At 43.9% G+C, this 57671-nt stretch carries 45 protein-coding genes and 1 CRISPR repeat array (1 of these 46 running past the window's edge); of the genes, 28 read left to right on the top strand and 17 right to left on the bottom strand.

Features of this window, described 5'->3' with window-relative positions; all coding sequences use genetic code 11:
• A CRISPR array of direct repeats spans nucleotides 1–3111; the repeat unit is 28 nt; unit sequence TTTCTAAACCATCTATGCGATGGCGAAC; it reaches 1121 nt to the left of the window's first position.
• 97 nt (nucleotides 3112–3208) lie between these two features.
• The 5 genes from cas1f to RT422_RS07275 form a co-directional block, all read right to left on the bottom strand.
• Complete coding sequence (gene cas1f / locus RT422_RS07295) at nucleotides 3209–4177, bottom strand: type I-F CRISPR-associated endonuclease Cas1f (RefSeq protein ID WP_050324603.1); 969 nt, start codon at nucleotides 4175–4177, stop codon at nucleotides 3209–3211.
• A gap of 58 nt (nucleotides 4178–4235) precedes the next feature.
• Entirely contained in the window at nucleotides 4236–4859 is a 624-nt protein-coding gene (locus tag RT422_RS07290; RefSeq protein WP_099808514.1) for a type I-F CRISPR-associated endoribonuclease Cas6/Csy4, read from the bottom strand.
• 1 nt (nucleotide 4860) lies between these two features.
• Nucleotides 4861–5922: a type I-F CRISPR-associated protein Csy3 gene (gene csy3 / locus RT422_RS07285; RefSeq protein WP_007117097.1), complete on the bottom strand. Its 1062-nt coding sequence runs from the start codon at nucleotides 5920–5922 to the stop codon at nucleotides 4861–4863.
• 61 nt (nucleotides 5923–5983) lie between these two features.
• A complete protein-coding gene (csy2, locus tag RT422_RS07280) occupies nucleotides 5984–6967 on the bottom strand; it encodes a type I-F CRISPR-associated protein Csy2 (protein WP_160001167.1) in 984 nt (327 codons plus the stop codon).
• A complete protein-coding gene (locus RT422_RS07275; protein ID WP_313421812.1) occupies nucleotides 6964–8202 on the bottom strand; it encodes a hypothetical protein in 1239 nt (412 codons plus the stop codon). The genes csy2 and RT422_RS07275 overlap by 4 nt, the downstream gene beginning before the upstream one ends.
• Nucleotides 8203–8386: 184 nt before the next feature.
• Here RT422_RS07275 and cas3f point away from each other — a divergent pair, with 184 nt between their 5' ends.
• Both cas3f and RT422_RS07265 read left to right on the top strand, forming a co-directional pair.
• On the top strand, nucleotides 8387–11635 hold the full coding sequence (cas3f, locus tag RT422_RS07270; RefSeq protein WP_313421810.1) for a type I-F CRISPR-associated helicase Cas3f: 3249 nt from the start codon (nucleotides 8387–8389) through the stop codon (nucleotides 11633–11635).
• 476 nt (nucleotides 11636–12111) lie between these two features.
• Nucleotides 12112–12567: a replication initiation protein gene (locus tag RT422_RS07265; protein WP_076775676.1), complete on the top strand. Its 456-nt coding sequence runs from the start codon at nucleotides 12112–12114 to the stop codon at nucleotides 12565–12567.
• A gap of 98 nt (nucleotides 12568–12665) precedes the next feature.
• Here RT422_RS07265 and RT422_RS07255 read toward each other — a convergent pair whose 3' ends face one another.
• A complete protein-coding gene (locus tag RT422_RS07255; RefSeq protein WP_065253432.1) occupies nucleotides 12666–12932 on the bottom strand; it encodes an ArsR/SmtB family transcription factor in 267 nt (88 codons plus the stop codon).
• A 67-nt stretch (nucleotides 12933–12999) separates the two neighbouring features.
• Between RT422_RS07255 and RT422_RS07250 the strand changes: the two genes are divergently transcribed.
• Together RT422_RS07250 and arsC are read left to right on the top strand one after the other, a co-directional pair.
• Nucleotides 13000–14292 (top strand): arsenic transporter, encoded by a 1293-nt coding sequence (locus RT422_RS07250; RefSeq protein WP_313421807.1) that lies wholly within the window; start codon nucleotides 13000–13002, stop codon nucleotides 14290–14292.
• Nucleotides 14293–14317: 25 nt separating this feature from the next.
• Nucleotides 14318–14728 carry an arsenate reductase (glutaredoxin) gene (arsC, locus tag RT422_RS07245; RefSeq protein WP_062332028.1) on the top strand — a complete coding sequence of 137 codons (411 nt, stop codon included), beginning with the start codon at nucleotides 14318–14320 and terminating at the stop codon, nucleotides 14726–14728.
• 351 nt (nucleotides 14729–15079) lie between these two features.
• Here the strand turns inward: arsC and RT422_RS07240 are convergent, their stop codons facing one another.
• The 5 genes from RT422_RS07240 to RT422_RS07220 form a co-directional block, all read right to left on the bottom strand.
• Nucleotides 15080–16765, bottom strand: a complete 1686-nt coding sequence (locus RT422_RS07240) for an AMP-binding protein (protein WP_284034767.1) — start codon at nucleotides 16763–16765, stop codon at nucleotides 15080–15082.
• Between the two features lie 148 nt (nucleotides 16766–16913).
• Nucleotides 16914–17975 carry a CaiB/BaiF CoA transferase family protein gene (locus RT422_RS07235; RefSeq protein ID WP_099808508.1) on the bottom strand — a complete coding sequence of 354 codons (1062 nt, stop codon included), beginning with the start codon at nucleotides 17973–17975 and terminating at the stop codon, nucleotides 16914–16916.
• Nucleotides 17968–20136, bottom strand: a complete 2169-nt coding sequence (locus RT422_RS07230) for a 3-hydroxyacyl-CoA dehydrogenase NAD-binding domain-containing protein (protein WP_284034766.1) — start codon at nucleotides 20134–20136, stop codon at nucleotides 17968–17970. The genes RT422_RS07235 and RT422_RS07230 overlap by 8 nt, the downstream gene beginning before the upstream one ends.
• Nucleotides 20137–20184: 48 nt before the next feature.
• A complete protein-coding gene (locus RT422_RS07225) occupies nucleotides 20185–21393 on the bottom strand; it encodes an acetyl-CoA C-acetyltransferase (protein ID WP_050324616.1) in 1209 nt (402 codons plus the stop codon).
• Nucleotides 21394–21518: 125 nt separating this feature from the next.
• A complete protein-coding gene (locus RT422_RS07220; protein ID WP_050324617.1) occupies nucleotides 21519–22667 on the bottom strand; it encodes an acyl-CoA dehydrogenase family protein in 1149 nt (382 codons plus the stop codon).
• Between the two features lie 282 nt (nucleotides 22668–22949).
• Here RT422_RS07220 and RT422_RS07215 point away from each other — a divergent pair, with 282 nt between their 5' ends.
• From RT422_RS07215 to RT422_RS07120, 20 genes are all read left to right on the top strand, one after another.
• Nucleotides 22950–23612, top strand: coding sequence for a TetR/AcrR family transcriptional regulator (locus RT422_RS07215; RefSeq protein WP_227715569.1), 663 nt, complete (start codon nucleotides 22950–22952; stop codon nucleotides 23610–23612).
• A 355-nt stretch (nucleotides 23613–23967) separates the two neighbouring features.
• Nucleotides 23968–24984 carry an aliphatic sulfonate ABC transporter substrate-binding protein gene (locus tag RT422_RS07210; protein ID WP_050324618.1) on the top strand — a complete coding sequence of 339 codons (1017 nt, stop codon included), beginning with the start codon at nucleotides 23968–23970 and terminating at the stop codon, nucleotides 24982–24984.
• A 178-nt stretch (nucleotides 24985–25162) separates the two neighbouring features.
• The gene (locus tag RT422_RS07205) at nucleotides 25163–26059 is read left to right on the top strand and encodes an ABC transporter permease subunit (protein ID WP_284034765.1); all 897 of its coding nucleotides are present in this window, start codon (nucleotides 25163–25165) and stop codon (nucleotides 26057–26059) included.
• The gene (locus RT422_RS07200) at nucleotides 26059–26850 is read left to right on the top strand and encodes an ATP-binding cassette domain-containing protein (protein WP_222086008.1); all 792 of its coding nucleotides are present in this window, start codon (nucleotides 26059–26061) and stop codon (nucleotides 26848–26850) included. Before RT422_RS07205 ends, RT422_RS07200 begins: the two co-directional genes overlap by 1 nt.
• Nucleotides 26851–27196: 346 nt before the next feature.
• A complete protein-coding gene (locus RT422_RS07195; RefSeq protein WP_313421800.1) occupies nucleotides 27197–28495 on the top strand; it encodes a putative sulfate exporter family transporter in 1299 nt (432 codons plus the stop codon).
• Entirely contained in the window at nucleotides 28492–28689 is a 198-nt protein-coding gene (locus RT422_RS07190) for a hypothetical protein (RefSeq protein ID WP_007117079.1), read from the top strand. Before RT422_RS07195 ends, RT422_RS07190 begins: the two co-directional genes overlap by 4 nt.
• A gap of 256 nt (nucleotides 28690–28945) precedes the next feature.
• Nucleotides 28946–30163, top strand: a complete 1218-nt coding sequence (locus RT422_RS07185) for an SfnB family sulfur acquisition oxidoreductase (protein WP_313421798.1) — start codon at nucleotides 28946–28948, stop codon at nucleotides 30161–30163.
• Nucleotides 30164–30180: 17 nt separating this feature from the next.
• On the top strand, nucleotides 30181–31419 hold the full coding sequence (locus tag RT422_RS07180; protein ID WP_313421797.1) for an SfnB family sulfur acquisition oxidoreductase: 1239 nt from the start codon (nucleotides 30181–30183) through the stop codon (nucleotides 31417–31419).
• Nucleotides 31419–32795: an LLM class flavin-dependent oxidoreductase gene (locus RT422_RS07175; protein WP_284034761.1), complete on the top strand. Its 1377-nt coding sequence runs from the start codon at nucleotides 31419–31421 to the stop codon at nucleotides 32793–32795. Before RT422_RS07180 ends, RT422_RS07175 begins: the two co-directional genes overlap by 1 nt.
• Nucleotides 32796–32896: 101 nt before the next feature.
• A complete protein-coding gene (locus tag RT422_RS07170; RefSeq protein ID WP_007117075.1) occupies nucleotides 32897–33763 on the top strand; it encodes a MetQ/NlpA family ABC transporter substrate-binding protein in 867 nt (288 codons plus the stop codon).
• A gap of 44 nt (nucleotides 33764–33807) precedes the next feature.
• Nucleotides 33808–34881, top strand: a complete 1074-nt coding sequence (locus tag RT422_RS07165; RefSeq protein ID WP_313421796.1) for a methionine ABC transporter ATP-binding protein — start codon at nucleotides 33808–33810, stop codon at nucleotides 34879–34881.
• The gene (locus RT422_RS07160; RefSeq protein WP_095355800.1) at nucleotides 34874–35521 is read left to right on the top strand and encodes a methionine ABC transporter permease; all 648 of its coding nucleotides are present in this window, start codon (nucleotides 34874–34876) and stop codon (nucleotides 35519–35521) included. Before RT422_RS07165 ends, RT422_RS07160 begins: the two co-directional genes overlap by 8 nt.
• A gap of 164 nt (nucleotides 35522–35685) precedes the next feature.
• Nucleotides 35686–36456 (top strand): FMN reductase, encoded by a 771-nt coding sequence (gene msuE, locus RT422_RS07155; RefSeq protein ID WP_313421795.1) that lies wholly within the window; start codon nucleotides 35686–35688, stop codon nucleotides 36454–36456.
• A 218-nt stretch (nucleotides 36457–36674) separates the two neighbouring features.
• A complete protein-coding gene (locus tag RT422_RS07150) occupies nucleotides 36675–37601 on the top strand; it encodes a CysB family HTH-type transcriptional regulator (RefSeq protein ID WP_159676670.1) in 927 nt (308 codons plus the stop codon).
• Between the two features lie 378 nt (nucleotides 37602–37979).
• A complete protein-coding gene (ssuD, locus tag RT422_RS07145; protein ID WP_095355802.1) occupies nucleotides 37980–39188 on the top strand; it encodes an FMNH2-dependent alkanesulfonate monooxygenase in 1209 nt (402 codons plus the stop codon).
• Nucleotides 39189–39766: 578 nt separating this feature from the next.
• Complete coding sequence (locus RT422_RS07140) at nucleotides 39767–40336, top strand: hypothetical protein (protein ID WP_007117067.1); 570 nt, start codon at nucleotides 39767–39769, stop codon at nucleotides 40334–40336.
• 197 nt (nucleotides 40337–40533) lie between these two features.
• Nucleotides 40534–42123, top strand: a complete 1590-nt coding sequence (locus tag RT422_RS07135; protein WP_313421794.1) for a Dyp-type peroxidase — start codon at nucleotides 40534–40536, stop codon at nucleotides 42121–42123.
• An 82-nt stretch (nucleotides 42124–42205) separates the two neighbouring features.
• On the top strand, nucleotides 42206–43360 hold the full coding sequence (locus tag RT422_RS07130; protein ID WP_313421793.1) for a catalase family protein: 1155 nt from the start codon (nucleotides 42206–42208) through the stop codon (nucleotides 43358–43360).
• 36 nt (nucleotides 43361–43396) lie between these two features.
• Nucleotides 43397–44032, top strand: coding sequence for a DUF1269 domain-containing protein (locus RT422_RS07125; protein ID WP_313421792.1), 636 nt, complete (start codon nucleotides 43397–43399; stop codon nucleotides 44030–44032).
• 153 nt (nucleotides 44033–44185) lie between these two features.
• A complete protein-coding gene (locus RT422_RS07120; protein ID WP_313421790.1) occupies nucleotides 44186–46021 on the top strand; it encodes a 3-hydroxyacyl-CoA dehydrogenase in 1836 nt (611 codons plus the stop codon).
• A 39-nt stretch (nucleotides 46022–46060) separates the two neighbouring features.
• Here RT422_RS07120 and RT422_RS07115 read toward each other — a convergent pair whose 3' ends face one another.
• Together RT422_RS07115 and RT422_RS07110 are read right to left on the bottom strand one after the other, a co-directional pair.
• Entirely contained in the window at nucleotides 46061–47173 is a 1113-nt protein-coding gene (locus RT422_RS07115) for an HlyD family secretion protein (protein ID WP_313421788.1), read from the bottom strand.
• Nucleotides 47174–47318: 145 nt separating this feature from the next.
• A complete protein-coding gene (locus RT422_RS07110; protein WP_284034751.1) occupies nucleotides 47319–48971 on the bottom strand; it encodes an MFS transporter in 1653 nt (550 codons plus the stop codon).
• 355 nt (nucleotides 48972–49326) lie between these two features.
• On the opposite strand from RT422_RS07110, the gene RT422_RS07105 reads away from it, so the two are divergent.
• The gene (locus RT422_RS07105) at nucleotides 49327–50571 is read left to right on the top strand and encodes an oxygenase MpaB family protein (RefSeq protein WP_313421786.1); all 1245 of its coding nucleotides are present in this window, start codon (nucleotides 49327–49329) and stop codon (nucleotides 50569–50571) included.
• 111 nt (nucleotides 50572–50682) lie between these two features.
• Here the strand turns inward: RT422_RS07105 and RT422_RS07100 are convergent, their stop codons facing one another.
• Together RT422_RS07100 and RT422_RS07095 are read right to left on the bottom strand one after the other, a co-directional pair.
• Complete coding sequence (locus tag RT422_RS07100; RefSeq protein WP_313421785.1) at nucleotides 50683–52125, bottom strand: coniferyl aldehyde dehydrogenase; 1443 nt, start codon at nucleotides 52123–52125, stop codon at nucleotides 50683–50685.
• 62 nt (nucleotides 52126–52187) lie between these two features.
• On the bottom strand, nucleotides 52188–53915 hold the full coding sequence (locus tag RT422_RS07095) for a GMC oxidoreductase (protein WP_313421784.1): 1728 nt from the start codon (nucleotides 53913–53915) through the stop codon (nucleotides 52188–52190).
• Between the two features lie 264 nt (nucleotides 53916–54179).
• Between RT422_RS07095 and RT422_RS07090 the strand changes: the two genes are divergently transcribed.
• Nucleotides 54180–54839 carry a TetR/AcrR family transcriptional regulator gene (locus RT422_RS07090; protein ID WP_313421783.1) on the top strand — a complete coding sequence of 220 codons (660 nt, stop codon included), beginning with the start codon at nucleotides 54180–54182 and terminating at the stop codon, nucleotides 54837–54839.
• Here RT422_RS07090 and RT422_RS07085 read toward each other — a convergent pair.
• Nucleotides 54836–55264 carry a DUF6691 family protein gene (locus RT422_RS07085; protein WP_313421782.1) on the bottom strand — a complete coding sequence of 143 codons (429 nt, stop codon included), beginning with the start codon at nucleotides 55262–55264 and terminating at the stop codon, nucleotides 54836–54838. The two genes, RT422_RS07090 and RT422_RS07085, sit on opposite strands and share 4 nt — an antisense overlap.
• Nucleotides 55265–55287: 23 nt before the next feature.
• Nucleotides 55288–55722: a YeeE/YedE family protein gene (locus tag RT422_RS07080; protein WP_313421781.1), complete on the bottom strand. Its 435-nt coding sequence runs from the start codon at nucleotides 55720–55722 to the stop codon at nucleotides 55288–55290.
• Between the two features lie 190 nt (nucleotides 55723–55912).
• Here RT422_RS07080 and RT422_RS07075 point away from each other — a divergent pair, with 190 nt between their 5' ends.
• Nucleotides 55913–56224, top strand: a complete 312-nt coding sequence (locus tag RT422_RS07075; protein WP_101963946.1) for a YqfO family protein — start codon at nucleotides 55913–55915, stop codon at nucleotides 56222–56224.
• Nucleotides 56225–56330: 106 nt separating this feature from the next.
• Nucleotides 56331–57437 carry a transposase gene (locus tag RT422_RS07070; protein WP_313421780.1) on the top strand — a complete coding sequence of 369 codons (1107 nt, stop codon included), beginning with the start codon at nucleotides 56331–56333 and terminating at the stop codon, nucleotides 57435–57437.
• Nucleotides 57438–57671 lie beyond the last annotated feature (234 nt).

The raw sequence follows: 57671 nt of genomic DNA, 5'->3' as shown, positions 1-57671 counted from the left end.
TCAAACTCAAGCTGTAGATTTTCTAAACCATCTATGCGATGGCGAACTCCTGTTGTTTCTCGTAAATCAAAAAATGGTGTTTCTAAACCATCTATGCGATGGCGAACATAGCAAATTTAATCAAAAATCTGGTTTTCTTTTTCTAAACCATCTATGCGATGGCGAACCTCTTGTAATGAGATTGGCGGCTTTTGAAGTTTTTCTAAACCATCTATGCGATGGCGAACCGGGTGTTTTTGTAATAGACTCAAAACCGTAATTTCTAAACCATCTATGCGATGGCGAACCTACTATTGAACATGGTATTGATATTCAAGACTTTCTAAACCATCTATGCGATGGCGAACACGGTGATACCCAAACGATTGCCAGTGTTGATGTTTCTAAACCATCTATGCGATGGCGAACCTTGTGAGGCTGGTTATGTAAAAAATTCGGCTTTTCTAAACCATCTATGCGATGGCGAACTTGCTGCTGTTTATATCAAGACTTTTGCAAGTTTTCTAAACCATCTATGCGATGGCGAACCTTGAGTGTCATTTAGCGGTGTGCTTAACTTATTTCTAAACCATCTATGCGATGGCGAACTTAAAAATCAGCAAGCCCACGTTAGACAGATGTTTCTAAACCATCTATGCGATGGCGAACAACCCTGAAACAGCGATAGGCACAGTCGCATTTTTCTAAACCATCTATGCGATGGCGAACTGGTGATTTTTTTTGATAGCTTGGTTTCTTTTTTTCTAAACCATCTATGCGATGGCGAACCTTTGGTGCCAAAGCGCTGCTCATTCGCCTGTTTTCTAAACCATCTATGCGATGGCGAACTATTGACCTTTTTATTTGACAGGATTTTGACATTTCTAAACCATCTATGCGATGGCGAACTCGATGACACAAATAAACGTATCGCTACACTATTTCTAAACCATCTATGCGATGGCGAACTTATTTGCTTGCTTGCTGTGTTTGTTAATCAATTTCTAAACCATCTATGCGATGGCGAACTAGCAGCAACAACAGGGGCAGGGGTTGAAGCATTTCTAAACCATCTATGCGATGGCGAACAACTATTGAATGATTATGTGCTTGAAAATGTTTTTCTAAACCATCTATGCGATGGCGAACTTGCATAAAGAGGGTATTTAAGGGACTCAAAATTTCTAAACCATCTATGCGATGGCGAACATAGTGTTTAAATTTGGGTTGCAATAGTCTAGTTTCTAAACCATCTATGCGATGGCGAACCACACCAACGTGTATAACGTCATACCTATTGTTTTCTAAACCATCTATGCGATGGCGAACTTTTTTTAACCTTCTGTTAAGCACATCGAATTTTTCTAAACCATCTATGCGATGGCGAACCCTTAGTCACGCCCCACATTGTTTCACCACCTTTTCTAAACCATCTATGCGATGGCGAACTACTTTAATGCCAATGAAGTTGCGAACACTTTTTTCTAAACCATCTATGCGATGGCGAACCCTTGCTAGCATAGTGACGTTGGGGCGGTGTGTTTCTAAACCATCTATGCGATGGCGAACAACTTTTTGATGCCTCTGTCAATCACGGCATCGTTTCTAAACCATCTATGCGATGGCGAACAGTATTGTCGCGCTGATAAAACCGTAATTTGGTTTCTAAACCATCTATGCGATGGCGAACCTGCTAAAGCGGGTGATACCTTTTGGATGAAGTTTCTAAACCATCTATGCGATGGCGAACAAATGTTTTATTCACCTCATCAATCGACTGATTTTTCTAAACCATCTATGCGATGGCGAACAGTTACTGCACCAACGGCAACAAAATAGACTATTTCTAAACCATCTATGCGATGGCGAACTAGCATTGTCGTAGATTTTGTCAGCAACGGTATTTCTAAACCATCTATGCGATGGCGAACGAGCGATACCAGTTATTTGAGATATTGCGAGGTTTCTAAACCATCTATGCGATGGCGAACTACTAGCGTAACCGATAAAACTGCTCAATGTTTTTCTAAACCATCTATGCGATGGCGAACCTATTATATCCGTGGGGTCAAATGGTGTGTCATTTCTAAACCATCTATGCGATGGCGAACGACGGTGACAATATCATCAAACGCCCCGACATTTTCTAAACCATCTATGCGATGGCGAACAATCATGGAAACAGGTTAACGCCTTTTTGGGTTTTCTAAACCATCTATGCGATGGCGAACCTCATTCTAGCAGATGCACGGCTTGACGCATTTTTCTAAACCATCTATGCGATGGCGAACTTGCTGTCTAGCCCAAAAAACAGCTTGGCAGTTTTCTAAACCATCTATGCGATGGCGAACAAATGCGTCTGAGCCATGTGATGCCCAATCGTTTTCTAAACCATCTATGCGATGGCGAACCCGCTCTGGGTCATATCTTGACGTTAGTTTGTTTTCTAAACCATCTATGCGATGGCGAACGAAGGCAAGCATTTCAAAGAGATGGGGACACTTTTCTAAACCATCTATGCGATGGCGAACGAGCAGCCGAAGTATGAAAAACCATCATTTTTTTTCTAAACCATCTATGCGATGGCGAACGCTGGACAAATCACGCGCTGCAATATCATGTGTTTCTAAACCATCTATGCGATGGCGAACATAAAAAGAAAACCACCACATAACTCAAACCATTTCTAAACCATCTATGCGATGGCGAACCCGATGGATAGCATATTGCGCTTTTTCGTGTATTTCTAAACCATCTATGCGATGGCGAACACCCAATGGCAAAAACAATAGCGTCGATAACATTTCTAAACCATCTATGCGATGGCGAACTGTTTATATGGCATATGACGCCATGCATGCTGTTTCTAAACCATCTATGCGATGGCGAACTATTACTATTGGTTACAGATGATGGAAAATCATTTCTAAACCATCTATGCGATGGCGAACTGACCGCCATTGGCGAAGTGGCTCATTGCACATTTCTAAACCATCTATGCGATGGCGAACCCGTTGAAGCGATGACAATGGCAGGGTCTGCATTTCTAAACCATCTATGCGATGGCGAACAGCGCAGATTCACGGTGGTACTGACTGGCGGCGTTTCTAAACCATCTATGCGATGGCGAACTGGAGAATTTTCTGACAAAATCCCCAGATATCAATTATATACGTTTTAATTCAGTCAAGACACTTCGTTTTAAAGTGCTTTTTATAAGCAGCTGATTTTATTTAATTTTTTGGCAAGTGTCTACAACGAAGCCAAACATATAATCTAACACATCTTGGTCTTGGCAAATCTCGATAAGTTGCATCCGAAACTCTTTTTGATTATGCCCCAGTTTTGCCGAAATAAATGCTTGTGGCATCACCATCGCATCTTTGACCAAATCTGCTACATCAAACACCAAACCACCACGGCGGGTTTTACCATGTAGCATCGGTAGAGCAAAGCTAATACCTAACCCATGTAATGCAACTGCCGCATAGCCATAAGCGATATAATTCCCGTGGTCAAGGTAGCTATTGGCGATATCGGCGATATCATCATTGGCATTTTTGCCTTCCTCGCGGGTAAATTTAAAGCCACAGCCTTCCGCCAAGCTTTTATATAATACCTTTGCCCAGCGACCTTCGGCAGTCAATAACTGCTCTTGGTTCATTGCCGATTCTATCGCTTGTGAAAAATTAACTACCGCCGATTCATCTAGGCGAATACCATATGATGTCAGTAGTGGATTTTTTTGCCAGTATTTTTTGACAATTTCAATACGTTCTTGTAATAGCACCTTTGCCATCAACAGCCGTGTCGTATCATCAAGCCATGCTTTCATCCAAATTTGCATATATTCGGTAGGACGATACTCACTTTGTGGGGCTAGAAAGGTCAAATCTAATGCACTAAATAATGGTGAACCGCCTGAACCACAAAAACCGACCATTACATTTGATTCTGCCAAACGTCTAGCGGCGGCATCGGTAATCGAACTACCTTTACCCAGTAATAAAAAAGCGGTATTTTTTTCGGGAATATTATAAAAATGTTCAATCGGTTGCATACTTTCGGTCAGATACACGATACGGTCATCTTTTAAAATGACTCGAACTCGCTCAAGATAAAACACACACGCCCGCTTGGACAACATCAGCGGACGGCTACGTTGCTTACGTAAATGACTATTATGAGTTTGGCTCATGTTTTTCTCTTTGATAAATGAAAAAGCAGTAAGCATAAAAGCCTACTGCTTTTTTAAATTAGAATATCGGCAAAGCAAACGGCTGACTGGCACGAGCCAAACCATAGCCATCTGGCACGCCGTCACCTGCATTTTCCATCGGTACAATATCGATGGTTAAGGTAAAAACTTGTCCTGTGCTTTTACTGGCAACTTTAAGATACGGCAAGTCTTTGGCAGTGGCTAGACGACGTTCTCGTAATGGCACATTATTGTCAGACAGTTGAGTACGTTCCATTTTTGCCGTAGGAATGCGAAAACGACGATAACTTTGCCAGCCTGTGATTTTGGCTGTTGGTACAGGCGTTGGCGTACCGACCACACTATAATCCCGTACTTTCCAATGTTGGCTAATACTATCTACCAATCGCTGTAATGCCTCGCTACTATCCGAAAATACCCGAAAAATATCAAAATCAAAACGGGGCGACTTGCCATATTTTTTTTCGAAATCCGCTTGCTTTGCTTTAAGCTTTGGGGAAGGGACCAATGCTATGGCATATGGTGATTTATCCACCAATGCCAACGCTCGAAACGTGCCATGCAATACCGCATAAATCTGATTGCGAATGGTCGGTAGTGATAAATCGACCGTATCTGCCGATTCAATCACACGTACATCCACATAAAACTCAAATGACATCTTAATCTCCCTCAGAATATACGCCACCACGAATCAGACAGGCAATCAAAAACATCCCTTTTTCGCTGTTGGGGTCTAAGTCATCAATCTCTTTTAAAATATCAAACGCTGACATTTTTTCTTTACCCACACGATAAAAAAATTGATGCTCAAGATTTGCCCCATTTGGCTCTACCGCAATCGGTTTATGGTTGTATTCTTCGGCATTGGGATACCACGTATCAATGGTACGAATCGCATTACCGATTTTTTGGTCACGTAATGCCGCTTGCCCCAAAAATTGGTTGTTGTCTGCCCCACGTTGCGGGCGAACAGGGTTAAGTTGATACAGCGAACGAGAAAAGCCTTTGGGTTTATCTTCTAGATAATTTTGTGAAGGGAATACTTCCACACCACCCATGCCAAAATCAACTACCGCTTCGATATGTAGCCCTGCATTGGTTGCGTCGCCTTTTGCCCCTGTTAATAAAATCTCGGCTAATGCCTGCTCATCCGCACTAGGATTGTCAAAACTGTTTAAATTGTAGTCTAACGCCTTAAAGGTATAAGATTTTTCCGAATTTTGACTGGGTGTTACCGTAATTACAATGCTTTCTGCCACCAAGCGATTACGCCATAACCAGCGACCGTTCACAACATTACGCACATAACGACCGACCACCGTTTTTAGCCCATCGCTGTCTTTGGCACGAGCCACAAAACCTTGAAATGCCTTGCGAAATGCTTGTTCATCGCTTTTATCTGCCCCTGCTTTAGTCGCACTGGCAAACAAAATATCCGCCAAGTCAATCAAACGAAAATCCCACGTCACCAATAATTTGGCATTGGGTAATAATTTGGCAGATTCGGTTTGTTGAATATTACTGACTTCACGAGCAACTGATTCGCCCGATGCTGACCCTTTGCTTTTATTGCCTGCCACATTTTGTGTACCACGAATGCCATGATACATGACTTTTAATGATTCAGTTTTGCCATCTATCAGATGAAAAAATGCCCCGTCGCTGATAACAGTACCACGTTGTAGGGCTAGGCTTGCGGGTAATTTTTTGAAAGTTGCCATAATAGAACTCCTGTTTGTTTTTTAACATTGGTTAGGTAAAAGTTTAGTTTCAAAAGTAAGGTTAAATAGATTGTCGCAATAAAAACACATCGCCACCGTCATGGGTTTGCCATTGGTACTGCCAAAATAACTCTTGTGGGTTGTCAGATAATTGACGTAACGGCTCGGTAATCAGGTTTGGGGGCTGTTGCGGTTTTTGCTCTTCTTCATATAAATCCAAGTTATCAGAATTTTGAGCGTTAGCAACATTCAGCAGTTGCCGAATTGACACATATTGCACTAAGCCAATCAAGGGTTCGGCATAGGCGTGAGGTGTAGGTATTACAGCTTGTTCAAGGGTATACGCTTGTCGTACACCTGTTCTATCGGTTTTTGGGTCTTCAAGCAACGCATAACCTAGATTAGTCGCTGACAAAAAACTTAAGCCATGATGTTCACCAAAAGCATGATTTAAGCCGTCTTTGGTGAGTGCCAATAGCCGTGTAAAGGCTTGCAAACGATTGAGATTTTGCGATTGTTGGTACGCTAATAACACATCCTGACGGTCTAGCACCACAAAGCCTGTTTTGATGGTATTGCCTAGCACATCCTTTAGTGTTTTTTCATTATCATCTGCCCATTCAACTTCGCCATAACTGGTGATTTGCCCCCCTGCAAAACGGCTATTCATCAGCAATTTTTGCAAATCTGCCAATCTTGGTCGCCGTCTGCCATCAAATCGTATCACCAAACTAAGATGCAAATGACAGCTTGCCGTTGGTTGTAACGATAAGGCATTGGGATTTTTTGATGAATAATCGTTTTTGTTGATAAACGCAGAGCCACGGCGTTGGGCAGGGGTAAAGCGTCCATAGGCAAAGCCACCTAAATCTTGCCTGTCATGGTGAATATAAATCACGCCTGTGTCCTTCACGCTCAATTTGCGAGCCAACGCATGAGCGAACATAGTGGATGCCATCAAAGGCACGCCACCGAGCAAAATCCCGCTAGTCTGTAGATTTGCCCCTTGCACTCGAATATGCGGAATTACCGCTAAAAAACTCATGATGCCAACTCCTGTAAGTCATACAGCAAGCCACGAATTCGGCGAGCCAAGAATGGTATGGTGCTATCTTCGAGTACAAAGGCGACAGGGTTGCTTTGTCCTTCGACTTCGTAGGATTGACGGACGATACTTTTTGCCAAATGCTCGGCAAACACAGTCATCCAACCTTCATCTCGTAGCTGTGTGTCAATCAGTCCTTGAATGGCTAAATCGACGCTTGGGTGTTGTAATGGTGTTAAAGCAACCATTTCTTTACTAACCATTTCACCTGTATTTTCGTCATACGCTTCATTGCTTATTTTGGTGATATTCGGCAATCTATCAGCCACTTGTTCAAGGCTATTTTTAGCTTCTCGCCCTTGAGCCAATACGATGCGTAAGATATGGGTCAAAAATTGTTGCTCGACTTCACGGCTATCCATATTGGTACTAGTGGCTTCAATGCCTTTGTTTTTCCAATCTTGGTTATTTAAATGTTTTTCGGTAGTAGCAATACCTTGATTCACCAAATCTGCCCAAGCAAGTAATGCGGGCTGAACAAGTTTGTCTTTCGGCAATTTATTGGGGATATAGTAGTCTAAGCCTTTGTAATACAGGCTAAAGGCTTGACGTATCGTATCATTAGCAGTTGGGGCAGTTAGATAAATTGGGCGTTGCATGGCTCGTACTAGGCTACCCACATTTTGCGGATTTGCCCCACCAATACCAAATACAGCGGTGGTAATACTGTGTAAATCATTGTCGGTTTTACGAGCTTCTTTGATATCATCAACTTCATCATTTAACCAATGATTCACCCCTGCTGAGCTAATGGGACTAATTGAAAGGTAATCGTCACTTTTTGGCAATAATAACTGACGCATCCGAATGTTAATATGCTCAAGTCCCGCTTGATAAGGCGTGTCAAATAAGCTGACAATATCAGGCTGAATCGTATTTACCACAGTTTTAAAATCATCATCTTGCTCTGATAAATCTTCATCTAACATCGCTGATTTGATGGCTTTAAAAATCGTAGCGGTCTTACCTGCATTGGCTTGGTAATCGGTGGGAATGGTAATATCGTCAGCCAATAATGTTCTCGCACTGATATAGGGTAAATCCAACGCTTGCGATTTTGCCAAGCGAATACCGCCTTTTTCGATATTGGAATTAATCGTTTTATTACTAAAATGCACCGATTCAGCAAGAGTTTGCCGATATTGGTCGATAGGGATGGTGGAAGCATCTGACATTCATTTCTCCTTTTTTATTTAATTTTATCTAGTTTTAGCATAGTATTGCCCAAATAAAAAGCAGGCAAAAGTAGATAAAAGACACACGATGTCGTATTGTTAATATTCATTATAGAATTTAGTTTTATATTAAGTGAAAATGATAAGCTTATAAAAACAGAAAAATTAATTTGGAAAAAATGAAATGCACGTCATTTTTATCTCTGCTTGCGAAAAAAAAGCCCTGAAAAAAACCCGAGCCGTACTCGACAGCTACGCCATCCGCACAGGTCAAAGTACATGGCAAGCCCCCATGACGATGGAAGGTCTAACCGAAGTCCGTAACGCCCTTAAACAAAAAGGCATCACTCGCCAAACCGCTGTCGCCGCTTACATCAATTACGGTATGCGACGCATGAAGCTGGCGTGGGTCGTGGGAGCAAAGCATCGGTTTAATAGCGAAGGGGCATACCCTGTCGCTTCAACTGGCAAGCCTTATACCAAGCGACAAATCGACGACTGGGTCAGAGCAGCAAGTCTATTGGCAGGAGCGGCAGGCGATATGCATGATATCGGCAAAGCATCGCAACATTTTCAAAACAAACTGTCGCCTAATCAAGCCAATAAAATCATCGCTGATGATATCCGCCATGAATGGCTATCCGTCAAGCTATTGCAACAACTACGGCCTAATAACTTTGATTGGCAAGACGCTTGGCAACAAGTCGCCAAAGATAAAAACCGCAATATTTTTACCTTAGGTGATTTAAACCAAGTCGATGATGGCGTGGCAAATGACATCGAAGCGGTGGATTATTTGATAGTCACCCATCATGGGTTACTGGGCGCAGATGACCCAACAGGCTACGCAAGCTATCCTAACGAAGACAAACACGTGCGTGAACCATTACCTCGCACCGAACAGCTCACTTGTGCAGGCGAGTTGCCACAAAGCATTTTTGATAGTTATCAAAAACGAATGGCACGACTTGCCAAATTATTGCCTACCAACGCCAGTCCAACTTATTATAAAGCCCTCTGTTTACATGCTCGTAATGCCTTGATTCACGCTGACCATACCATTTCTGCGGTCAATTATCTGGACATGGTGCAACCTGCCACTCCAACTCCCACGCAACTGTTTGCTAATACCTGTTTTGTTGATAGTAAAAAACAACACAATCAACCGCTAGAATGGCATTTACGCCATGTGGGCGAACGAGCCAGTTTTATCGCTTGTAACATGATGACAGAATTAAATTTGTCTGGACTATGTGAGCAGACCGTCGAATATATCAAAACACCCACGCAAAACGCTCATTTTAAGTGGCAAAATGTTGCTGGCAATGCCTTGCAAAAATTCGCCGATAAATATCCTGATGTACCGACGCTTGTTTTTAATATCGCAGGTACAGGGAGCGGTAAGACTCGAATGAATCTACGCACCGCTTGTACCTTGCGACCCAATGACCCACGTATTTGTATTGCGTTAAATTTGCGTTCTTTGACTTTACAGACAGGTGACGCTCTCAAAAAATCCATGAATCTATCCGATGATGAATTAGCCGTTGTCATCGGCGACAATATTACCCAAGAACTATTTGAAAAAGCCAAAAAAAACCAAGGGATTGACGAAGATGAAAATCCCCCAGAGCCGATATTTGATGCTAAAGGGGATGATTATGACATTCCTGCATGGCTTAACCCATTATTTGAGAAAACCACCAAAAAGGGCATTATAAGTGACAATGATGGCAAAACTTTATTGGCATCGCCTTTGCTCGTTTCCACCATTGATTATCTGATAGCAGCGGGCGAACCACACAAACAAGGACATCATGTCAAAGCCTTGCTACGATTAATAAGTAGTGATTTGATACTCGATGAAATCGATGGCTACGACCCCAAAGCCTTGATAGCAGTATTACGCTTGGTGCAGCTAGCTGCCATGTATGGTCGCCATGTGATTTGCTCATCGGCAACCCTCTCCAAGACATTAGCTATTAGCGTGCATCGTGCCTTTGAATCTGGTATAGCGATGCGACAAGCATTACTAAATGATGACAAACAAGCCTTTAATATCGCCATTATCGATAATGAAATTGACAATAAAAATCCACCCAAAATTTGGCAACAAACGCTAACTCAAGATAGCGACACCCAAGCTGACGATAAAAACTTTAAAGATATTTACCAAACACACCTCAATGAATTACAGCTTGCTTTAGCCAAAAAGACGAGCTTTCGCCTAGCCGAACTCAAACCCATGCCAAAGGCAACTATTAGCGATTGGCAACAAGCGGTACTTGAATCTGCCCAAATCTTGCATGATAGATACGCTTGGCAATGTCAAAATGGGGAAAAACGCCTATCCTTTGGCTTAATTTGGGTAGCAAATATTCACCATGCTGTCAGTCTTGCTCATTATTTTGCCAATCATTGGCAACACGCCCATATCGCTTGCTATCATGCCAATGATTGGCGAATCAATCGTTTTTATAAAGAACAACGCTTAGACACTTTGCTAAGTCGTCATAAAGATGGCAAAAAACGCAAAACAGGTAATGAAACCATCGAGCAAGATAGCGAAATTATCGAACTCATGAAACACAGCCAACAAAAAAATGTACCCTTTGTCGTGATTGCCACGCCTGTCGAAGAAGTGGGGCGTGACCATGATTTTGATTGGGCAGTCATTGATGCATCAAGCGTTCAGTCCATCGTACAGACCGCTGGGCGAGTCAATCGTCATCGTCGAGAAACGATTCATGAGCCAAATATTATCATCCCCCAATTTAACTATCGGCATTGCAAAAACGTGCAACAACAAAAACCCAAACAACCTGCTTTTATCTATCCAGGTTATGAAAGTTATAGTCAAGATGAAAACTATCCAAACCATGATTTGGCAAAATTGTTACCTTGGCAAAATAATCAACTCATAATAGATGCTAGACTGCGTTTTGACAAAGATAACTGTCTATTTGCTAAACTTGATGATAGAGAGATACAAGGGTTTTGTGAGCGATACTTTTATGATGAAGGCGATGAGCTTTTTTCAAATGCCCAAGTGGATAGCTGTCTAATGACTGAGCAACTGTATCAAACATTCACCCCATTACGCGATAGACAGTATCAAGCCTTGTATCGAATAAGTCCCAACTCTATCAAGGAAGGCGAGTTAGCCATAGAAAAATATGTGAATGCGTTTAATCCAGTATTTAAAAAGCAACAACAAGAATGGCAAGATTATAGCGGTGATTTTACCAAACCTATTTTACAACCCGCTAAGCCACAAGCGTGGCTGTATTTGTCGCCTAGTCAAATGGTGGAACAATGCGAATTTTATGATATTGATATTGAACAAGGCTGTCAAATTTCACTAAGTCTATATAATGATAAAAATGAGATACAGTGGCTATATGATGAAGGGTTTGGTGTAGTTAAAAAATAAGTAATTATGCTTGATATCGAATGTCTCATGTAAATTTGTTTTTATGATAGAAATTAAACTTTATCAAAATAATCTTATCACTCTAAATTTCATTAAACATTAGTATTAGTATTATCTATATTATTAAATTATAGAGGCTCTGTATTCCGCCATGGTAGCGGCTTTGCACGCAGATATGTGTACAGACTGGTGAATATAAATGTACAGATAGGTGAATCAAGATGTTCAGATAGGTGAATATAAATGTACAGATGGGTGAAATACGTGTACAGATGGGTGAAGCTAGCAGTTTAACGCACATTAAAAGCGATTCGAAATAAATAATGAAAAATAACTTCTAAATCATTGAAACGAATGAATTTTGATTAACTTTTGTAACCGACATAGATTAACATAGATTACGATTTTACCCATCATCATGCTCACTTCTATAATCAAGCTCACAATAATTTGAGCCAATTGATAGCAAGTAGCCCATGACTATGCAAAGTTTTTACAATCAAGGTGCTGATAAAGTAATGATTATCAAACCCAATACGCTGATTGAAGCGGGTTTCGACTTGACCGAAGCCGAGCATGACTTGATAACACTGGCGGTTAATAAACTACATCGTTTGCAGTCTGGCGGCAGACGAGTATTGATTAGTGCCAAAGAATTTGCCAACGCCAATCGTGTCAATGAAATCTATGCCTATCGAGCCTTAAAAGATACCGCCAAAATACTTGGCGACAGAAAACTCAAATTTACCCTATACCTTGATAAAACCATTCAAGCGACCAATGAAGCGGACAAACTCACTGTTATCAAGCCTAACCACAACAACTTTACCACGTTGCGTTCTGAATATAACTGGCTACAAGGGGTCTCGTATCAAGATGATCAAGGCTTTATTATTTTGGATTTTTCCGACTGTAACTCTCCCCTAAAATAAAACAGCTCAGACATAGCCTTAATTGGCTAAGACCACATTCAGCTTTGAAGGGAAAAACACCCATCGAGAGGTATTTTGAATTAAGCGAGGAAACGCCGTTAATTTAATTCCAATGCACCAATTACCGCTTTGCCCCAATTTGGTAACTCTTTACTAATCGAATACCAAATCCAAGTGCCTTTACGCTCACTTTCTAAAATACCGATTTGCTTTAATTGGTTTAAATGCCGTGAGATAGTTGGCTGTGGTTGGTCTAACTCGCTGATGATGTCACACACGCATAACGCTTGCTTCTGATTAAGTAGTTGCACAATTTTTAATCTGGTGGGGTCACTTAACGCCTTGAGAAAGTCTGTTTTATTCATATATTTACATATCCAAATATATAGATTATAGTATAGCTCAATTTTAACAGGTTTCTATAGGCAGTCAATGATTACCGCATTACTCATTTTTCTAGTGACTTTGATATTTGTAATATGGCAACCTAAAGGCTTGGGTATCGGTTGGACTGCCAGTATCGGGGCTGGGATAGCTTTGCTATTAGGGGTAATAACGGTTGCCGATATTCCTGTAGTGTGGAATATTGTTTGGAACGCTACCTTCGCCTTTATTGCCATTATCATCATTAGCCTGTTACTTGATGAAGCAGGCTTTTTCCGCTATATCGCCTTGCACGTTGCAAGATTAGCAAAAGGTAGCGGTAATCGATTGTTTGCGTTTATTGTGCTACTTGGGGCGGTGGTATCGGCATTGTTTGCCAATGATGGTGTGGCTTTGATATTAACACCCATTGTCATTGCGATTTTAACCACGTTACGCTTTTCCCCTGCGACTACCCTTGCTTCTATTATGACAGCAGGGTTTATCGCTGATACCGCTAGTATTCCGCTCGTGGTGTCTAATTTGGTAAATATTGTGTCGGCTGACTTTTTTAAAATCCCTTTTACCGATTATGCCAAAGTGATGATACCAGTAAACGTGGTAGCGGTTGTCACCTCATTATTGGTATTGTATGGGTTTTATCATAAAGACATTCCTACGGTTTATGCGTTGGATTTAATCGAAAACTCACAATCAGCTATCGTGGATAAAAATACCTTTATCATGGGTTGGGTGGTGTTGGCGTTACTTTTGTTGGGTTTTTTTGTGCTTGAGCCTATAGGTGTACCCATTAGCTTCATTGCAGGGGTTGGAGCTTTGGTGTTGGTTGTGGTAGCGAAAATGGGTAAAAAAATAACGGTGCTACCGATTGTCAAAAATGCCCCGTGGCAAGTGGTGATATTTTCATTGGGTATGTATTTGGTGGTGTATGGTTTAAAAAATGCAGGGCTGACCGATTATTTAGCTCATGAGTTAAGCCAACTCGCTAATCATGGCATGATGACAGCTACAGTAGCAACAGGGTTATTATCGGCAGGGCTTTCATCTGTAATGAATAATATGCCAACGGTGCTAATTCAAGCTTTAGCGATTGATGAGGCGACTATCCGTGACCCCATGATAAAGCAAGCCATGATTTATGCCAATGTAATAGGCTGTGATTTAGGCACGAAAATTACCCCGATTGGCTCACTCGCTACCTTATTATGGTTGCACGTTTTAGCCAGTAAAAATATTACGGTGAGTTGGGGCTATTATATTAAAGTCGGTATTATTTTAACCTTGCCTGTATTGGTGGCTACATTGGTTGCATTGGCAATTTGGTTGCCAATAATTCAATAATTTTAAAACTTAAAAAGGAACAAGTATGCAAAATATCACAATTTACCACAACCCTAACTGTGGCACATCACGCAACACGCTTGCTCTTATCAAACATCAAGGCATTGAGCCCTCTGTTATTGAGTATTTGGATAACCCACCTGATGAAACAACCCTGCGTGATTTAATTACCAAAATGGGTATTACCCCAAGACAATTACTGCGTGTAAATGTGCCGCCTTACGCTGAACATAGGCTAGATAACCTTAGTTTGACTGATGATGACCTTATTCAAGCTATGTTAGCTGACCCACTTCTAATCAATCGTCCAATCGTTGTGAGTGATAAAGGCGTTAAGCTGTGCCGTCCTTCCGAAGTTGTACTAGATTTGATTGATACGCCCTTAACCAAAACCTTTATCAAAGAAGATGGGGAAAAGATTGAGCCGACAATTTAGTCAAAACACCCGTTTTTATTGAACTTGTAAGCCGTTACTGAGAATCCCCAGCAACGGCTTTCTCATTTCAGCAATAAACTATCGTATTGATTTAAACCGTAACTTGTATATTAGGACTTACGCAAAAAATTTTGCTTTTGCGTAAGTCCTATATCTAATGGATTTTGCTAACATGCAATTTAAGGTAATTTAACTTAAAGGTTTTCGTCTGTTCGAGTCAGATTATGCCTGCCATATTCCAAAAGCCCCAGTCGATTGATTAGGGCTTTTTTATTGCAGTGATATCAAGGGTTTACGTGGTTTTTCGAGGGTTGAAAGGTAAACATCTGACCATTCCCTGGGCTGACACCATTATTTACTATTTTTTTCAAGTAATCGCAGTTCAGTTTTTTGAATTTTGCCAACCGCGGTTTTGGGTAATTGCTCAATAAACGTATATTGTCGGGGCCGTTTATACCCGGTTAATTGCTCATGACTAAAGGCTTTAAGCTCATCTATCGTCAAACTGTCATCTGATTTGACAATATAGGCTTTAACCGATTGTCCTTGAAGCGCATCTTCAACGCCAATCACGGCACATTCTTGGACTTTCGGGTGATTTAACAGCACCGCTTCAATTTCGGTTGGATAGACATTAAAGCCACTGACAATCAGCATATCTTTTTTGCGATCCATTAATTTGATATGCCCGTTTTGCATCATCATCCCAATGTCGCCTGTCTTTAAATGACCTTCAGGTAAGAAATAATCGGTGTTGTCAATGTTATGATAACCTATAGTCACATTATCACCTTTGATACAGATTTCACCCACTTCGCCTAACGCCACTTCATTGCCCACATCATCACAGATTTTGATATCGATACTCGGTAAAGGTAGGCCAATATCGCCAGTGTACTCATGATTGGTGAGGGGGTTACACGTGCCTGCACCGATAGTTTCGGACATGCCCCATCCTTCTATTAATGGGCAACCAGTGAGCTCAAGCCAAGCCTTGGCCGTGGCGGGGGTGGCTGCCATACCGCCCGCGATTGATAATTTTAGTTCACGGGTATCGACACTTTTAAAATCGGGGTGGTTAACTAATGCCTGAAACAAGGTATTAACCCCAGGAAGAATGTGAAACGGCTTAGCAGATAATATTTTGATAAAACCGGCAATGTCTTTAGGGTTAGTCACCAAGGTCATGCGCATGCCAGATTTCATGCCTAACATGGAAAAGATAAACGCAAAGATATGATATAGCGGCAACGCTAGGATACTATGGAATACTTGTTCGACATTTTTTTGTTGGTTGAGTACCGGCAAAAACCACTGATAGTATTGCTCAACTGCTGTCAAAATATTTCGATGGGTCAGCAAGATGCCTTTGGGTCTGCCAGTGGTGCCGCCGGTGTATTGGATAAAGGCAACATCATCAAGTGATTTGGATGGCTTTTGGTAAGGCATGGATTTAGCGGTTTTCATCACTTGACCCAATCGTAATGGCTGATACTTTTGGTCAATTTGGTAAGGCGCTACCATATTCTTGACATATTTTACAGCGATATCGACTATTTTACCCTTTAATCCTAACAAGTCCCCTAAACGGATAATCACGACTTTTTTCACTGGGGTTTTATCAATGATTTTTTGTAAAGTGTGAGCAAAATTTTCTAAAATAAAAATAACTTCGGTATTGGCATCAATCAACTGAAACTCTAATTCACGAGCTGTATGTAGCGGATTAATCGGCGTCAAAACATACCCTGAGCGAATCGCACCTATCATGACCGGTAAATACGCTTGTACGTTAGGCAGCATGATAGCGACACTGGCATTTGGGCCCAAGGATTGGGATTGTAGCCAGCGGCTGACAAGGCGTGCGACGTTATCCACTTCTTTGTAGCTGATCGCTCGCTCTATATTGCTGGTGAATTCTCGTGAGGCAAAGGCCGTTAAACGATCATCAAAAAATTCTATTAACGATTGATCTGTTAAAGCGGGAATGTGTGCGGCGGTGGCAGGGTCATAAAATTTTGTCCAAAAATTTTCCATGTTGTTATCCTTTTTCTGTCCTTAGAAAATAGGCTAATAGGCCCTTGAAAGGTTTTTTTCATGGGCCTATTAGGGTGCGCGTATTGCCGCGCTTTTTGATTGCTATCAATTACTGTGCCTTGAGTTGATAGTGACGCAAATGAATAGCCTAGTTGCAATCATTATCACACCAAGGCTTAACATTACCATACTCATCTTGATTAGCAAATAGTTCATGACAGGCGGCTTCTGCCAAGGTTAAAATAGGCGTCACGCACACATCAAATTGGGTAAAGTAGTGCTGCCAGTGGCTAAGTGGCTGCGAGGCAAATTTTTGGGCAATCGCTTGGGCAGCGGCTTGGCTCTGCGGATGAGTAGGCAGTACGCCCATTTGCCAATGGCTAGCCGCATGTTCATTAACATCTAACGCTTGACACAAGCCTTGCCAAAACTTTAGCTCAAGCGAGCCGACTGCCATATAACGACCGTCTTGTGTCTGATATAGCCGGTAACATGGCAGCACGCCGCCTAAAAAATCCTGCTCAGGCGTCGGTGTTACCTGGGTTAATGCTTTGACAAATTTCCCCGTCGCTTTTGGCATCACCAAATGGTTGTATAAACTATGGGTCATGCTGGTGATGATATGGCGACCTTTGCCAGTTAGCTTGGCATTGACAACGGCCGCTAATAAAGCGATGACCGCCGTGTCACTCCCGCCAGCCAAGTCGGCAAATTGCACATTGGGCATGGCTTGTTCACCCGATGCGGTTTTGAGTTGGTCAAGTACGCCACTCATTGCCATAAAGTTGATATCGTGCCCGGCTTTATCCGCCCAGTTGGGCGTCGTACCATAGCCAGTGATGGAAACAATCACCAGCTTTGGGTTTTCCGCAAGCAGTGCCTGTGGCGAAAGTCCCATGCCTTCTAATACGTTGGGGCGGAAACTATCAATCATCACATCAGCAGTGGCAATGTCGCTTTTAAGCTTAGCAATATCATCGGGGTGTTTGAAGTCCATTTTGTGACAAGCTTTGCCATGATTTAAAGCATCAAACAAATTGCCCAACGCCCGTGCAGGGTCACCTGACTTGGGTTCATACTTGATCACATCTGCCCCCAAATCAGCGAGCAGTCGTGTGGCAAATGGACCCGGCAAGTTGCGTGATAAGTCAATAACTTTTAGCCCTGTTAAGCAGTCAGCTATACCCAGTGCGGCTATGGCGTCATTCATTAACAAACTCCTTATGCGCTTTTGCCATAGCTACTAAAACTTGGGCAGGGGCAAAGCGCTCACCATAACGCTCGGCAAGTTGTTGACTGCGTGCGACAAAATTATCAACGCCATAGGCATTAATAAACTGCAAGGTACCCCCATGATGCGGGGCAAATCCCCAGCCAAAGATAGAGCCGATATTGGCATCTGCGATTGAATTAATCACGTTTTCTTCATAACAACGGGCGGTTTCATTGGCTTGGATAAACATAAAACGGTCAATAAGCTCTTGCTGAGTAGGCTGCGTGTCTGCGACGGGGAATAAGTTTGATAGCCCGGACCACAGTTGTTTTTCACCACCCTCTGGGTAGTCATAAAACCCTTTGCCGACTTTTTTACCCAAACGCCCGTGGGTTTTGCCCATCAGCTCGACCACGCTATCGGCGGGGTGATGGGGCATTTCCTTGCCTTCTTTTTGTAAATCTTTTTTGGTTTGCTCATTAATATGCAGCATCAGACCTAAAGACACCTCGTCTTGCAGTGCCAGCGGTCCGACAGGCATACCTGATTTGATACCAGCTACCTCAATCAGACGGGGATGGACGCCCTCAGAGAGCATGGCAGAGCCTTCGGTGATATAGGTGGCAAACACACGAGACGTATAAAAACCACGGCTATCATTGACCACAATCGGCGTTTTGCCAATTTGTAACACATAATCAAAGGCTTTGGCTAACGTAGTTTCATCGGTTTGCTCGCCCATAATGATTTCAACAAGCGGCATTTTATCGACAGGTGAGAAAAAGTGTAACCCGATAAATTGCTTAGGACGGCCACTCGCTTTGGCTAAACCGGTAATTGGCAAGGTTGAGGTATTTGACGCAAAAATCGCATCGCTAGCGGTGACTGCTTCTGTTTGCTGGGTACACTTGGCTTTAATATCACGGTCTTCAAACACCGCTTCAATCACCAAGTCACAATCCGCTAAATCTGCATAATCCGTGGTGGTTTGAATTTTATCCAGTAAGGATTGTTTTTTGCTATCATTGCTTCTGCCTTTGGCAATCGCTTTATTCAGCAAGTTTTCTGAATACGTTTTGCCTTTATCCGCATTTTCAATCGTGGTATCTAGCAATACCACGTCAATGCCTGCCTTAGCAGAGACATAGGCAATACCAGCACCCATCATCCCTGCGCCCAACACACCGACTTTTTTGGTTTGGTATGGCGGGATAGATTTTGGACGAGATTGGCCCTTGTTGATGCTGTTGAGTTGGTGCCAAAGCGTGCCAATCATATTTTTTGACACTTGTGACATGGCACAGGCGACAAAATAGCGGGATTCAAGCGCCAGCGCTGTATCGATATCCACTAAGCTACCTTCAAACACACATGATAAAATGTGGGTAATGGCAGGGTAGTTGCCATGCGATTTTTGATTTGCCATCGCAGGGGCAATGCTCAGCATTTGGGCATTTTGCGGGGTTAAGGCGTTACCTTGAGGGATTTTAAAGCCTTTGGCATCCCAAGGCTGCTGAGCGGTTGGATGCTCATGAATCCACTGTTTGGCTTGTTCAATCAGTGCCGTTTTATCAGTAACTACCGCATCGATAATGCCAAGCTGATGAGCGGCTTGGGTGGTAAGCTTAGTGCCTTGGGTCATCAACTCTAACGCTTTTTGCATACCGACAAGACGCATTAAACGCTGCGTACCACCGCCCCCAGGTAATAAGCCCAATTTGACTTCAGGCAGGCCATATTTGGCATTCGGTTGGTCAACGGCAATGCGATAATGACAGCCCAACGCTACTTCAAGCCCGCCACCTAAGGCAGTGCCGGTTAATGCAGCGACGACAGGTTTACCGCAGGTTTCAAGGCTGCGTAACACCTTTTTGAAATGTTCCACAAAATCAAAAGCTTGCTTGGGGGATTGGATATTGGCAAATTGGTCGATATCGGCACCCACGATAAAGCTATCTTTATCGCTGGTGATGATAAGCCCTTTGCTGTCTTTGTCTTCAATAAAACTTTGAGCGATTTTTTCTAAATCATTGCTAAAATGCTCATCAAGCACATTCATTTTGCGAGATTGTTGAATGGTCAAAATGACAATATTATCGTCGTCAGTGGCAGAAAAATTGGCCAATTGATTCGCCGCTTGGCTGGTAAGACTGGTCATAGAAACATCCTTTTTTCTTCAGTTTTTTAATTCAATTAAATAGGCGACTTAAACACGTTCAATAATCGTGGCAATACCCATACCGCCACCGACACATAAGGTCGCAAGTCCAGTGGTCAAATCACGACGCTCCAATTCATCTAACAAAGTGTTAATCAAAATTGCTCCTGTTGCGCCTAATGGATGTCCCATAGCAATCGCACCACCGTTGACATTCACGATATCCATATTAAGCCCTAAATCTTTTGCCGTTTTCATTGGCACCGCTGCAAACGCTTCGTTAATTTCCCATTGGTCAATATCAGACACCTGCATATTCGCCCGGGCTAAGGCTTTTCTTGCGGCTAGTGTCGGACCTGTTAGCATTATCGTCGGTTCTGACCCCACCACTGCCGCCATCGTGACTTTGGCGCGGGGTTTTAAATTCGCCGCTTGTCCCGCTGATTGACTACCAAGCAGACATAACGCGGCCCCGTCAACGATACCTGATGAGTTACCGGCATGGTGCACATGGTTAATTTTTTCAATCGTGGCATATTTATCTAAGACCACTTTATCAAAGCCCATTTTTCCTGGCATGGCAAACGAGGGCTTTAATTCTGCCAAGCGTTCAACGCTGGTATCAGCGCGTATGGTTTCGTCATGGTCTAAAATCATCAGACCATTGATATCTTTAACAGGAATAATCGATTTAGCAAAATACCCTTGCTCAGAAGCCTGCTGGGCTCTGCGATGAGACTCGGTGGCATATGCATCAACATCACTGCGACTAAACCCTTCTAACGTCGCAATCGTATCAGCGCCGATGCCTTGTGGGGCAAAGCCGGTGGCGGTATTGACGCGTGGGTCCATATACCAAGCCCCACCGTCTAACCCCATTTTGACACGGCTCATAGACTCCACGCCACCTGCCACCACCATATCTTCCATGCCCGACATGATTTTGCTTGCGGCTAAATTAATCGACTCTAACCCTGATGCACAAAACCGTGATAGGGTAACACCTGCCACCGATTCTGCCCAACCGGCATCAATTACCGCAATTCGGGCGATATCCGAGCCTTGCTCACCAACAGGGGTGACACAACCTAGTACCACATCATCCACCAACTGTGTGTCCAACTGATTGCGCGACTGTAAATTTGTCAGCAGTTCTCTGATTAACCAAATTGGAGCGACTTGGTGCAAGCTGCCATCGGATTTGCCTTTGCCACGCGGCGTGCGGATAGCATCATAAATATAAGCGGTATTACTCATTTGATTTTCCTTAATCATGATTAAAATTTGTCAATTGCTAAAGGCTAATCCTAATATCTAATCCTAATATCTGATACTAATATCTAGGCTAGCTAAAAAGTGGCGCAGCCATATAAAACGATGAGTTACATAAAACGAGACGCCAACTCTTTCATGATTTCATTGGTACCGCCATAGATTTTTTGCACTCGGGCATCAGCGTATAATCGGGCAATCGGATACTCCAGCATATAACCATAGCCACCAAATAGCTGTAAGCATTCATCCGTGACTTTGGCTTGTTTATCCGTGGTAAAGGCTTTTAATAGAGCGGCATGTTGTACGGTCAGTTTTTTGTTAAGATGGGCCTCGAGTGCCGCATCACACATCGCCCTGACGGCAAGGTAGTCCGCATTACATTCGGCAAGTTTAAATCGGGTATTTTGAAATGACCACACAGGCTTGTTAAAGGCGTGGCGTTCTTTGGTATATTCGATGGTAAGCTCAATCGATTTCTTAATCGCCCCGGCCGCCGCTAAAGCAATGATTAAGCGTTCTTGTGGCAACTCTTGCATCAACTGAATAAAGCCCATGCCCTCCACACTGCCCAATAAGTTTTTTTGTGGGACACGCACATTATTGAAGAACAACTCTGAGGTATCTTGTGACGATAAACCGATTTTCTCTAAGTTGCGACCCCGCTCAAAGCCTGCTAAACCATCGGTTTCTAACACCAAGAGAGATACCCCTTGAGCGCCTTTTTCGCGGTCGGTTTTACAAGCGACGATAATTAGGTTGGCCAACTGACCATTGGTGATAAAAGTTTTAGAACCATTTAAAATGTAGTCATCACCGTCTTTAACGGCATAGGTTTTGATAGCTTGCAAATCTGACCCCGTCCCTGGCTCGGTCATCGCAATTGCACCAACCAATTCGCCCGTTGCCATTTTTGGTAACCAACGCTGTTTTTGCTGTTCACTGCCATGATGCAAGATATAAGGTGCCACAATACCTGAATGCAAAAAGCCACCAAATCCGCTCAAGGCCGCATCGGCTTGGGCATAAATCAATGCCGCTTCATGACGAAAGTCGCCACCGGCACCGCCATACTCTTCAGGCATCGATGCACATAAAAAGCCCATCGAGCCTGCTTCAAGCCATGCTTCTTTATCCATCATGCCGTTTTTTCGCCACTCGATGTCTTTATCGATCCAAGTTTGAAAAAACTTCTTGGCAGTATCTTCTAGCATGGCGACTTCTTCGTTCATCCAGCTTGATTCAAAATGGTTGATCATCCTTGATTCCTCGTTCGTTATTGAGAGATTAATTAAACCGTTATAATAGTAATATTAATTACTACCTTAAAAAATTGCTCGGCTATTTATAGTTATTTATCCTTAAATTATATTATAAAGGTAATTTATATTACCAATGTAATACTAAATAAAAACCCTAAGATTATGATTAAATAGCCAAATAATGCCGCCATCATAACAAAGATAAAAAATGAGAACAATATTGTCTGCAGATATGGTAACCTATATTACTATTTTTTAAATATCTAAATAGAGAATGTTATGACTGCGTTGAAAAAGCCAATGACGCTTGGACGTCCTAGTAATACAATGGGTGATTTAACCTTACTTGCGCAGATACGACCTGCAACCTTAGATAAAATCGAAAAAAGTGTGATTACACTGTATGCCAGTGGTGAGAGTGAGGTCGCTGCGGATAGTGTGACTATGCAGTCAATTGCAAAACACGCGAACGTGTCACTGCAGACCTTGTATAAATATTTTGGCGATAAAAACACGCTGATTTATGTGATTTTAGATCGAGTGCTTAGTCGCCTAGCCGCTCGAATGATTGACCATTTGAGCGGTATTGATAGTGTCAAAGACCGGCTGCGTAAGACGCTATGGGTGATGTTTGATTTTGTTGACCACAATCCTGATGCGGTATTGTTTTTTTCTACAGCGATTCCTGTCTCCCACTATCAACATATTGCCATTTATGAAAACAAGGATTTGATGGAAGCTTTTTTGCAAGTGTTGTCGGATGGGCAGCAGCGTGGGGAGCTTAATCAAAATGTCTCGCTTAAAACCTTATTAGATGTGTTTATGGGGTTTATCACCCGATTGGGGCTGATGCACGTGTTAAGAAACGCTGCCAAACCGATGACAGCTGACTTTGATCCTTTGTTTGATATCCTATGGCAAGCTATTTCACGGCATGACTAAGAGAATAACGCATTTTACAAATACACGAACAACAATCTAGGAATGTTTGTCCGCTATTATTAATAAATGAACGGTCCAGCACTGGCTGTAGCGCTTGCGCGCTATGTTTTTCTCTACGCAGAATAGCATTTATCTGTCCACACACCCTTCCGCTATCAATAAACAATAAATTAAAGCGGTTAGCAAATTCCTCTATATTCTTATCAATTATAATTATTAAGCTTTGTTATTATTCTGTGGAATAATAGCGCCATTCGATGATGTTTGATAGCGCTTGATAGCATTTCATCTCGAAAAAAATGAAAAATTTTGAGGATAAGGACAAATTGTCCTAAATATTGCATAAGGTGTTGTAATGAAAAAAGTTTCTGCTCTACTTATTTCGGGGTTTAGTATTAGCTTGCTATTAGCAGGTTGCCAGCAAAATACCTCCAAATCTGCCAATGCGGCAACCACCAATGAAGCACACACCAATGACGCTAAGAGCGGTGATGCAAAACCACTTGAAGAAGTGCGTATCGGATTACAAAGTTCAGGGGCGTTGGTGTATTTGCGTGAAAGTAAGCTGCTTGAAAAGTCGCTCGAAAAATCAGGCATCAAAGTCAATTGGGTGCAGTTTCAATCGGGACCGCCGCTGCTAGAAGCGCTAAATACCAACAATATTGACTTTGGCACCGCAGGGGACACGCCACCTATTTTTGCCCAAGCCGCGGGTAGTAATCTGGTGTATGTTGCCTATGAAAAACCTTCACCACAGTCTGAAGCCGTCATTGTCCCCGCCAATTCAACCTTAAAGTCAGTGGCTGAATTAAAAGGTAAATCTGTGGCGGTGACTAAAGGCTCTAGTGCCAACTATACGTTACTAAAAGCATTGGAACGTGACAAATTGAGTTTTGCTGACATAGATGTCAAGTATTTACAGCCATCTGATGCCCGTGCTGCCTTTGAATCGGGGAAATTGGATGCTTGGACCGTTTGGGAGCCTTATCTGTCGAGTGCCAAAATTGAGCTAAAAGCACGAGTTTTGACCGATGCTACAGGTCTTAAGCCCAATAATACATCGTTTTATTTGGCATCAACGGATTTTGCTCAAAAACACCCCAATGTGATTAAAGACATTGTCAAAGCCATTGATGAAGCGGATAAGGCAATTACCGCTGACCCGGTAACTTTTAGCAAAATGATCCAAAAAGTCACCAATCTAAAACCTGACGTGGCGTTAGCCTCGGTGAAATCAAGAAATTACGGTGTCAACTATATCACCGATGACATCATTCAAGCGCAGCAGCAAGAAGCGGATACTTTTTATAAAAATAAATTGCTGCCAAAACAAATACAGGTAAAAGATATTGTCTGGTATCCACCCAAGTAAACCCTATGGCTAGTAAAAACATGGCTAGTAAAAAAATAGTAAAAACCTAGTAAAAAAGGGTAGGTAATCTTTATGACGCTAGCTTGCACTTACTACTTTGAAGCGATACAGGCGACAGTTAAGCTTTTAACAGTCATTAATAAAGTTGCATTGATAAATTTGCAGTGAGAGGTTGTTTATGAAAACGTCAAGTTTTGTTGCGGATAATTCAGTGGTAGCGGCATCAAAGCCGCTACCGACGAAACCGATAAGGGTGAATACGCCAGTCAAGACATTGTCAACCCGCAAGGTTGTTAAAACCCTATTTGGGCGTACAGGGGGTTGGTGGTTGCCGTTACTTATGTTGGCGGGTTGGCAACTGGTAGCAAGTTTTCAATTACTGCCTGAGGCTTATCTTAAAAATATTTCGTCACCCAGTGCCGTTGTTCAAGCGGGCTATGAACTCATAAAAAGTGGTGAGCTTTGGCAGCATCTCGGCATTAGTGCGCTGCGAGCGTTTGCTGGGCTGTTGATTGGCGGGTTGTTTGGGTTGGGGTTTGGGCTATTGACCAGCACTTTGCCTGTATTTCGCACGTTATTGGATACCACCTTTCAAATGCTAAGAAACATCCCACATTTGGCATTAATTCCCTTGGTCATCGTGTGGTTTGGGATTGATGAAGCGGCAAAGATTTTTTTGGTGGCAGTTGGCACATTTTTTCCGATTTATTTGAATACCTATCATGGCGTCCGTAATGTGGATAAACATCTGGTTGAGATGGCAAAAAGCTATGATTTAACAGGTTGGGCATTGTTTAAAGAAGTGATTTTACCTGGGGCATTGCCGAGTATTTTGGTGGGGGTGCGTTTTTCATTGGGCATTATGTGGCTGACGCTGATTGTCGCGGAAACCATTTCGGCCACCACAGGCATTGGGTATTTAGCCATGCACGCTCGCGAATTTTTTCAGATTGATATCATTATGTTTTCAATCTTGGTTTATGCATTATTAGGGTTTTTAGCCGATTTTATTGCCAAAAAGCTTGAGTTTGTTTGGCTCAAATGGCACCCCGCTTACCAACAAGGAGCACACTAATGTCAACGCCATTGTCAGCACCAGTGTCAGCGTTATTCAGAACGCCATCAAAAACCTCAGCAGGATTGGCTTTAAGTTTAACAAATGTGGTCAAAAAATTTGACAATCGAGAAGTCATTAAAGACCTAGATTTGCACATTCAAAGTGGGGATTTTATCGCTATTGTCGGGCACAGTGGCTGTGGTAAATCAACGTTGCTGCGTTTACTCGCTCAGTTAGAAACAGCGAGTAGCGGGGAGTTGACAGCCATGTCAATTGCCAATCAAGCAATGTCGCCTCAGGCATGGCGACAATCCACGCGGCTGATGTTCCAAGATGACCGATTATTGCCTTGGAAAACGGTACTGGAAAATGTGGGGCTTGGGCTAAAAACGCCAGACTGGAAAGCGCAAGCGTTGAAAGCGTTAGCGGAAGTCGGCTTGGTAGAGCGGGCTGATGATTGGCCATCGGCATTGTCAGGGGGACAAAAGCAGCGAGTGGCTTTGGCTAGAGCGATTATTCATCGTCCGCAGCTGTTGCTACTTGATGAGCCATTGGGGGCACTCGATGCGTTAACCCGTCTTGATATGCAGCAACTATTGGTCAAATTATGGCAAGAACATCGATTTACGGTGATTTTAGTGACCCATGATGTCAGTGAAGCGGTCATCACTGCTGATAGGGTGATTTTAATTGAACAAGGCAAAATTGGACTAGATTTGCCAATCTTATTGCCCCATCCCCGTAATAATATGACTAAAACTGCGCCATTTGAGCAAATTGTGCTGGATAAGATTTTAGCGGTGCATTGAGTCTCCCTATCGCTCAATGACAAGCCACTGATACCTTTTGGCACTCTTTGGCACCCTTTATTTAGCAAAAGCCCATTAAAAAATTAATGGGCTTTTTTAACGATAAACTTAATCGATTTGATTTTTCTGTCTAGGTTAGTCAAAGTTTTGCTCAGCGCTTTTATTGGTGCTAAGTCAGTCAGTAAAAACCACCTAAACATTATGCGGTCACAGTACCGCCTGTTAGCAGAATTTCTTATGTTCATATCAGTTATGGTTATTAAGTGTAATCAATAATTTATGAAATAATGCCTTTTTTATTTGATGCAAGTGCTATATCAAAACTGGGAGAAAGGAGCGTGCGGTCATGAATTTTTTGAAAAATGAGGATAATTGGTCGGTTGTGTTGGGACTATTTATTGTGGTGGTGATTTGCACCTTGTATATATTGCAAATACCTATCGCCAACTTAAATGTCAAAATAAAACCTTGGTCAGACTTTAGTGAGTTATTTAACCTAATTAGCCATTCAATCCTAGGACTGCTAAGCTTAGCGATTGGTTTTGGATTACTGCTATTTTTGGGTGCCAAATCAGCGCAACCTGAAATAAAATTACCTCCATTTTTAGCCAAATTTATCTTATTGTTTTTGATGGCGGCGGGCGTTTTGATTTTAAGCAGTAATAAGGTCGTCAAAGCATGGCAACTAGAAAGTCCTTTAGTAGCCTTTTTCATTGGTCTGTTACTTGGCAATTTTACCTCAATTGCTGATAAATTAAAGGAAGTGCTGAGAACCGAATACTATGTCAAAATTGGTATTATTTTAATGGGGGCGACCTTACCCTTCACTACGATTTTAAAAGCGGGTCCGGCCGCCATTGTGCAAGCCTTAATTGTTTCGGTTGTGACTTTTTCCACCATTTATTTCGTAGCAACAAAAGTATTCAAGCTTGATAACCGATTTGCAGCGACCCTTGGGGCAGGTGGCTCGGTGTGTGGGGTATCAGCGTCAATTGCCATTGGCGGTGCCTGTAGAGCCAAGCATGAGCATGTGGCGGCGTCAATTTCGTTGGTGATTGTGTGGGCGGTAATTATGATTTTTGCGCTGCCATTTGCTTGTAAGTTATTGGATTTGCCACCTGCGATTGCCGGTGCTTGGATTGGAACGTCTGAATTTGCAGATGCGGCTGGTTTTGCAGCGGTTGAAGCGATTGGTAATGAGTCTGCTACCCAAGCCTTTACATTAATGAAAGTGGTAGGCCGAGATATGTTTGTTGGATTATGGGCATTTTTGGCAGCTTATTTATCGGTCACTGTCTGGGAGCGTGCTTCAACGAACGAGCGAATTGATAAATCAGAGATTTGGCGTCGATTTCCTAAGTTTATTATCGGTTTTTTTATTGCCTCAATCATCACGACCTTATTTGTATTGATTGCACCCAACGCTGAGGCCTTTAATAAACAAGCATTAGGTCTTATCAAAGACTATCGCGGTTGGTTTTTTACCTTAACGTTTTTATCAATTGGTATGACAACGCGATTTAAAGCATTGGCAAGCGTGGGCATTAAACCTGTACTTGCGTTTACAGCGGGTGTTTTGGTCAATCTACCGCTGGGCTATTGGCTCTCTAACCATGTGTTTGCAAACTATTGGATAAATTTATGATCACCCAATCAACCACTATCAAAAGTCAAATCCCATTGCCAAAGACGGTGTTAGCGCAATTTGGCTTTAGCAATCATTGCTCCCAAGCCGTCTTTGATACGTGGGAGTTAAAAAAAGCCCTCAAAGCAGCGGGTATCGATGAAAATCAATATCAGCTGACAGTAAATTATCACCGACAGTGGGGATATTTTTGATGGTTTGAAAAAACCTATGGCGATAAATTAGCTTTGTTATTAATTTGAAATTCATCCAACAATTTACCTGTTGGTATAAGCCCTGATATAAGCCCATTAAAAAATTAATGGGCTTTTTTTATGTTCACCCAATCAATTAAATGACATGCTGTTCATCACATTTCTTGCTATAGATAGCAAAATATCTTGGTTATCTTTGCAAAAAAAAATCTTTACCATGGTGCCTTATTCAAGCATTTAGCAGTAAGGAATTAGCATGACGGATTTTAATCAGCCAGTTGATAAATATGCCAAAGCGCAACGCATTGTCACTGATGAGCAAGCCATTCAAGCTGCCAAGCAAGTGGCGGCTTTTGCCCTCGTCAAGCGTGACGAGCGCGACCAACAGCGGCAACTGCCTTTTGCAGTGATGGGCTTATTTAGCCAAACCGGGCTTGGCGGCATACGTATTCCCAAACAATATGGCGGCGCCGAAGTGTCAAATCGCACCTTGGCAGACGTCTTTCGCATTTTGAGCAAAGCCGATGCCAATATTGGATTGATTCCACAAAATCAAATCAGCCTACTCAATATCATCAATATCATCGGCAATGACAGTCAAAAACGCTTTATTTTTGGCGAGATTTTGTCAGGCAGTCGCTTAGCCAATGGCGGGCCAGAACGTGACACCAAAGACAGCAAAACCTTGGCGACGACATTGACCATTGCCAACAATGGTTACTATCTTAACGGGGAAAAATTCTATTCAACAGGCAGCAGTTTTGCCGATTACTTGGCGATTAAAGCCTTACACCCAGCGGGTCATGTGGTACTTACCATTATTGATAAAGCCGCAACCGGCGTTGAGGTAGTAGATGATTGGGATGGTTTTGGACTGCGTACCACCTCAAGCGGCACGGTCAAACTTAACCAAGTCAAAGTCCTACCTGAGCTAATTTTTGATGAACGCTTGCTTAGCGATGCACCGACCTATCGAGGGGCTTATTCCCAGCTGATACAAGCGGCGATTGATGTCGGAATTGCAGAAGGGGCGTTTGAAGATACCTTAGCTGTGGCAAAAAAAGCCCGTCCCATTGTCGATGCCAAAGTCGAAGCTGCGCGCTTTGAGCCGTATTTGCTACAAGTAGTGGGAAAGTTAAAAGTACGCTTGGATGCGGCTACCCTATTACTGCAAGAAGCGGCTGATTATTTGGATGCGCTGGATAGATTGGATTTTGTCACCGCAGAGGAGGCAGCACTCGCGTCTATCAAAGTGGCAGAAGCCAAAGTATATGCCAATGACGCCGCTCTCACGATTTCTGAAAAACTGTTTGAAATTGGCGGTAGTCGTTCATCACTTAGCGAGCATGGCTTGGATCAGCATTGGCGAAATGCCCGCGTGCATACTTTGCATGACCCAGTGCGCTGGAAGTTACACGCATTGGGCGATTATTACTTAAATCACAAATTGCCCAACCGTCATGCTTGGATTTAGAAAGTAAGGAAAACACCATGTCAGATACCATCACCCGCCCAGTAACGGACGCTCAAGCCTCGCTAGTCAAACCTACGCCTGTCGCCCATATCATCAAGTCGGACAACGAAGCATTAGAAATCGCCTATCAGCTTGCCCAATCGTTTAAACAAGCGCGTATAAAACGTGACCGCGAACGGCTATTACCCTTTGCAGAAATTGACAGCTTGAGCCAATCAGGGTTATGGGCAATCACCGTGCCAAAACGCTTTGGCGGCGCTGATGTATCAAGTTGGACCGTCGCTCAAATCATTGCGCTGTTGAGTGGTGCAGATGGGGCGATTGGGCAAATTCCGCAAAATCATTACTATGCGTTAGAAGTATTAAAAAACACGGGGACAGAAGCCCAGCAGCAACGCATTTTTGCTGAGGTATTACAAGGGGCGCGGCTAGGCAATGCGTTGGCTGAGTTTAAGCCCAAAAATGCCGTTGATAAAACCACCAAACTCACCTCAACGCTAGGCGGTTATCTAATCAATGGCGAAAAATTTTACTGCACAGGCAGTCTGTTTGCGCACCGTATTCCGACTTTGGTAAAAGATGACAATGAGCGCGAATTTTTGGCATTTGTGCAGCGAGACGCCAAAGGTCTCACGCTGATTGATGATTGGCAAAGTTTTGGTCAACGTACCACAGGCTCAGGTACGGTCTTATTTGACCAAGTTTTTGTGGATAAAGACGATGTCATTGCTTTGGATACAGCCTATCAAAATCCAACGGTTTGCGGGCCGTTTGCCCAGCTGTTGCACGCCGCCATTGAAACAGGTATTGCACGTGGGGCGTTTGAAGAAACCTTGGTACAAGTGCGGCAAGCTCGTCCTTGGATTGATTCGGGCGTGGATAAAGCCACCGATGACCCACTCACGCTATTGCAAATTGGGCGCAGTGCGGCAGATGTGCGAGCGGTGGAGGTGTTACTCAAACACGCTGCCCAAACCATCGATGCCGCTCGTCCAACGCCCAATGAGCAAAATATTGCCCAAGCGTCATTGGCGGTCGCGGCAGTGCGCGCATTAAGTACTGAAGTGGCATTAAAAACCTCCTCACAACTCATTGAGCTGGCAGGCAGTCGCGGTAGCCAACGTGACAAAGGGCTAGACCTGTATTGGCGAAACGCACGGGTGCATACCTTGCACGATGCGGCACGGTGGAAATACTACTTTATTGCCAATTATGCACTCAATGGGGTATTGCCGCCACGGCGAGGGACGTTGTGATGGGTGAGACGGTGAAACAAGAAAATAACCTGCCAAAGCCGATTATTCTTAACGCCTTTGATATGAATTGCGCTGGGCATATCAATCATGGTTTGTGGACGCACCCAAGGGATGAATCTTATCGATTCAATGAGCTTAGCTATTGGACAGGCTTGGCAAAAACCTTGGAGCAAGGGCTGTTTGATGGGTTGTTTTTGGCGGATATCACAGGCTGTTATGACGTTTATCAACATAACATTGATGTGACCCTTAAAGAGTCGGTGCAATTGCCAAGCCATGACCCGACCACCTTGGTGTCTGCCATGGCGTCGGTGACCGAGCATTTGGGCTTTGGTATCACTGTAAATTTAAGTTATGAGACGCCTTATCAATTTGCTAGACGTATGGCGAGTCTAGATCACTTAACCCAAGGTCGTTTGGGATGGAATATCGTGACAGGGTATTTGGACAGTGCTGAGCGATTGATTGGTAATCAAGGGCTAAAGGCACATGATTTACGCTATGAGCAAGCGGACGAGTTTTTGCAGTTGTGCTACCAGTTTTGGGAAGGCTCATGGCAAAACGATGCAGTCAAAATAGACAAACAGGCGCGCATTTTCACTGATCCTGCCAAGGTAAAAGCGATTCACCATCAAGGGCGTTTTTACCAAAGTGACGGCGTTTTTCAAGTGATGCCGTCTATTCAGCGCACGCCGGTGTTATTTCAAGCAGGGGCATCAGCCAAAGGTTTGGCATTTGCTACCCAGCACGCGGAGGCGATTTTTATTGGGGGTGGCGAAAAATCAGCGATTAAACGGCAGGTGGAGACGATTCGCCAGTTGGCAAAAGCACAAGGTCGCAATCCCAATGACATCAAAGTGCTGATGGGGATAACGGTAGTGACTGACGAGCGTCACGACCTTGCCCAAGCAAAACTGGCAGAGTATGAAGGCTATGCAAGTAGCGAGGCAGGATTGGCACATTACTCAAGTTCGGTGGGGATTGATTTATCACAGTATGCCGATGATGAGGTGATTGCCTACCAACAAACCAATAGCATTGCGTCGGTGAACCAGCGCTTTCGGCAGCAGGTTACCAAAGCGCAGCTGATAGCCGAGCATCGGTTAGGGGGACGCTATCCGCTAATCGTGGGTGATGGGCGCGAAGTGGCTGAGGCGTTGTTGACCTGGGTGGACGAGACAGGAATTGATGGTTTTAACGTCACTCGCACGGTCACGCCTGAGTCTTACGAGGACTTTATCCAGTATGTCATTCCTGAGCTACAACGTCGTGGACGCTTCAAAACCGAATACAAACAAGGCAGTCTACGCCACAAGCTCATTGGCAAAGGTGAGCGGTTACCCAGTTCACACCCAGTGCAAAGCTTTCGATGTTAAGGGCTTGTTTAGAGGACTTTTTTCAGCGTTATCAGTTTTTTATGTTTTAAGCAGCTATTTCTAAGCAGCTATTTTTAAACCATCATTTTTAAGGAGCTATTATGGCAATCGCAGCAAAACATCGTGCTACTGTTTTAGGGGTAACTATCATTGCTGTCTTGGTGTTACTGAGCGGCTGGGCATTTTACAATAAAAGCCAAGCATCAAACGTCACCAAAGACAATCCGTTAACCATCGGTATTAGCCCGCCTTTTGCCAATCCACTTAAAGAAGCAGTCGCGGCGGCAAAACAGCAAGGTATCAACGTCAAATTGGTCGAGTTTACGGATTGGAATACCCCAAATGTAACACTTAACAGTGGCGACATCGATGCCAATTATTTTCAACATCAGCCGTTTTTAACCAATGCACTCAAACAGCATCCAGAGTATAAGCTATCGGCTTTGGGGAAAGGGGTTGCCACCCATGTCGGTTTGTATTCTAAAAAATACCAAAGCCTAGCAGCATTGCCGACGCGTGCCCGTGTGGTGGTGCCAAATGACCCTGTTAATCAAGGGCGAGCGCTACTACTGCTGCAACAGGCAAAATTAATTGGGCTAAAAGACCCAAATAATTTTCTGTCTAACTTAAGCGATATCAGCAGCAATCCAAAACAATTGCAATTTGTTGAAGTCGAAGGCCCGCAGACCGCAAGAGCGGTTGATGATGCTGATTTGGTGTTTAGCTACCCGCATTATTTGCGCTTAGCCAAAACCATTGACCCCAATCAAGCCTTAATCCTTGATGATACCACCAACAACCGCTATGCGATTTTATTTGTCACCCGGGATGATTTTGCCCAAAAAAATCCTGAACGAGCCGAACAGCTGAAAAAATTTATTCACATTTATCAAACTTCCCCTAACGTAAAACAAGTGCTTGACAAAGAAATCGGGGGAAAACTTTGGTTTCCAGGTTGGACCTCGTAATGCGTTAACAAGTTTTAGCCATAACAATTACAAAGGATCATGCTATGCAGTCGTTTACTCATATTACCCAAGATGACAGTCATTCATCACCTCCCTATATCCGAATCGATAAGGTCAATAAGTTTTATCAAGGACAAGCGCAAGCGATTCATGCACTAAAAGATATCTCACTTGAGGTGCCAACAGGCAAAATTCTGGGTATTATCGGTAAAAGCGGGGCGGGCAAATCATCGTTGTTACGCATTATCAACGGCTTGGAGTCGATTAGTGATGGTCATGTTTATATCGATGATAACAATGTGGCCTCACTCAACCAAACACAGCTGCGACAGCTGCGACAAGGCATTGGTATGATTTTTCAGCATTTTAATCTGCTGTCGAGTAAAACGGTACAAGACAACGTCGCCTTGCCCCTAAAAGTCGCCAAAGTAAGTCAGGCTGATATCAATAAACGTGTGGCGCAAGTGCTAGAGATGGTGGGTCTCAGTGATAAAGCATTGATGTATCCTTCCCAGCTATCAGGCGGTCAAAAACAGCGGGTAGGCATTGCGCGGGCGCTCGTGAATGAACCCAAAATTTTATTGTGTGATGAAGCCACATCAGCACTAGACCCAGAAAGTACCCAGTTAATTTTGCAGTTACTCAAGCAAATTAATAAAAAACTTGGCATTACCATTGTGCTCATTACCCATGAAATGCAAGTCATTCGAGATATTTGCGACCAAGTGATTGTCATTAACCAAGGGCAAATCGTTGAAACAGGACCGGTGTGGAAAGTATTTGCCTCACCCATGCACACCATGACCCAAGAATTACTAGGCTATAATCAGTCATCCATTGATTTGGGTGAGGATAAACTCACCGACAAACACAATGCCACTCATACCTTGCTCAACCTAAGATACGTTACCCCAAGAAAATCTGCGCCTGATTTAAAGGCAATTTTTGCACAATTTGAAGCGCCCGTCTCTTTGTATCAAAGTCAAGTAGATACCATTCAAGGCTATTTGGTAGGCAATATCGTTGTTGGCGTCGCAACCACGGGTTTAGATGTCGCCCAATTGACCCAGCGCTTGGGACATCAAGTTTTGCATGTGGAGGTAATTGGTTATGCTTGAATTATTACTGACGGGGTTGATTGATACCCTGATTATGGTTGGCGTATCAGCGATTTTAGCATTTTTATTGGGGTTACCGATCGCATTGGTATTGGTCAATTCAAGCGAGCAAGGTATTGCCCCATCATTTTTGACCAATCTAAGTTTGGGTTGGTCTGTGAACATTGTGCGTGCCATTCCTTTTTTGATATTGATGGTGGCTATTATTCCAGCCACTCGAATGATTGTCGGTACAAGCTATGGTGTGTGGGCAGCCGTGGTACCGTTAACCTTAGCAGCGACGCCTTTTTTTGCCCGAATTGCCGAAGTGAGTCTGCGTGAAGTTGACCCAGGGCTCATAGAAGCGGCACAAGCAATTGGCTGTAACCGTACACAGATTATTCAGCATGTGTTATTGCCCGAAGCATTGCCTGGCATTATTGCCGGGTTTACTGTGACGCTTGTTACCATGATTAATTCGTCTGCGATTGCTGGCGCGATTGGGGCGGGTGGCTTGGGCGATATCGCCTATCGTTATGGCTATCAGCGCTTTGATGTGCAAATGATGGTATCAGTCATTGTCGTTTTGGTGGCATTGGTGATGTTGGTGCAAGCCACAGGCGATAGTTTGGCTCAATGGGTCGATAAACGCCAATTGTAGTCATGCAGGTCTGCCACTTTGACTTTGATATGGCAAATCTGATATAGCAAAAAATCAGCTAAATAATGCAGATATTGTTGTTTCACAAACGGCTTAATTTTTCGTTTAATGGGGTTATCGACATGTCATCGATTTATCTGATTACACTAAATTAAGGAACAAAGATGTCTATCACTCAAAATTTCACAAATCAACCAAATCCAGCCATTCCACTCAATATCGTTGCGGTATCAGGTGGGCTCAACACACCATCAAAAACCGAAAGTCTGGTACAAAATATTGTAGATGAATTGGCACAAGCCACGCCCATCAACGTACATTTTATCAAACTTAGTGAAATCGGGCCTTTACTCAGTGGGGCGATTTATCGTAACCAACTGCCAGAACGTGTGCAAAACGACTTGGCAGCGATTGAGGCGGCGGACGCCTTGATTGTAGGAACACCGGTGTATCGCGCGTCTTTTACCGGCTTGTTTAAACACTTATTTGACTTTGTGGAGCAAACCGCGCTCGTGGATGTGCCGGTATTATTGGCAGCGTCGGGCGGTAGCGAGCGTCATGCACTGGTACTAGAGCACCAACTTCGCCCATTGTTTAGTTTTTTCCAAGCGCAGACATTGCCAATTGGCGTGTATGCGACAGATAAAGACTTTACCCCAGAATACACCGTCGCAAGCCAACAGTTGCGTGACCGTATCGTATTAGCGGTGGCGCGCGCGTTGCCCATACTTGAGTGGGCACCCGCCAAAGGCAGACGCGCCCAAGCCATTAAAGAAAAATCGGCGCAAGCCAATCAGCAATTAGGCATTAATAAACCAGTCGAACAAGCCGAAATATTACCCTCTGTGGCAGTGCCAGATTTATCGAGTGCCGAAGCCAGACTACACCCGCAAACTACTCAATCATCCCCTAAAAACCATCCATCCGTCGCCTAAAGGGCGCATGCCTTAGTGCGTATTAGCTGATATCACCAGCTCAGTATGAGTAAATACAACCCGAGCAACAAACTGCTTGGGTTATTCAAATTTTGTTTTTTTGTGTGAGTGATATATGTAATTTTGGAATATTAATTTGTTTGATAGGCGTTTGTTGTCCTAGGCCGCTCGGCTTACACTAATTTGATTAATTATCGGATTATTTGGGGCAACAGACTATGAATTTTCAACAACTTCGTATTATTCGAGAAACGGTGCGCTGTGACTATAACTTGACGGAAGTAGGCAATGCATTATTTACCTCACAATCGGGTGTATCCAAACATATCAAAGACTTAGAGGATGAGCTTGGGGTAGGGCTGTTTGTGCGTAAGGGCAAACGGCTATTAGGTTTGACCGAACCGGGTAAAGAGTTATTGGTGATTGTAGAGCGGATGCTACATGATGCCAACAATATCAAAACCTTGGCTGAACAATATACCAGCCAAGATAAAGGCGAATTGACCATCGCAGCCACCCATACCCAGTCTCGTTATATTTTGCCGCCCGTTGTGCAAGCGTTTAAACAGCTTTTTCCTAAAGTGCATTTGCGATTGCTACAAGCCGCACCGCCAGAAATTGCGGCAATGCTACTTGATGGACGAGCGGATATTGGCATTGCCACCGAAGCCTTGTCAAGCTATAGCGAGCTTGTGACTTTTTCTTATTATCACTGGTATCATGCGATTGTGGTGCCGCCAAACCATCCGCTAACCCAGCTTGAACAGGTAACGCTTGCCGACATTGCCCATTATCCGATTATCACTTACATTAGTGGTCATACCGGGCGAACGATGATTGATGAAGCGTTCGCCAAAGCAGGATTACAGCCTGATATCGTGATGACGGCCTTGGATTCTGATGTGATAAAAACTTATGTGGAATTTGGCATGGGCATTGGTATCATCGCGGATATGGCGTTCAATCCCAATAAAGACACCCAGTTAACATTACTGGGTTGCGAGCCACTATTTCATCAAAATACTACCTTGCTAGCAGTGCGACAAGGGCATTTTTTACGAGGATTTGGCTATCAGTTTTTAGCCTTGTGTAACCCCACATTAACCCAAGCAACAATGCATGATGCCATACAACCTAGCAGCTAACGCTAAATCCTGATAAGCAAGTTTGCAAATTTATCGTCTGTTACATCCGAGGTAATACGCATGAAACTCGCTTGCTGTCTCGCTTGCTGTGCTATTTTTAAGATTTGGGCTTGTTTATCTGGTGTTGATATCAATGCATTTGACGATAAAACGCTTTGTGGTGAAAACTGTAAAGCGTTTTTTTTGATGTCACTGCTTTAGCGATTAAATTGATAGGGTTAGCAGCAAAACTATTAAGTAGTTTTTGTGCTAACCAAAGCAGTTTTTGTTATTTTTTATTGAGCGATATTTGCTTTAAGCTTATGGCTACTGATAAACCGCCCATGACAAAAGGCGAGTTATCTTAATCAATTTTTGAGCTTACAAGCAGGTGTTACGATGAAAATTTTTTGGTTTATACCAACACATGGCGACAGTCGTTATTTAGGCACGAGTAAAGGGGCAAGAACCGTTGACCATACTTATATGAAGCAAATTGCCGTGGCAGCCGATAACCTTGGCTATGAAGGCGTGTTGATTCCGACAGGTCGCTCATGTGAAGACCCTTGGCTGGTCGCTGCTAGTCTCATTGATGCGACCACTCGCTTAAAATTTTTGGTGGCATTACGCCCTGGGGTGACGACACCCGCGCTTGCTGCTCGTATGACAGGCACCTTTGATCGATTATCAAATGGTCGATTGCTACTTAATCTGGTCACAGGCGGCGATGAACAAGAGCTTAAAGGCGATGGCATCTTTGAAGACCACGCGACGCGTTATCAGACAGCCAGTGAATACACCACGATTTGGCGAGAGATTTTAACCCGCTCGCACACAGGCGAATCCTTTACTTTTAACGGTGAACGCTTGCAAGTCGAAGATGCCAAATTGCTGTATCCCCCTCTACAACAGCCATATCCGCCCTTGTGGTTTGGCGGTTCATCTGAGGCGGCGCAAACACTGGCTGCCGAACAAGTTGACAGTTATTTGACGTGGGGTGAGCCGCCTGCTGCCGTCAAAGGGAAGATTGAGCAGCTTAAAACCAAAGCCGCTGCCAAAGGTCGCACATTAAGCTATGGGATTCGTCTGCACGTGATTGTGCGTGAAACCAATGAAGCCGCTTGGCAAGCCGCTGATGAATTATTAAGTCATGTCACTGACGACACCATTGCCGCCGCCCAAGCCAAATTCGCCCAAATGGACTCGGTGGGACAACAGCGTATGGCGGCATTGCATGGCGGTCGCCGTGATAACTTAGAAATTTCGCCCAACTTATGGGCAGGGATTGGACTGGTGCGTGGTGGCGCAGGCACGGCACTGGTGGGCGACCCACAAACCGTTGCTGCGCGTATTCAAGAGTATGCGGATTTGGGCATTGATAACTTTATTTTTTCAGGCTATCCACACTTGGAAGAAGCGTATCGATTTGCTGAATTGGTTTTCCCATTATTACCGATTGACACCCAAAACACCTTGGTCAAGCCAAATTTGACAGGGCCGTTTGGTGAAATTGTCGCTAATAACTATGCACCACCGCAACAAACCCGTGACACGGCAGCCTCAAAAACACCTGCCACTGAAACACCCAAACACGCCATCGCCTCTTAACTTCATCTTAAATACATATTAAAGGCCTCTTAAATGCTTGTGATAAAACGTGCTAACTAAGGCACGTTTTACGTCTCGTCTATACCTATCTATATCTATTATCCGACAGCGTACGTGGAATCTACTCTAGCCATGATAAACATCTTTTAACTGATAAATCTTTTAACTGATAAACATTTTTTCAAAAGTGGTAGCCAGTTATAGGGTGAGATTAGACCAGCAAGCTACTTTGCTAAAGTTAATCATCAAAGTCCAAGGTCCCAAATTTTTTGAGGTCCCACATAGCAGGAAAAGTGATTTTTCTACACAGATTTTATATTTAAAAGTTAAATAATCTATTGATTGTAATGAGAATTTTTTAAATTAATGCTTCGGTTTTATGGTTTCTAGTATGTCATTTTTTAATCAATAGTTTAGTTTTGTAATTTTATGGGTGATAAAAGTTAATTTAGCGCTTTTTACTTTTTACGGCTTATATAATGAAAAAGATTTAAATCTTAAATAATAAAACTATGAGATAAATAAATTTAAATCAAGCACTTTACTTAATGATCAACTAACTATAAGGGCAATAAAACATGACAACTGAAAACAACGAAAAACTTTCTTTATTAGATGATGTGGCATTGAAAGCACAAATGCTCATGGCAAACTTCAAAGAGGGCGCTAATGATGGCTATGACCATTCTGTCACCAGTGCCGGTGAAAAGGGCTTAAAATCAGGCAAAGTGTCTGAACTCACCGCCATCGCTCCCTTAACCAAAGATGGGGCAGCTCGTATCAAGCGAATTTTAGAAATCACCAAAGGCAATCTTGCAGGGGCGACCAATGTAGGCACCTTGCATGATTTGCGGTTGGTGTTTTTAGACAATGACACCAAGCTCCTGTTTTGTACCGCCTATGATGGCGATTGGGATGCTTACATTAATGACTTTGCTACCAAAATTCCAGAACTCATGGACTTGATTTTTGGCAATGTAGAGGGTTGGCCTGGGATTAAAAGCCCGACGGTTAAGCAATTCATCCTTGACCATCAGATTACCGCTACCGGTTGGTATGTGGGTGTGCCTCATCTGACGGTTCGTGATATTGCGCGTAATGACAAAATCGTGCGTGGCATCAATAAAGCCATTGAACAAGCCCAATAAGCCGACTTAGAACCTGTATTCACCATATCACGTTTGTCAGCGTACTCTTAGCGTACTCTGAACGGGCAAGCTTTAGGTTAAAATTTCGATACAAAAGCCATTTGTTGCGTGATTTTTACCATAAACGATATTTAGCGTGGTGTATGGTGAACAGGTTCTTAGCATCAAATTTTTGAAATTCCCTGCTAGGAACGACCATGAATAACGACAACCCAGCGAATGAAAGCCTACTTGGCAAATTAAAAACCCATCTACAAGATGGTATCGAGCATGGCATAGAGGCCGTTAAAGACAAATTTGAACACAGCGATACACCCACTGAAAAAGGCAGTGTCAAAGAACGGGTACACGAAGCCAAACAAAAAATCAGCACGCAGCTGCACAGCGTCACCACACGGGCAACGAACGCTATCTATCCCAATATCGCCACGATGGAACTTGAGGATATTCAAGCCATCATTTTGCATGACCGCCCTGCACCTTACTATGGCACGCTTGTCGCGCTAAAAGTCAATGACAGCAACGCGGGTCGTGAATTACTAAAAGCGGTATTACCAAACGTCACAGGCTCAAAAAATTTCCAAAAAGATATGGATGCCAATTTGACTATTGTGATGACGTATGAGGGGCTAAAAGCTTTAGGCTTACCGCAAAGCTCGCTTGATTCTTTCCCAGAAAATTTCAAAACAGGTATGGCAGGTCGCTCAGATATCTTGGGTGACAAAGGCGACAATGACCCTAGTAACTGGCTTGCGCCATTTGGTGATAAAGGCGATATTCATATTTGCGGCGCGGTAATTGCCGATAGCCAAGAAAAATGGCAAGCCAAACTTGACGAACTTAAACAGGCGTTTGCCCCTTATTTAGATATCAGCCGTAACGCCATCGAAATCTTGGTGGAACATGATTTTGGCGCAGATGGTGACGTCAAAAATGTGTTTGGTTATCGCGATGGCATCAGTAACCCAGAAGTTGATGGCAGTGGTATTAGCCTTGAAAATAACACCGAACGCCCGATTGCGGCGGGTGAATTTGTGTTAGGTTATAAAGGTGAAGCGGGCGTGGTACCCCCTATGCCACAGCCTGAAGTATTGGGTAAAAACGGCTCGTTTATGGTACTACGAAAATACCGCAGTAATGTGGCTGACTTTCACCGCTATTGCCTTGAACAAAGCGACAATGACCCAGCTAAAGCCGATAAACTGGGGGCAAAAATGTTTGGTCGCTGGCGTTCGGGTGCCCCCATCACCCTAAGCCCAGATCACGATGATGAAGCCCTCGGCAAAGACAATGTAGCAAACAATAAATTTGACTACACGGATGATCCCTATGGTAAAGGCTGCCCATTTGGTGCCCATGCTCGCCGTATGAACCCCCGCAATACCAAAGACTTTATTTTAAGCGATGTGCGTCTTCACCGCATTATCCGCCGTAGCGTTTCGTATGGCGATATCGTGCCGCCCAACGTGACCCAAGACGATGGTCAAGACCGGGGTTTATTTTTTATCGGTATCAACGCGCATGCCATGGACACGCTTGAGTTTTTGCAAAGCCAATGGATTAATGACGGTAACTTTATGAACCTTGGGGAAGAACGTGACCCAATGCTAGGCGTACACGCAGGTAGTGACGCTGATAGCGATGTATTCACCGTACCCGATGAGCCAATTCGTAAGCGTCATACCAATATTTTGCAATTTAATACCCTACAAGGCGGTGAATATCTTTTTGTACCGAGCTTGTCGGCACTTAAATGGATTAGTGAGCTTAACGAAAATTCATATTAGAGTAAAACTAAATAAAAAAAGGTTAGGCGTTTTTAGTACCGCTCACCTTATAAAATAATGAAAATAACAAAGGACAATCATCATGTTAAATAAATTATTCGGTCGTCGTTATGCCAAGTTTGACCCAGCCATCGACCAGCTTACCAGCGACGATGAAAAAGCCATCGACCAAATCACCGCAGACATTCGTGACTATATCGGCAAATCAGACACGGTTAGCAAAATCAACTATCACACCCGAGATGCCCATGCCAAAGGCTACTGTGCCTTAAAAGCTAACTTTGAGATTTTACCAAAACTGCCCAAAGAATATGCCCAAGGTATCTATGCCAAACCCGCTCGCCATGAAGCGGTGATTCGTTTTTCTAACGGCTCATCTCGTGTGGCTGCTGACAACAAGTTGGGGCTTTCTCAAGGGTTGGCGATTAAAGTTTTTGGTGTCAAAGGCGACAAATTATTGCCAGATGAGCCAGATAGCCCAAACTTTGACTACAATCTGATTAATTTTCCTATTTTCTTTTGTAACACTATTCAAGACTATAGTTATATTTCACGGCTATTTTTACAATTAAATGATTATTTTGCCAAAGGCGCAAAAGGTCAGGCCAAATTTGCCTTTGATTGGGTCACCCAATATGGCAAAAAACTGCCATCCAAAGAATCCCTCAAGACTTTTAGGGCTTTTAGTAAGTTTAAAACCATCAAACCGCAAAATACCTTGTTATACAGTTTTTACTCACAAGGGGCGGTGCGTCATGGCGACTATATGGCAAAAATCCGTGTCGCGCCGACCAAAGCGTCACAAGCCAAAATCAAGCGCCGAGATCTCGATGTCAACGCCACCAGCGAGGCGATTCGTCCTCTGATTTTACAAGAAATTCGTGAGCATGATTATGAGTTTGATGTGCAAATCCAGCTGTGCCGTAACTTAAAAGACCAGCCCATCAATGACTTGACCAAAGAATGGGATGAAAAAGACGCACCGTTTGTGACAGTGGCAAAACTTACCATCCCTTGCCAAGATGTGCCGGATGACGGCAACTTTGACATTATGGAGCATTTGTCATTTACCCCGTTTCGCTGTATTGAAGCCAACCGTCCGATTGGTAATTTGCAACACGCGCGACTGCGTGCGTATCAAACCGCCTCAACCACTCGCCATCGTTTAAATCATAAAAAACGTGCCGAGCCAACCAACCTAAAACAGGCGTTTAATAAAGATTTTTATAACCTTTAATTAAAAAAACCTAATTAAAAAATAAGGATAACAAACATGAAAGCACAACAAAATATTTTAGTCACTATTTTTGATGTATCAACTGAAGCCTACAAAGCCTTTACCGAGCTAAAAGCTTACAAAAGCAACGCTGAAACCTTGATTGCGCAAGCGTTACTCATTAAGAAAGAAAACAGTGTGATCACAACAGTGGATAGCCTAGACCAAGGCGAACAAATCAGTGGTGGGGCAGTTATGGGTGGTCTGTTTGGTGCGTTGCTTGGCGTATTGGGCGGACCTGCAGGTTTGTTAATCGGCGGCTCACTGGGTATGGTACTCGGTAGTGATGTCGGTGCGGCAGCGTCTTTTGGTCAATCATCGTTACTTGAATACGTTGCCCAAAATCTAAAAGACGGTGAAGTGGCGATTTTAACGTTGGTTCAAGAGCAAAACGAGCAACCACTCAACGACTTTTTTGCGCAGTATAACACGCATAGCCAACGCTTTGACGTAGTTCATGTACAAAGTGAAATAATCGCAGCCAAAGAAGCACATGACCAGTCGGTTAAACACTTGCAACAAGTATGGCGTAAACAACGCAAAGCTGACCATTCGTCAAAATTGGACGCATTTCGTGATGAAATAAACCAAAAATTTCATCAATTGGGTGAAAAACTCAATCTCCATAAATAAATCAAAAACCGTTAGTGTTTGAACATGCTAACGGTTTTTTACCTTTCAATCTAATTAAAAATAGTCGACGGCAAATACGATAATATCAAAAAAATTTACCTTAATCATCAATTATAAAGTCGCGTATTTGCTCATTAACGCTAGGAGCATAGTATGTCAGAATCGTATAACCTTTCTAATTTTAAAAATATCACGGTCGCAGGCAGTGGTGTTTTGGGCTATCAAATCGCCATACAAGCGGCGTTTCATGGTTTTAAAGTCGTTGTGTATGATATCAATGACGAGGTGCTCAATAAAGCCAAAACCAAATTTGCCGATATCGCCAAACGTCATCAGGATGATTTGGGCGAAACAAGCGAACAAGCCAAACAGGCTGAGCAAAACTTGAGCTATACATCAGATTTAACCGCCGCCTTAAAAGACGCCGACTTGTTGATTGAAGCGGTGCCTGAAGATGTCGCCATCAAAAAAGATTTTTATCAAAAAGCCTCAGCAGCCGCCCCCGAAAAAACCGTATTTGTCAGTAACTCATCTACCATGTTGCCCAGTGATTTGGTCAAATTTACCGACCGTCCTGCCAAGTTTTTGATGATGCACTTTGCCAATGAGATTTGGAAGCGCAATCTTGCCGAAATTATGTCGCATGCTGATACTGACCCTAATGTATTTGATGCGGTGGCTGCGTTTGCCAAACAAATCGGTATGGTGCCTATTATCGTCAACAAAGAAACCTCGGGCTATGTACTAAATTCACTACTCAATCCTTGGTTGAATGCAGGGATGCAGCTGTATATCCAAGGCATTGCTGATATTCAAACCATCGACAAAACTTGGATGCTTGGCACAGGCTCGCCGATGGGGCCATTTGCTTTTTATGATATGCTGGGGCTGACTACCCCTTACAATATTTATAAGCTTGCTGTGGCTAAGGGCAAACAACAAGACCAAGCGGTCGTTGATATGCTCAAAAAAGAGTATATCGAGCAACATAAACTGGGCGTGCCAACGGGCGAAGGATTTTATCAATACCCCAATCCCGCCTTTAAAAATCCTGACTTTTTAAAACCACCCAAAGCGGATTTATCCAAAGTACCCTATAAAAATATTACCGTGGCAGGCAGTGGCGTATTGGGCAACCAAATTGCGGTGCAATGTGCGTTTCATGGCTTTAACGTGACTATTTATGACATTAACGATGACGCGATTGCTAAGGCGAAAGCCCGCTTTACCGACCTTGCCAATCAGCATCAGCATGACCTAGGTGAAACCGATGCCCAAGTGGCAGCAGCCAGCAAAAGTTTAGCTTACACCACGGACTTGAATGAGGCATTAAAAGATGCAGACCTATTGATTGAAGCCGTGCCAGAAAGCTTAGATATCAAAAAAGATTTTTATAGCAAAGCCTCAGCCGCCGCCCCTGCCAAAACCGTGTTTGCCAGTAACTCATCAACGCTATTGCCAAGCGTGTTATCGACCTTTACTAACCGTCCAGAAAAATTCTTGATGCTGCATTTTGCCAATCACATCCATATCCGTAATACGGTGGAGTTGATGGCGGCAGCAAGCTGTGACCCACAAGTCTATGCTGACGTCATCGAATTTGCCAAAGCCATTGCTATGTTACCGATAGCGGTGAAAAAAGAACAATCAGGCTATGTGCTTGATAGCTTATTGATTCCATTATTGGTAGCTGGGTTAAAACTGTGGGCAAACGGCGTCGCCGATGCCGCAACCATTGATAAAACGTGGATGATAGCCACGGGTTCACCCTTTGGACCGATGGCGATTTTGGATAAAAATGGCATGAAAACCAACTACAACATCTTTAATGAACTGGCAAAAACGGACCCTTCTTTACAGCAGCCCGCTGAAAAGCTCAAAGCAGAACTGGTCGATACCAACAAACTGGGTGAAGCCACGGGTGAGGGGTTCTATCAATATCCTAACCCAGCTTATTTAGCGAAAGACTTTTTAAGCTTATCTGACTAAACTGCGTTTGGTAGAGGAGAATAAAAAAGGGTTAATTTACTAACTTGACGTATCTACCGTTGCCACTACCGACATGCCTGGCATCAATTCATTCAGACGACTTTGGTTGCCATCGATGTCGATGCGTACAGAAATGCGCTGTACCACTTTGGTAAAATTCCCGGTGGCATTGTCGGTTTTAATGACACTAAATTCTGACCCTGTTGCGGGGGAGATGCTTTTGACTACCCCCGTAAATTTTTGTTTGCCTAGGGCATCCACAGTAAACCACGCTTTTTGCCCGATTTTCATTTTATCAATTTGGGTTTCTTTAAAATTGGCAATGACCCACATCGATTTTGGGATGAGGTAAACCAACTGTGTGCCTTGCGTCACCAGCTGACCGGTACGGATATTGATTTGCCCTAATTTACCTGAGGTCGGGGCGGTGATTAAGCCATACTCTTGGTTGGTATTGGCTTGATTTAGCTGTGCATTGGCGCTTTTAATCTGTGCCACCAAACCAATCTTTGCTACTTCCGCGGTCTTTTGACCTTCGCGGGCGACATCGACACTGGCCATTGCTTGGCTCATCAGTGCTTCATTGTTTTTAACTGCCGCTTTGGCAGTATCGACTTCATTTTGTGACACGGCGCCAACACCGACCAAGGATTCAAGTCGTTTAAGCTGTTGGATAGACAATTCTAGCTGGGTTTTAACTTGTGCTACTTTTGCCTGCGCGGCTTTGACATCGGCTTTGCGCTGCTCGATGATTTGTTGCTGGTTGGCTAAATTAGTAGTCGCTTGTTCCAGTCCTGATTCGGCTTGTACTACTTGCTGTGAGTAGTTAGCACTGCTGACTTTAACTAACGGCTGACCTTGTTTGACGTCCTCAAAATCGGTGACGTAGACTTTTTCGATATAACCATTAATTTGTGCCGACAATAGGGTGATATTGCCTTTGACATAACTGTTTTCGGTTTGTTGCAGTGGCGTATTAAACGGACCCAAATGCCATGCCCATAAAATCACCCCAACACCGAGCAAAAAAACCACCAACATGATAATTAAGGTAAGCGGTCTAGGGTTAATAATCTTTTCCGGCGCCTGTGTGGGTTTATCATCGCTGTCATCAGCTGGCGCATCATTTTGGGTTTTTGCTTCACTACTCATGAGTTGGGTTTTCCGTAAGCATTTTATTGATGATTAAATTTTATTGGTCATTCAATTTATCATTAAACTGTTATTTAAAAAACCAGTTATCTAAAAACAGTTATCTAATTAGGTCGCCTTGTTAAATGCATCTAGCGTATCCAGTCTATGTTTGCTTAATTGCTACTTTTTGCCGATTTTCAATGTATTTTTTGCGGGCGATATTAATCATACCCCAAGCAAATAAAAACGTGGCAATGTAACTGTTCACAGTAATGATATCGCCATACGCTTTAATCTGCGCCTCTCGCGTGACAATTTGATTGAGAGATTGTTGGGCTTGTTGCTGCGATAAATTGTTGTCGGTGATGACGGGTTTAAACCCTGCTTGGTATTGTTGAAGCCGCTGGGTTACTGTGGCATCGGTCGATTGCATTTGCTGTAAAATACTTTGTTTATGATACTGGGTACGCTGCTGTTGCAGGGTGCTATAAAAAGCCGAGCCTACCAGCCCGCCAAAGTTTTGGGTCGCACCAAACAATATGATAAAGGTGATGACATGATTGACGCTTTGTCGCAGCGTCAGCCCAAATCCCATCAATACCAATGGACCCATAAACAGTGAGCCTGCAAACGCGACTGCAAATTGACTGAGATAAAAATTTTGGGGTCGTACGTCACTGGTGAGCATATTGGCATCATACACACTGGCAATCGCTACGAGCAAAGTCGCCACTACCATCGGCGGAATCAAATGATCCCGTGAAAAGGTCAGTGCACTGACTATCAAACCTGCCAACATACCAAAAAATATGACCGTATAAAAACCCACAAACTGGTCGGACATGAGCCCTTGAGATTTTAAAAAATTCACCACCGCATAACTTTGCTCAGACATAATCAAACGCAGTAAAAAAGCGCCTACTACAAAACGCCATAACGCAAAACTCCCCAGCCAGCGGGTCATAATCAAAGGATTTTTGCGGTAATGCTCAAAGAAAAAGCCTGACATCAACAGCGCCAACGCGCCAATGAGCATATAAGCCAATAAGGGTGAGTTTTCCCACCATAAAATAGGCCCTTGTACTAGCACACCACACAGTAACCCAAAACCGGGCGCCAATAACAAAAAGGTGAGAATGTCTTTCTTTTCATACACTTCGATACGTAAACTTCGTGGCAACTTGACGGCGACCACCATCGCAAAACAACACAGCGCCAAACCAAACTCAAACGTGTAAAGCCGAGTCCAGTCGTTCACATTGACCAAATAAGGGGACATTATCCAAGCCAACGGAATCGCCAGCGCACTGATCCCAAAGCCAATATACAAACCTTGCAGGCGATACTGACTACTAAAGGCTTGCATCACATAATAAAGCCCGAGTGAGGATAACGGTGCCGCGACAAAGCCTCCTATCGCCCTCACCAGTAAAGCCATCGGATAGTTTTGCACAAATATATGAATAAACATCACCAGCATGAACATCAGCAGGGATATTTCAGAAAACCAGCGTAACCCAAATTGTTGACGCGCTTTAAACAGCAGCAGGTTAGCGCTGACATTTGCCATCACATACACAGCAGGTATCCAAGCCACTTGTGAGGGTGTCAGCGCATATTCGCCTTGGATTTGCGGTAAATTGGCGGTAATAATGCCGTTGCCCAAGCCGCCACAAATTGCAATGAAAACGCCGATGACAAAGTACACAATGCTTTTTGATCTAGAGTGAGCAATACTCGGCGGTGAACCGGGTAACGCGGGTTTTTCATCCTCGGTCCAATTGGGTGGCGTTTCTAAGATTCTAGGTGATTTCAAAGGGTAGCTCGATTTTGATACTGTTAAGACAAGAGAGGTTGGCTATAGTGTAATCAAAAATAGGCTTAGCGTCAGCGACAAAATAGTTCGATAAATGTGAAATTATACATATTACATGGACTAGCGCTATGCTAGCCATCATTACCCAACCCGTCATTGTCCAACCAATCATTATCCCACGGGTCATTGAAACCCATCAGGCAAGCTACGGTCAAACACACCCAGTAAATATACCCAGTCGATTAAGGTCTAACATTTTTAAACAAAAAAATTCGATTTTTTTGGCACATAAGTATTTTTTAGTTGCCAAAATGCGCTAGGCTATCTATTCATTCATCACTGATTTATCACTGCTATGAACCCGCTTTATCAAACCGATTTGCCGACACTGGGGCGCAATACTGACATTGACCACCATGCTGATTTACAAGTGTTGCAGCGTATCAAACGATTTTTATTGCCCCGTGATTTTGAGGTGTCAAAGGATTTATTGCAACAGATGCAGCAGGGGTATGGTGTCGCAGATCAGCCTGTCGATGCGCTGTTATCCAGCGGTATCAAATTTGCCAAACCCCTGCAACAATTGATTTTGCATGAGCAAGGGATAGCGCAAACAAGTAACGTATCGGCAGCCAAAGCGTTATTGCAACAGCCAGCGTTTGAGGCGCTGTATCAGCAGTTTTGCCAATATCCGAGTTGGTATGATGCTAAGCTTGCCGAGATTGGCGCAATTGCCTATCGGCGCTATCCGTTGATGCTGATTTGGTTACTGCGTAATGTCGCGCTAATGGCAGGGTATAGTATCCCTGCGCTCTCATTGCCACTCATCAAAACAGGGGCGTTAGTGCATGATGCACTGCCTAGGCTCATGCGAACCTATGCATATATTTTGGCAGTGTCTGAGTACCCAGCGATTAGCCGCAACCAGCAACCCCCATTGGCAATTGGCACAGAAGGCTGGCGACAAAGTCTGCAAGTGCGTCAGACACACGGTCTGGTACGACAACACTTATGCAGTCATGATTGGGACAGTAGCTACTGGGGGGTACCCATCAACCAAACCGATATGGTGGCAACCCACTTGCAGTTTTCACTACTTATTATGCGCGGACTAAAATTACTGGGGGCAAGAATCAGCGCCGAAGAGTCCCAAGGCATCATGCATTTATGGCAACTGGCGAGTTGGTGGATGGGGATTGAGCTGGCACGCATTCCTGAAGATGAAACCGAGGCGTGGGCATGGCTTTATAGCTATTTGGCAACCCAGCAATTAGATTTTGAATTTGGTAAACCCCTCGCCAAAGCGCTGCATGATTTACCCTCGCAAATTATGGGTGAGGATAACAGACGTGGACAGCTGGTTGAGCGGATCAATGCCAGTGTCACACGGACTTTGGTGGGTGATGATATTGGCGATGGCTTGGGACTGCCTAGCCCAAAATGGCGCTATGGCGTGCTTGTCAGTGTGCCGATTCTGTTTGGGCTCGATACCGCACGAGCGCACAATGCGGCTATTGCCAAAAGATTGGAGCAATTTCGCACCAAACGCCAAGATAACATGAACTGGTGGCTCAAAAAGCACGACAACTATTACCAATGAAATAGCTCATACCAATCAACTAGCACATACGACGTTAGTAATTTATAACAGTGATAGTAACGCTTATCTATGCCGAGTTATATAGGCAAAGTTATCTAAGAATTGCAATCACTAGGCTTTTAAAATCACCTTCATCATGTTCCAAAAGGTCTTGCCATACGGTGGTTGGAGCAAATGCGCGAAGTTAAGGTGACTTTGTTTAAACACCGCTTTTGGATGAGAGAAAGTATCAAAGCTATATTTGCCGTGGTAACGCCCCATCCCTGATGCCCCGACACCGCCAAACGGCAGATTTTGCTGGGCAATGTGAAAAATCGTTTCGTTAATACACGCGCCGCCACTCACCGTATGCGCGAGTACGTAGTCGGTGTCGGCTTTATCCTCGCCAAACACATACAGCGCCAGTGGGCGGTCACGCTCATTCACATACGCCACCGCTTGCGCCAAGTCTTGGTAGGACACCAGTGGCAATACAGGGGCAAAAATCTCCTCTGTCAGCAACTTAGCATCGCTGGGTAAATCGGTGACAATCATCGGTGGGAAAAATCCAGTCTCGATATTCACTTCATAATCGGTCAGTGGAATGAGGGTGGCACCGCGCTGTTTGGCTTCATCGAGATAACCTTGTACCCGGCTGGCTTGTTTGGCGTTAATAACAAAGCTATAGTCGGGATTGTCTGCAAGATTGGGGTAGTGGGCATCAAGCCATGCGATTGATTGTTCGATAAAGGCGTGTTTTTTATCCGCCTGCATCAACACATAATCAGGCGCAATACAGGTTTGCCCTGCGTTCATGGTTTTGCCTGTCCATACGCGGTTGACAGTTTTTGCCACATCGGCGCTTGGCGTCACCACGACAGGGGATTTGCCGCCCAGCTCAAGGGTGACAGGGGTCAAATTCTGGGCAGCGGCTTTCATGATATGTTTGCCCACTGCGGTAGAGCCAGTAAAAAACAAATGGTCAAACGGTAATTGACTAAAGGCTTGCGCGACTTCGACATCCCCTGTAATCAAGGTCACTTCGTCTGCGGCAAAGTATTTGGGTAACGCATTAGCCAGCCACTGCTCAAAATTCGGTGAGGCTTCTGAGACTTTGAGCATCGCACGATTGCCTGCCACCAATGCGGCAGCCAGCGGCGCAATCACCAAATACAGCGGATAGTTCCAAGGTGCGATAATGCCTACGAGTCCTAACGGCTGCGGCTGGATATAGCTACGAGCGGGCAAAAACCAAATCCCAGTTTTGACGGGCTGTTTGGCAGACCAAGCCTTACCGTGCTTTTGTGTATAACGAATGGCTTCAAGCGTTGGGAATAGTTCAAGCATGGTGGTTTCAGCCGCTGGGCGTTGTCCAAAGTCGGCATGAATAGCGGTGATAATCTCGCTTTGGTTATCCATCACCAGCTGCTCTAATTTTTTTAGCCGTGCACTACGAATTGACCAATCGACATATTGGTCTTGGCGGCTAGCCGTTCGCATGATGTCAAACTGCTGCTGCATGGTATTGATAGTTGCATCCGAATTAGTTGCATTTGAGTTGTCTTGAAGTGTCATGTGTATTATCCCAATCATTTAGTTAAATTTTAACTCAACATAGCAGTTAAGCTGGTATCTTGCTAGCATCCTTTTGAACCAGCATCTTTTTGAACCAGCGTCACGTTTTGGCTCGTGGTATCAGCAGGGTACGGTGGCTGGGGTGATTTGTGTGGAATATGGCTCATGGCATGCTCTGTCAATGCTGTTATGGTGAGGCTTGGGTTGACGCCCAAGTTGGTCGAGATATTGCCGCCATCGCACACATAAAACCCTTGATAATTAAACAATCGGTGGTACTTATCGACCACGCCATCTGCTGTAGAATTGCCTAGCGAAATCCCACCCATACAATGCGCGGTGGTTGGAATGTTCAAAAACACTTCCGACAGCACGCCATAACCGACTCCCCCCATTTGGGTTGCCATCTGCTCGGCAAACGCGCTCGCTTCTGGGATAAAGGCGGGTATGGCAGGACCATAGGTTTGCATCTGATAGCGACTACCCAACCAAGCCCGCCACCACGGGCTTTTTTGATAGCGCATTTCAAGCGCATACGGCGTGCTTTGCATACATAGCAAGATAAGGCTTTGTTTTGCCATATTATGTGGTCGAAATGCACGCCACGCCTGACGGGGCTTGAAGATAAACTGCGCTATAAAACACCATAACCAAGCCAGTAGCGACATTTTTTTGCCGTTTTTATAATTGCTTAACGTCGCCAAAAAGGAGGCAATATTAAAACCTTCAGGATAGCGCGTTGCCTCAATGTGTGTGCCATCGCCCAAATAAATCCCAGAGCCGATAGCCACGCCATCGCTCATGGCGCCATGTTGCTCATCCAAAAATCGCACGCCTAGCAAAGATTCAGCATTGGTATAGATACGCTTGCCAAGATAAGGGGAAATATGAGGCATATTGCCTTTATGGCGCTGCTCAAACAGTAGTTTTTGGCTACCGAGGCTGGAGGCTGACAGTACAATCTGTTGGGTGGTGATTTGATACTCCCCTTTATCCGCTGATTGCAGCGTCACCCGATAGCCTTGCGAACCGTTTTGATAGGCAGGGTCGCTTGGCGATTTGCTAGCATCTGCTATCGGTACTATATCCGTGACTTTGGTTTCAGCGAGCAGGGTAGCGCCATTTTTTTGGGCAAAATACAGGTAGTTTTTATCTAGGGTATTTTTGGCGCCATAACGGCAGCCGACCATACATCCACCACAGCCTATACAGGGACTGCGCTTAGGACCTGCACCGCCAAAATATGGGTCACCATTGACAGCAGGGTGAGCATACTTATCCTGTTCACTAAAGTAGGCGCCCACATCGGTAAGATAAAAACTATCGCCCACGCCACTCAGGTTTGCCATTTTTTGTAGCATCAAATCTGCGTTGCCGACTTTTTTATTTTGGCTCACCCCTAGCATCCGTTTGGCAGTCTCATAATGTTGTGGCATCACCGCTTGCCAGTCGTGAAGCCCTGCCCAGCTACCTTGTTGCCAAATTTTGTCTTCTGGCTGTAATAAGGTGTTGGCATAAGTGATTGAGCCACCGCCCACCGCGTTACCATGCAACACCATGACATGCCTAAATAACTGAAGCGAAAAAAAACCTTTGTACTTGAGCGCAGGCAACCACAAAAACTGCTTGATATCGCGCACGGTTTTGGGCATGGTCTCGGGAGAAATATGCTTGCCTTGCTCAGCGATAATCACGCGATAGCCTTTTTCGGTCAGTCGCATCGCCGAGACGCTACCGCCAAAGCCTGAGCCTATGACCAAAAAATCCGTATCAAATGATTGACCTTCCATGTATTGCTTTCCCCTTATTTTCCTTAATAGTTGTCCTTAATAGTTATCTTTCATAGTTGTCCTTAAAGCTAGCCTGCCGCGAGCTACTTTGCAGTGAATTTTTGGCTGTATCTGTCTTTGTATAACAGCGGTTTACCGCTAAACAGTTCAACCCGCTACTTGATTAGGGTATACTAATTTTTCAGCAGGCTGCTGCAACTGTGACATTTGGGTTTGTTTTGTTTTGATAAATTAAGTAAAGGATTGAGTTGAAAGGATTAATGCGTGCCAAAGCCAACCTTCACACCGCTTCCATCGCCCACGGGTACAAGTATTGAGTCGAGTTTGAGTGATTTTGGCCAGCAGGCGCATATCATGGGCAATGCCAACACCGTAGTCAGACGTTCGCTCGCCATAGCGCTGCTCAAATTCATGGAGTCCACACCATTTGCCGATATCAGCGTCACCGAGCTGACCCAAAAGGCAGGCGTGAGTCGCATGGGCTATTACCGCAATTACGATAGCAAACTTGCGTTACTCAAAGACTATTTGGCGCAGATTGAGTATGATTTTCCTTTTATCGACTTGACGGCGGCAAGCGAGTCCGAGTTTTATGCGTTTTTGGTACGCGTGTTTGACTATCTGAGCAAGTTTGAATTATCGACCAAGATTTTGCTCAATCAAGGCTTTGAAGGGCTGATTTTAGACACCCTCCTTAATAGCAAAATTTTTGTCGAATACCGCAAAAAGCAGGCATCGACTTGCCAAGCTATGACAGCGCCACAGGATAAAAGCGGGAAGTATAATCTGGTATTTGCCTCAGGAATGCTGTATCACACCTATATTCATTGGGTGCGGCAAGGGCAAACAGAAACGCCACAGCAACTAGCCAGTTGGCTCATGGCGGGTGGGTTCTATCGGTTATTTCATCCTGCTGATGACTAAGCTGATTGGGTTTTATCAAACGCTATCACTATTCCCATACCCACTAGCATGGCGACAAAAAACACCATCCCTTGCCAGATGCCCATGCCCACCAGGACCACCGCAGGGGCAGGGCAGATACCAGCGATGCCCCAACCGACACCAAATATCATCGACCCAATCGCCAAGCGCTTATCAATACCGCGGCGAATCGGTGGAAACGGCGCACCCGATAGACTGGTCTTTTTTAAGCGACTTAAGTTAAAACCAATGGTGGCGACAATGAGCGCGCCAACCATCACAAACATCAAGGCAGGATTCCAATCGCCTGCAAGATCAAGAAAGCTTTGCACGGTTTTTGGGTTTGCCATATCACTGACAATCAAACCCATACCAAAAACCAATCCACAGATAGCACTGATCAATAACACAATTTCTTTTCGCATGATATATGCCCCTAACGTCTCAATTAAATCAATGACAACAAATGACGACCGATAAACACCGTCACACACCCTGCGGACATAAAGACAATGGTTGCCAGCAGTGAGCGCGGTGAAAAGCGCGCATTGCCACAAATACCATGACCACTGGTACACCCTGAGCCCATCCGCGTACCCACACCGACCAATAACCCTGCGATGACATACAGCCAAGGCGATGATGATACCGTGATGGTTGGCAAACCAAATAACTGACCAAACACCCAAGGCGATACCAGCAAGCCCACAAAAAACGCCAATTGCCAAGCAAAATCGGGTGAGTTTGGCTGCCAGAGACTAGCGACAATGCCACTGATACCAGCAATCTTGGCAATACTCCACCACAGCATAACCGCAGAGAGCCCAATCAACATACCACCCACCAATGGATGACTATAATCTGCAATAGAAAATAACAACATACGCCACCTAAGTATTTCACGATAATATATATTATACAATATTGTATAATATATAGCGCGTTTAAGGGTAAATTTTTTTTTAAAACGGGAGAATAATCAACGAAAAACCACCGACCAACGCGCTTTTTGCAAAAAAAATATGCTAGATTAAGGCAAATACCTAATAATGACAGGGATGAAAAAACCAATCATGTATAAACTCACCACATACATACCGACCGATTATCTTGAGCCTGTCAAACAAGCCTTGTTTGACGCAGGGGCAGGGCAGATTGGCAATTATCAGTATTGCTGTTGGCAGGTGTTGGGTACAGGACAGTTTATGCCATTGGCAGGCAATCATGCCTTTATTGGTACGACCAATCAATTACAAACAATCGAAGAATGGCGAGTCGAGATGGTGGTTGTAGATGAGCGCATCAAAGCGGTGGTGCAAGCCTTAAAACAGGCACACCCGTATGAAACGCCCGCTTATGATGTGCTAAAGCTTGAAGATATTTAGTCATCCAGTTTATCATCCGTTGCCGTAAAACCACCGCCTTTAGGCGGTGGATATAAGGCAACTTGTACACTATAACGCTTGCATAAATTTTGCTAAAATAATTTGCATGAAAACACTCAAGCTACGCATACGAGATAAACACACAGCAAAGCTTAACCGCCTAAGCGGTTCGGTGAATTTCGTATGGAACTACGTTAATGCGTTAAGCTATGAGCATCTTAAGCGTACTGGCAAGTTCTTTAGTGCTTACGACCTAAACGAATACACCAAATGTAGCGGTGAGTTACTTGGTTTACACTCGCAAACCATTCAAGCCATCAACGAAACCCACGCCAAAGCTAGAAAACAATTCAAAAAAGCTAAATTGTCATGGCGAACCAACAACCCAAATTCAAAACGTAAATCATTAGGCTGGCTACCGTTTAAACAATCTGCCATCAAACACATCGCCACACACCAAACAGGTAAAAAAGGCTTAAAATCCACCTTGCAACTAAGCCTAGCCAAAGGGCAAAAGCTAATCATCGACCTATGGGACAGCTACAACCTTAGCCTATACCAAATCAACACATGCGAATTGGTACAAGACAGCCGTAACCGTTGGTATGCCTGTATCACCGTCAAAGACTACCCCAAGACACAATGCGGAACGGGTAGCGTAGGCATTGACTTAGGGCTTAAAGACAGTGCCACTACCTCAAGCGGTGACAAACTCACCATCAAGCAAACGCTCAAATATGCCAAAGATTTAGCCATTGCTCAACGAGCTAAAAACAAACAACGTGTCAAAGCGATTCATGCCAAAATCAAACATACACGCCAAGACCTCATCCATAAATTCACCACCCAATTAGTTAAAGATAATGCGCTAATCGTGGTCGGTGATATTCAGAGTAATCAATTTAATAGTAAAAAAGGCAAACTAGCCAAATCGGTTTACGATGCAGGCTGGTTTGAACTGAAACGACAACTGACCTACAAATGCGAGAACGCAGGTTGCCGTTTTGAAATCGTGAATGAGAGATACACGACCCAGCGATGTTCGTGTTGCGGTGAAATCACCGCCAATAGTCCGAAAGGTAGAAAATCGCTTGGAATAAGAGAATGGACTTGTGCAACGTGTGGCACACGGCATGATAGAGATATCAATGCCAGTAAGAACATTCTTGCGGTCGGGCTTGACCGTCTTGTAGAAGGAATCCCCTTGCTTTAGCAAGGGGAGGAAGTCAAATGAAAAAGGCGAATATAACGAATTGGCAGTACCAAATATCTTATTCAATAGTCACAAATAATTACCCAGCAAACTGATGGGATAAACACTACAACACAACAACCCCAGTACACGGCATTGGGGTTTTTTAGTTTTAAAGAGAGCAGCAAGTAGTTCACTACCATTGCTGCCAAACCATTGCTGCCAAACCATTGCTGCCAAACCATTGCTGCCAAA

The sequence above is a fragment of the Moraxella sp. CTOTU49803 genome (assembly GCF_032097965.1).
In the GTDB taxonomy this organism is placed as follows: Bacteria; Pseudomonadota; Gammaproteobacteria; order Pseudomonadales; family Moraxellaceae; genus Faucicola; species Faucicola tetraodonis.
Note: the sequence above shows the minus strand (reverse complement) of the source record. Positions and strands in the feature narration are given on the sequence as shown.

Bases quoted from the DNA above. Each gene is read 5' to 3' on its own strand.
- cas1f (WP_050324603.1), bottom strand. From the start codon at position 4,177: ATGAGCCAAACTCATAATAGTCATTTACGTAAGCAACGTAGCCGTCCG.
- RT422_RS07290 (WP_099808514.1), bottom strand. From the start codon at position 4,859: ATGTCATTTGAGTTTTATGTGGATGTACGTGTGATTGAATCGGCAGAT.
- csy3 (WP_007117097.1), bottom strand. From the start codon at position 5,922: ATGGCAACTTTCAAAAAATTACCCGCAAGCCTAGCCCTACAACGTGGT.
- csy2 (WP_160001167.1), bottom strand. From the start codon at position 6,967: ATGAGTTTTTTAGCGGTAATTCCGCATATTCGAGTGCAAGGGGCAAAT.
- RT422_RS07275 (WP_313421812.1), bottom strand. From the start codon at position 8,202: ATGTCAGATGCTTCCACCATCCCTATCGACCAATATCGGCAAACTCTT.
- cas3f (WP_313421810.1), top strand. From the start codon at position 8,387: ATGCACGTCATTTTTATCTCTGCTTGCGAAAAAAAAGCCCTGAAAAAA.
- RT422_RS07265 (WP_076775676.1), top strand. From the start codon at position 12,112: ATGACTATGCAAAGTTTTTACAATCAAGGTGCTGATAAAGTAATGATT.
- RT422_RS07255 (WP_065253432.1), bottom strand. From the start codon at position 12,932: ATGAATAAAACAGACTTTCTCAAGGCGTTAAGTGACCCCACCAGATTA.
- RT422_RS07250 (WP_313421807.1), top strand. From the start codon at position 13,000: ATGATTACCGCATTACTCATTTTTCTAGTGACTTTGATATTTGTAATA.
- arsC (WP_062332028.1), top strand. From the start codon at position 14,318: ATGCAAAATATCACAATTTACCACAACCCTAACTGTGGCACATCACGC.
- RT422_RS07240 (WP_284034767.1), bottom strand. From the start codon at position 16,765: ATGGAAAATTTTTGGACAAAATTTTATGACCCTGCCACCGCCGCACAC.
- RT422_RS07235 (WP_099808508.1), bottom strand. From the start codon at position 17,975: ATGAATGACGCCATAGCCGCACTGGGTATAGCTGACTGCTTAACAGGG.
- RT422_RS07230 (WP_284034766.1), bottom strand. From the start codon at position 20,136: ATGACCAGTCTTACCAGCCAAGCGGCGAATCAATTGGCCAATTTTTCT.
- RT422_RS07225 (WP_050324616.1), bottom strand. From the start codon at position 21,393: ATGAGTAATACCGCTTATATTTATGATGCTATCCGCACGCCGCGTGGC.
- RT422_RS07220 (WP_050324617.1), bottom strand. From the start codon at position 22,667: ATGATCAACCATTTTGAATCAAGCTGGATGAACGAAGAAGTCGCCATG.
- RT422_RS07215 (WP_227715569.1), top strand. From the start codon at position 22,950: ATGACTGCGTTGAAAAAGCCAATGACGCTTGGACGTCCTAGTAATACA.
- RT422_RS07210 (WP_050324618.1), top strand. From the start codon at position 23,968: ATGAAAAAAGTTTCTGCTCTACTTATTTCGGGGTTTAGTATTAGCTTG.
- RT422_RS07205 (WP_284034765.1), top strand. From the start codon at position 25,163: ATGAAAACGTCAAGTTTTGTTGCGGATAATTCAGTGGTAGCGGCATCA.
- RT422_RS07200 (WP_222086008.1), top strand. From the start codon at position 26,059: ATGTCAACGCCATTGTCAGCACCAGTGTCAGCGTTATTCAGAACGCCA.
- RT422_RS07195 (WP_313421800.1), top strand. From the start codon at position 27,197: ATGAATTTTTTGAAAAATGAGGATAATTGGTCGGTTGTGTTGGGACTA.
- RT422_RS07190 (WP_007117079.1), top strand. From the start codon at position 28,492: ATGATCACCCAATCAACCACTATCAAAAGTCAAATCCCATTGCCAAAG.
- RT422_RS07185 (WP_313421798.1), top strand. From the start codon at position 28,946: ATGACGGATTTTAATCAGCCAGTTGATAAATATGCCAAAGCGCAACGC.
- RT422_RS07180 (WP_313421797.1), top strand. From the start codon at position 30,181: ATGTCAGATACCATCACCCGCCCAGTAACGGACGCTCAAGCCTCGCTA.
- RT422_RS07175 (WP_284034761.1), top strand. From the start codon at position 31,419: ATGGGTGAGACGGTGAAACAAGAAAATAACCTGCCAAAGCCGATTATT.
- RT422_RS07170 (WP_007117075.1), top strand. From the start codon at position 32,897: ATGGCAATCGCAGCAAAACATCGTGCTACTGTTTTAGGGGTAACTATC.
- RT422_RS07165 (WP_313421796.1), top strand. From the start codon at position 33,808: ATGCAGTCGTTTACTCATATTACCCAAGATGACAGTCATTCATCACCT.
- RT422_RS07160 (WP_095355800.1), top strand. From the start codon at position 34,874: ATGCTTGAATTATTACTGACGGGGTTGATTGATACCCTGATTATGGTT.
- msuE (WP_313421795.1), top strand. From the start codon at position 35,686: ATGTCTATCACTCAAAATTTCACAAATCAACCAAATCCAGCCATTCCA.
- RT422_RS07150 (WP_159676670.1), top strand. From the start codon at position 36,675: ATGAATTTTCAACAACTTCGTATTATTCGAGAAACGGTGCGCTGTGAC.
- ssuD (WP_095355802.1), top strand. From the start codon at position 37,980: ATGAAAATTTTTTGGTTTATACCAACACATGGCGACAGTCGTTATTTA.
- RT422_RS07140 (WP_007117067.1), top strand. From the start codon at position 39,767: ATGACAACTGAAAACAACGAAAAACTTTCTTTATTAGATGATGTGGCA.
- RT422_RS07135 (WP_313421794.1), top strand. From the start codon at position 40,534: ATGAATAACGACAACCCAGCGAATGAAAGCCTACTTGGCAAATTAAAA.
- RT422_RS07130 (WP_313421793.1), top strand. From the start codon at position 42,206: ATGTTAAATAAATTATTCGGTCGTCGTTATGCCAAGTTTGACCCAGCC.
- RT422_RS07125 (WP_313421792.1), top strand. From the start codon at position 43,397: ATGAAAGCACAACAAAATATTTTAGTCACTATTTTTGATGTATCAACT.
- RT422_RS07120 (WP_313421790.1), top strand. From the start codon at position 44,186: ATGTCAGAATCGTATAACCTTTCTAATTTTAAAAATATCACGGTCGCA.
- RT422_RS07115 (WP_313421788.1), bottom strand. From the start codon at position 47,173: ATGAGTAGTGAAGCAAAAACCCAAAATGATGCGCCAGCTGATGACAGC.
- RT422_RS07105 (WP_313421786.1), top strand. From the start codon at position 49,327: ATGAACCCGCTTTATCAAACCGATTTGCCGACACTGGGGCGCAATACT.
- RT422_RS07100 (WP_313421785.1), bottom strand. From the start codon at position 52,125: ATGACACTTCAAGACAACTCAAATGCAACTAATTCGGATGCAACTATC.
- RT422_RS07095 (WP_313421784.1), bottom strand. From the start codon at position 53,915: ATGGAAGGTCAATCATTTGATACGGATTTTTTGGTCATAGGCTCAGGC.
- RT422_RS07085 (WP_313421782.1), bottom strand. From the start codon at position 55,264: ATGCGAAAAGAAATTGTGTTATTGATCAGTGCTATCTGTGGATTGGTT.
- RT422_RS07080 (WP_313421781.1), bottom strand. From the start codon at position 55,722: ATGTTGTTATTTTCTATTGCAGATTATAGTCATCCATTGGTGGGTGGT.
- RT422_RS07075 (WP_101963946.1), top strand. From the start codon at position 55,913: ATGTATAAACTCACCACATACATACCGACCGATTATCTTGAGCCTGTC.
- RT422_RS07070 (WP_313421780.1), top strand. From the start codon at position 56,331: ATGAAAACACTCAAGCTACGCATACGAGATAAACACACAGCAAAGCTT.